57 protein-coding genes and 1 riboswitch (2 of these 58 cut by a window edge) are annotated in these 56,016 nt (G+C 56.9%); of the genes, 32 read left to right on the top strand and 25 right to left on the bottom strand.

From position 1 onward, the window contains the following. The 7 genes from ACR0CW_RS13090 to ACR0CW_RS13060 all read left to right on the top strand — a co-directional run. On the top strand, nucleotides 1-253 hold the 3' portion of the coding sequence (locus tag ACR0CW_RS13090) for a class I SAM-dependent methyltransferase (protein WP_480788126.1). Its footprint begins 245 nt before the window's first position; only the last 253 of its 498 coding nucleotides appear in the window; its start codon lies beyond the left edge, outside the window; the stop codon is at nucleotides 251-253. A 95-nt stretch (nucleotides 254-348) separates the two neighbouring features. After that, entirely contained in the window at nucleotides 349-978 is a 630-nt protein-coding gene (locus ACR0CW_RS13085; RefSeq protein ID WP_480788125.1) for a glutathione S-transferase family protein, read from the top strand. A gap of 113 nt (nucleotides 979-1,091) precedes the next feature. Then, entirely contained in the window at nucleotides 1,092-3,494 is a 2,403-nt protein-coding gene (locus ACR0CW_RS13080; RefSeq protein WP_480788124.1) for a GcvT family protein, read from the top strand. Then, nucleotides 3,491-5,011 carry a trimethylamine methyltransferase family protein gene (locus ACR0CW_RS13075; protein WP_480788123.1) on the top strand — a complete coding sequence of 507 codons (1,521 nt, stop codon included), beginning with the start codon at nucleotides 3,491-3,493 and terminating at the stop codon, nucleotides 5,009-5,011. Before ACR0CW_RS13080 ends, ACR0CW_RS13075 begins: the two co-directional genes overlap by 4 nt. A gap of 14 nt (nucleotides 5,012-5,025) precedes the next feature. Beyond that, entirely contained in the window at nucleotides 5,026-5,700 is a 675-nt protein-coding gene (locus tag ACR0CW_RS13070; RefSeq protein WP_155148889.1) for a TetR/AcrR family transcriptional regulator, read from the top strand. Then, entirely contained in the window at nucleotides 5,697-7,001 is a 1,305-nt protein-coding gene (locus ACR0CW_RS13065) for an NAD(P)/FAD-dependent oxidoreductase (protein WP_480788122.1), read from the top strand. Before ACR0CW_RS13070 ends, ACR0CW_RS13065 begins: the two co-directional genes overlap by 4 nt. Before the next feature lie 56 nt (nucleotides 7,002-7,057). After that, a complete protein-coding gene (locus tag ACR0CW_RS13060) occupies nucleotides 7,058-7,798 on the top strand; it encodes a hypothetical protein (RefSeq protein WP_480788121.1) in 741 nt (246 codons plus the stop codon). Here the strand turns inward: ACR0CW_RS13060 and ACR0CW_RS13055 are convergent. Beyond that, nucleotides 7,777-11,205, bottom strand: a complete 3,429-nt coding sequence (locus ACR0CW_RS13055; protein WP_480788120.1) for an indolepyruvate ferredoxin oxidoreductase family protein — start codon at nucleotides 11,203-11,205, stop codon at nucleotides 7,777-7,779. The genes ACR0CW_RS13060 and ACR0CW_RS13055 overlap by 22 nt on opposite strands. A gap of 146 nt (nucleotides 11,206-11,351) precedes the next feature. On the opposite strand from ACR0CW_RS13055, the gene ACR0CW_RS13050 reads away from it, so the two are divergent. Continuing rightward, nucleotides 11,352-11,810: an Lrp/AsnC family transcriptional regulator gene (locus ACR0CW_RS13050; protein WP_480788119.1), complete on the top strand. Its 459-nt coding sequence runs from the start codon at nucleotides 11,352-11,354 to the stop codon at nucleotides 11,808-11,810. Between the two features lie 2 nt (nucleotides 11,811-11,812). Here the strand turns inward: ACR0CW_RS13050 and ACR0CW_RS13045 are convergent, their stop codons facing one another. Beyond that, a complete protein-coding gene (locus ACR0CW_RS13045; protein WP_155148899.1) occupies nucleotides 11,813-12,202 on the bottom strand; it encodes a DUF3307 domain-containing protein in 390 nt (129 codons plus the stop codon). Between the two features lie 171 nt (nucleotides 12,203-12,373). Between ACR0CW_RS13045 and ACR0CW_RS13040 the strand changes: the two genes are divergently transcribed. Further along, nucleotides 12,374-15,415, top strand: a complete 3,042-nt coding sequence (locus ACR0CW_RS13040) for an ABC transporter transmembrane domain-containing protein (protein WP_480788118.1) — start codon at nucleotides 12,374-12,376, stop codon at nucleotides 15,413-15,415. Between the two features lie 6 nt (nucleotides 15,416-15,421). Here the strand turns inward: ACR0CW_RS13040 and ACR0CW_RS13035 are convergent, their stop codons facing one another. The 9 genes from ACR0CW_RS13035 to ACR0CW_RS12995 all read right to left on the bottom strand — a co-directional run bounded on the left by ACR0CW_RS13035 (nucleotide 15,422) and on the right by ACR0CW_RS12995 (nucleotide 23,662). Beyond that, entirely contained in the window at nucleotides 15,422-15,709 is a 288-nt protein-coding gene (locus tag ACR0CW_RS13035) for an ArsR/SmtB family transcription factor (protein WP_155149177.1), read from the bottom strand. Between the two features lie 113 nt (nucleotides 15,710-15,822). Further along, nucleotides 15,823-17,055 (bottom strand): mandelate racemase/muconate lactonizing enzyme family protein, encoded by a 1,233-nt coding sequence (locus ACR0CW_RS13030; protein ID WP_480788117.1) that lies wholly within the window; start codon nucleotides 17,053-17,055, stop codon nucleotides 15,823-15,825. A gap of 24 nt (nucleotides 17,056-17,079) precedes the next feature. Then, nucleotides 17,080-18,174: a Zn-dependent alcohol dehydrogenase gene (locus ACR0CW_RS13025; protein ID WP_480742269.1), complete on the bottom strand. Its 1,095-nt coding sequence runs from the start codon at nucleotides 18,172-18,174 to the stop codon at nucleotides 17,080-17,082. A gap of 83 nt (nucleotides 18,175-18,257) precedes the next feature. Continuing rightward, on the bottom strand, nucleotides 18,258-19,457 hold the full coding sequence (locus tag ACR0CW_RS13020) for a TCR/Tet family MFS transporter (RefSeq protein ID WP_480788116.1): 1,200 nt from the start codon (nucleotides 19,455-19,457) through the stop codon (nucleotides 18,258-18,260). A 129-nt stretch (nucleotides 19,458-19,586) separates the two neighbouring features. After that, nucleotides 19,587-20,300 (bottom strand): alpha/beta fold hydrolase, encoded by a 714-nt coding sequence (locus tag ACR0CW_RS13015; protein ID WP_480788115.1) that lies wholly within the window; start codon nucleotides 20,298-20,300, stop codon nucleotides 19,587-19,589. 12 nt (nucleotides 20,301-20,312) lie between these two features. Continuing rightward, nucleotides 20,313-21,101, bottom strand: a complete 789-nt coding sequence (gene pcaD / locus ACR0CW_RS13010) for a 3-oxoadipate enol-lactonase (protein WP_480788205.1) — start codon at nucleotides 21,099-21,101, stop codon at nucleotides 20,313-20,315. A 76-nt stretch (nucleotides 21,102-21,177) separates the two neighbouring features. Then, the gene (locus tag ACR0CW_RS13005; RefSeq protein ID WP_480788114.1) at nucleotides 21,178-22,152 is read right to left on the bottom strand and encodes a threonine ammonia-lyase; all 975 of its coding nucleotides are present in this window, start codon (nucleotides 22,150-22,152) and stop codon (nucleotides 21,178-21,180) included. Beyond that, nucleotides 22,149-22,976, bottom strand: a complete 828-nt coding sequence (locus ACR0CW_RS13000; RefSeq protein ID WP_480788113.1) for an alpha/beta fold hydrolase — start codon at nucleotides 22,974-22,976, stop codon at nucleotides 22,149-22,151. The genes ACR0CW_RS13005 and ACR0CW_RS13000 overlap by 4 nt, the downstream gene beginning before the upstream one ends. Beyond that, on the bottom strand, nucleotides 22,976-23,662 hold the full coding sequence (locus tag ACR0CW_RS12995) for a haloacid dehalogenase type II (RefSeq protein WP_480788112.1): 687 nt from the start codon (nucleotides 23,660-23,662) through the stop codon (nucleotides 22,976-22,978). The genes ACR0CW_RS13000 and ACR0CW_RS12995 overlap by 1 nt, the downstream gene beginning before the upstream one ends. Before the next feature lie 125 nt (nucleotides 23,663-23,787). On the opposite strand from ACR0CW_RS12995, the gene ACR0CW_RS12990 reads away from it, so the two are divergent. Continuing rightward, a complete protein-coding gene (locus ACR0CW_RS12990; RefSeq protein ID WP_155148912.1) occupies nucleotides 23,788-24,216 on the top strand; it encodes an FKBP-type peptidyl-prolyl cis-trans isomerase in 429 nt (142 codons plus the stop codon). 10 nt (nucleotides 24,217-24,226) lie between these two features. Here the strand turns inward: ACR0CW_RS12990 and ACR0CW_RS12985 are convergent, their stop codons facing one another. From ACR0CW_RS12985 to fabA, 4 genes are read right to left on the bottom strand one after another with little or no spacing between them, the layout of a single operon-like run. Beyond that, complete coding sequence (locus ACR0CW_RS12985; RefSeq protein WP_155148914.1) at nucleotides 24,227-24,421, bottom strand: hypothetical protein; 195 nt, start codon at nucleotides 24,419-24,421, stop codon at nucleotides 24,227-24,229. A gap of 59 nt (nucleotides 24,422-24,480) precedes the next feature. Next, complete coding sequence (locus tag ACR0CW_RS12980; protein WP_155148916.1) at nucleotides 24,481-25,272, bottom strand: enoyl-ACP reductase FabI; 792 nt, start codon at nucleotides 25,270-25,272, stop codon at nucleotides 24,481-24,483. Nucleotides 25,273-25,277: 5 nt separating this feature from the next. Then, the gene (gene fabB / locus ACR0CW_RS12975; protein ID WP_155148918.1) at nucleotides 25,278-26,507 is read right to left on the bottom strand and encodes a beta-ketoacyl-ACP synthase I; all 1,230 of its coding nucleotides are present in this window, start codon (nucleotides 26,505-26,507) and stop codon (nucleotides 25,278-25,280) included. Nucleotides 26,508-26,555: 48 nt separating this feature from the next. Further along, nucleotides 26,556-27,065, bottom strand: a complete 510-nt coding sequence (gene fabA, locus ACR0CW_RS12970; protein WP_093964585.1) for a bifunctional 3-hydroxydecanoyl-ACP dehydratase/trans-2-decenoyl-ACP isomerase — start codon at nucleotides 27,063-27,065, stop codon at nucleotides 26,556-26,558. 188 nt (nucleotides 27,066-27,253) lie between these two features. Here fabA and irrA point away from each other — a divergent pair, with 188 nt between their 5' ends. Beyond that, nucleotides 27,254-27,673 (top strand): iron response transcriptional regulator IrrA, encoded by a 420-nt coding sequence (gene irrA, locus ACR0CW_RS12965; RefSeq protein WP_155148920.1) that lies wholly within the window; start codon nucleotides 27,254-27,256, stop codon nucleotides 27,671-27,673. Here irrA and ACR0CW_RS12960 read toward each other — a convergent pair whose 3' ends face one another. Further along, nucleotides 27,674-28,570, bottom strand: a complete 897-nt coding sequence (locus tag ACR0CW_RS12960; RefSeq protein WP_170334164.1) for a LysR family transcriptional regulator — start codon at nucleotides 28,568-28,570, stop codon at nucleotides 27,674-27,676. An 86-nt stretch (nucleotides 28,571-28,656) separates the two neighbouring features. Here ACR0CW_RS12960 and ACR0CW_RS12955 point away from each other — a divergent pair, with 86 nt between their 5' ends. Next, entirely contained in the window at nucleotides 28,657-29,454 is a 798-nt protein-coding gene (locus ACR0CW_RS12955; protein ID WP_480788111.1) for a phytanoyl-CoA dioxygenase family protein, read from the top strand. A 6-nt stretch (nucleotides 29,455-29,460) separates the two neighbouring features. Here ACR0CW_RS12955 and ACR0CW_RS12950 read toward each other — a convergent pair whose 3' ends face one another. Beyond that, entirely contained in the window at nucleotides 29,461-30,387 is a 927-nt protein-coding gene (locus tag ACR0CW_RS12950; protein ID WP_480788110.1) for a hypothetical protein, read from the bottom strand. Nucleotides 30,388-30,447: 60 nt separating this feature from the next. Here ACR0CW_RS12950 and miaB point away from each other — a divergent pair, with 60 nt between their 5' ends. The 11 genes from miaB to ACR0CW_RS12895 all read left to right on the top strand — a co-directional run bounded on the left by miaB (nucleotide 30,448) and on the right by ACR0CW_RS12895 (nucleotide 42,210). After that, nucleotides 30,448-31,767: a tRNA (N6-isopentenyl adenosine(37)-C2)-methylthiotransferase MiaB gene (miaB, locus tag ACR0CW_RS12945; RefSeq protein ID WP_155148928.1), complete on the top strand. Its 1,320-nt coding sequence runs from the start codon at nucleotides 30,448-30,450 to the stop codon at nucleotides 31,765-31,767. 175 nt (nucleotides 31,768-31,942) lie between these two features. Next, the gene (locus tag ACR0CW_RS12940) at nucleotides 31,943-32,707 is read left to right on the top strand and encodes an outer membrane protein (protein WP_209016319.1); all 765 of its coding nucleotides are present in this window, start codon (nucleotides 31,943-31,945) and stop codon (nucleotides 32,705-32,707) included. 162 nt (nucleotides 32,708-32,869) lie between these two features. Further along, nucleotides 32,870-33,892, top strand: coding sequence for a PhoH family protein (locus ACR0CW_RS12935; RefSeq protein ID WP_480788109.1), 1,023 nt, complete (start codon nucleotides 32,870-32,872; stop codon nucleotides 33,890-33,892). A 45-nt stretch (nucleotides 33,893-33,937) separates the two neighbouring features. Next, a complete protein-coding gene (gene ybeY / locus ACR0CW_RS12930) occupies nucleotides 33,938-34,432 on the top strand; it encodes an rRNA maturation RNase YbeY (RefSeq protein ID WP_480788108.1) in 495 nt (164 codons plus the stop codon). Nucleotides 34,433-34,468: 36 nt separating this feature from the next. Then, a complete protein-coding gene (locus ACR0CW_RS12925) occupies nucleotides 34,469-35,356 on the top strand; it encodes a hemolysin family protein (RefSeq protein WP_155148934.1) in 888 nt (295 codons plus the stop codon). Beyond that, on the top strand, nucleotides 35,353-36,852 hold the full coding sequence (gene lnt / locus ACR0CW_RS12920; protein WP_480788107.1) for an apolipoprotein N-acyltransferase: 1,500 nt from the start codon (nucleotides 35,353-35,355) through the stop codon (nucleotides 36,850-36,852). The genes ACR0CW_RS12925 and lnt overlap by 4 nt, the downstream gene beginning before the upstream one ends. 48 nt (nucleotides 36,853-36,900) lie before the next feature. Beyond that, nucleotides 36,901-36,949, top strand: a riboswitch (SAM-SAH riboswitch). Nucleotides 36,950-36,954: 5 nt separating this feature from the next. Then, nucleotides 36,955-38,136, top strand: a complete 1,182-nt coding sequence (metK, locus tag ACR0CW_RS12915) for a methionine adenosyltransferase (RefSeq protein ID WP_155148938.1) — start codon at nucleotides 36,955-36,957, stop codon at nucleotides 38,134-38,136. 114 nt (nucleotides 38,137-38,250) lie between these two features. Next, a complete protein-coding gene (trmB, locus tag ACR0CW_RS12910; RefSeq protein WP_480788106.1) occupies nucleotides 38,251-38,964 on the top strand; it encodes a tRNA (guanosine(46)-N7)-methyltransferase TrmB in 714 nt (237 codons plus the stop codon). 90 nt (nucleotides 38,965-39,054) lie between these two features. Continuing rightward, entirely contained in the window at nucleotides 39,055-40,128 is a 1,074-nt protein-coding gene (locus ACR0CW_RS12905; protein WP_480788105.1) for an amidohydrolase family protein, read from the top strand. A gap of 97 nt (nucleotides 40,129-40,225) precedes the next feature. Next, entirely contained in the window at nucleotides 40,226-41,578 is a 1,353-nt protein-coding gene (aroA, locus tag ACR0CW_RS12900; RefSeq protein ID WP_480788104.1) for a 3-phosphoshikimate 1-carboxyvinyltransferase, read from the top strand. 5 nt (nucleotides 41,579-41,583) lie between these two features. Beyond that, entirely contained in the window at nucleotides 41,584-42,210 is a 627-nt protein-coding gene (locus ACR0CW_RS12895; protein ID WP_480788103.1) for a (d)CMP kinase, read from the top strand. A gap of 26 nt (nucleotides 42,211-42,236) precedes the next feature. On the opposite strand, the gene ACR0CW_RS12890 is transcribed toward ACR0CW_RS12895, so the two are convergent. Continuing rightward, nucleotides 42,237-42,716: a YHS domain-containing (seleno)protein gene (locus ACR0CW_RS12890; RefSeq protein WP_170334134.1), complete on the bottom strand. Its 480-nt coding sequence runs from the start codon at nucleotides 42,714-42,716 to the stop codon at nucleotides 42,237-42,239. A gap of 217 nt (nucleotides 42,717-42,933) precedes the next feature. Between ACR0CW_RS12890 and ACR0CW_RS12885 the strand changes: the two genes are divergently transcribed. Continuing rightward, nucleotides 42,934-43,449, top strand: a complete 516-nt coding sequence (locus tag ACR0CW_RS12885) for a hypothetical protein (protein WP_170334131.1) — start codon at nucleotides 42,934-42,936, stop codon at nucleotides 43,447-43,449. Between the two features lie 181 nt (nucleotides 43,450-43,630). Beyond that, a complete protein-coding gene (locus tag ACR0CW_RS12880) occupies nucleotides 43,631-45,316 on the top strand; it encodes a tryptophan halogenase family protein (RefSeq protein ID WP_155148951.1) in 1,686 nt (561 codons plus the stop codon). 97 nt (nucleotides 45,317-45,413) lie between these two features. On the opposite strand, the gene ACR0CW_RS12875 is transcribed toward ACR0CW_RS12880, so the two are convergent. Next, on the bottom strand, nucleotides 45,414-46,889 hold the full coding sequence (locus ACR0CW_RS12875; protein WP_480788102.1) for a sulfatase family protein: 1,476 nt from the start codon (nucleotides 46,887-46,889) through the stop codon (nucleotides 45,414-45,416). A gap of 437 nt (nucleotides 46,890-47,326) precedes the next feature. On the opposite strand from ACR0CW_RS12875, the gene rpsA reads away from it, so the two are divergent. From rpsA to ACR0CW_RS12840, 7 genes are all read left to right on the top strand, one after another. Then, nucleotides 47,327-49,003, top strand: a complete 1,677-nt coding sequence (gene rpsA, locus ACR0CW_RS12870; RefSeq protein ID WP_039532111.1) for a 30S ribosomal protein S1 — start codon at nucleotides 47,327-47,329, stop codon at nucleotides 49,001-49,003. Nucleotides 49,004-49,273: 270 nt separating this feature from the next. Then, nucleotides 49,274-49,558, top strand: coding sequence for an integration host factor subunit beta (gene ihfB, locus ACR0CW_RS12865; RefSeq protein WP_050603110.1), 285 nt, complete (start codon nucleotides 49,274-49,276; stop codon nucleotides 49,556-49,558). A gap of 7 nt (nucleotides 49,559-49,565) precedes the next feature. Then, the gene (locus ACR0CW_RS12860; protein WP_170334128.1) at nucleotides 49,566-49,916 is read left to right on the top strand and encodes a lipopolysaccharide assembly protein LapA domain-containing protein; all 351 of its coding nucleotides are present in this window, start codon (nucleotides 49,566-49,568) and stop codon (nucleotides 49,914-49,916) included. 9 nt (nucleotides 49,917-49,925) lie between these two features. Next, nucleotides 49,926-50,570 carry a phosphoribosylanthranilate isomerase gene (locus ACR0CW_RS12855; protein ID WP_480788101.1) on the top strand — a complete coding sequence of 215 codons (645 nt, stop codon included), beginning with the start codon at nucleotides 49,926-49,928 and terminating at the stop codon, nucleotides 50,568-50,570. 46 nt (nucleotides 50,571-50,616) lie between these two features. Further along, nucleotides 50,617-50,952 carry a hypothetical protein gene (locus ACR0CW_RS12850; RefSeq protein ID WP_155148959.1) on the top strand — a complete coding sequence of 112 codons (336 nt, stop codon included), beginning with the start codon at nucleotides 50,617-50,619 and terminating at the stop codon, nucleotides 50,950-50,952. 67 nt (nucleotides 50,953-51,019) lie between these two features. Further along, on the top strand, nucleotides 51,020-52,267 hold the full coding sequence (gene trpB / locus ACR0CW_RS12845; protein WP_155148961.1) for a tryptophan synthase subunit beta: 1,248 nt from the start codon (nucleotides 51,020-51,022) through the stop codon (nucleotides 52,265-52,267). A 49-nt stretch (nucleotides 52,268-52,316) separates the two neighbouring features. After that, entirely contained in the window at nucleotides 52,317-52,949 is a 633-nt protein-coding gene (locus tag ACR0CW_RS12840; protein ID WP_480788100.1) for a class I SAM-dependent methyltransferase, read from the top strand. Here the strand turns inward: ACR0CW_RS12840 and ACR0CW_RS12835 are convergent. The 6 genes from ACR0CW_RS12835 to ACR0CW_RS12810 all read right to left on the bottom strand — a co-directional run. After that, nucleotides 52,937-53,059, bottom strand: a complete 123-nt coding sequence (locus ACR0CW_RS12835) for a hypothetical protein (protein WP_480788099.1) — start codon at nucleotides 53,057-53,059, stop codon at nucleotides 52,937-52,939. The genes ACR0CW_RS12840 and ACR0CW_RS12835 overlap by 13 nt on opposite strands. Before the next feature lie 11 nt (nucleotides 53,060-53,070). Next, nucleotides 53,071-53,391: a heme-degrading protein HmuQ gene (gene hmuQ, locus ACR0CW_RS12830; protein WP_480788098.1), complete on the bottom strand. Its 321-nt coding sequence runs from the start codon at nucleotides 53,389-53,391 to the stop codon at nucleotides 53,071-53,073. 85 nt (nucleotides 53,392-53,476) lie between these two features. Further along, nucleotides 53,477-53,854 (bottom strand): DUF2237 family protein, encoded by a 378-nt coding sequence (locus tag ACR0CW_RS12825; RefSeq protein WP_170334124.1) that lies wholly within the window; start codon nucleotides 53,852-53,854, stop codon nucleotides 53,477-53,479. 9 nt (nucleotides 53,855-53,863) lie between these two features. Next, nucleotides 53,864-55,027: a serine hydrolase domain-containing protein gene (locus ACR0CW_RS12820; RefSeq protein WP_480788097.1), complete on the bottom strand. Its 1,164-nt coding sequence runs from the start codon at nucleotides 55,025-55,027 to the stop codon at nucleotides 53,864-53,866. Nucleotides 55,028-55,109: 82 nt separating this feature from the next. After that, nucleotides 55,110-55,793, bottom strand: coding sequence for an aminoacyl-tRNA hydrolase (gene pth, locus ACR0CW_RS12815; RefSeq protein WP_480788096.1), 684 nt, complete (start codon nucleotides 55,791-55,793; stop codon nucleotides 55,110-55,112). 91 nt (nucleotides 55,794-55,884) lie between these two features. Further along, nucleotides 55,885-56,016 carry the 3' portion of a DUF3604 domain-containing protein gene (locus tag ACR0CW_RS12810; protein ID WP_480788095.1) on the bottom strand. 1,788 nt of this gene lie beyond the right edge of the window, so only the last 132 of its 1,920 coding nucleotides appear in the window; its start codon lies beyond the right edge, outside the window; it ends in the stop codon at nucleotides 55,885-55,887.

Here is a 56,016-nt window from a genome sequence, read left to right as displayed (position 1 = left end):
CGATGTACGTGAAACCCTGCCGGCTTCCGTCGAACGGTTTGGGACCACAGCCAGCCTGATTCATGCGGACCTTGGTGGTCACAACCGGGAAAAGAACGATGTCTTTGCCCGTTTCGTCTCCCCCCTGATTGAACCATTGCTGGCCCCCGGTGGGCTGATGGTATCGAGTGACCGGATGTATTTTGAAGGTCTGTCGGAGCTTCCGCTGCCCGAAGGTGCGGTCGAAGGTCGGTGTTTCATCTATCGTCGCTGAGTACTGGTGCCGCAGGGTCACATCAGGATGTGACTCGATCCGCTATGTGAATGCAGTCTAACCTTCGGGTGTTTGCCCGAGGAAGGACTGCGCCGATGTTATTCTACGATTGCTCAACCGCCCCCAATCCACGCCGCGCCCGGATGTTCATTGCGGAAAAGGGTTTGGAGATCGAGACACGCGAGATTTCGATCGCCAAGGGCGAACAGTTGAGCGAGGCGTTTCGCGCCGTGAATCCGCGCTCAACGATCCCCGCTTTGGTCACCGACGAGGGTAGCGTGTTGACCGAAAACCTTGGGATAGCGGCTTATCTCGAAGCGCGTTTTCCCGAACCGCCACTCATGGGACGAACCCCTGATGAAAAGGGTATGGTCCTGATGTGGAATTCGATTGTCGAGCAGCAGGGCGGTGCGCCTGTGGCCGACGCTTTGCGCAATACGCACCCTGCGTTCAAGGATCGGGCTATTCCGGGGACAGTGAACTACGAGCAGATTCCTGCGCTTGCACAGCGAGGGATTGCTCGGGTGGGGGCCTTCTTTGATGTGCTGGAAGAGCGGCTTCGAGACAGTCCGTTTGTCGCCGGAGAGGCGTTTTCGCTCGCCGATATCTCGACATTCGTGTTTGTCGATTTCGCACGTGTGATCAAAATGCGAATTCCAGAGGGGAATACCGCCACCCTCGGATGGTTTGAAAAGGTTCAGACCCGCCCTAGCGCCAGTCTTTGAAAACTGACCAGCAAATGGCGCAGCCATCATTTGCTTTGGACTGTACAGAAATGTCTAGACAGAAGTGAACAGTGCAACTAGCGTCTGCTGTGAATCATCCAGGGGAGGTCGGGATGAAATCTCAGTATCGCGTAGTAGTCATCGGTGGTGGCGTTGTTGGCGCTTCAGTTCTCTATCATCTGGCCAAGTTTGGCTGGTCGGACGTGGTGATGTTAGAACGCAGGCGTCTGGCATCGGGGTCTTCGTGGCATGCGGCCGGGGGTATTCATGCGCTGAATGCCGATCCGAACATGGCATCGCTGCAGGCCTATACGATTGATCTGTTGAGCGAGATCGAGAAAGAGTCGGGGCAGAACATCGGCTTGCATATGACCGGCGGTCTGACTCTTGCCGGTACGCCTGAGCGCTGGGAATGGCTGCAGGCCAACTATCGTATCTTCCAGTCCATCGGTATCGATGACTGTGAGTTGCTGTCGCCTGAAGAGGCTCAGCGCCGATGCCCGATCATGTCAACAGATGGTGTGCTGGGTGCGATGTGGGCAGATCGTGAGGGGTATATCGATACGACCGGCACGGTTCAGGCCTACGCAACGGCGGCAAAGAAACGTGGCGCGGAGTATTTCGAGGAAACCAAGGTCGAGGAGTTGATCCAGACTGATGATGGCTGGCAGGTCGTGACCGACAAGGGCACGATCACCTGTGAACATGTGGTCAATGCGGCCGGGCTTTGGGCCAAGCAAGTGGGCCGTATGGCAGGCGTCGAACTGCCGGTTTCACCGCTCAAACACCATTACCTTATTACTGACTCGGTCCCCGAAGTGGCTGCTGCTGATTTCGAGATGCCGATGACAGTCGATCTCGAAGGTTTCACCTATATGCGGCAGGACCAGAAGGGTGTTCTGGTCGGGATTTACGAGGTCGATCACGAACACTGGGCCATGGATGGCGCGCCGTGGAACTATGGCGAAGAGTTGTTTCAGGAACAGCTCGACAGGATCGAGAACGAGTTGACGCTGGGTTTTGAACGGTACCCGTCGATCCAGAATGTCGGCATCAAGACTTGGGTGAATGGCGCCTTTACCTTCTCACCAGACGGCAACCCACTGGTCGGTCCTGTGCCGGGCAAGCGGGGCTATTGGTCGGCCTGCGCTGTGATGGCGGGTTTCCTGCAGGGTGGCGGTGTCGGCAAGACATTGGCCGAGTGGATGATCCACGGAGAGCCTGAGGCGGATGCGTGGCCGATGGACGTGGCGCGCTATGGTGATTTTGCCCAGAACAAACGTTACATCCGCGAAACCACGGGTCAGTTCTATTCCCGCCGTTTCGTGATGACCTATCCGAACGAACAGCTTCCAGCAGGGCGCCCGTTGAAAATGGCCCCGGCGCATGATGCGATGGCTGATGCGGGCTGTAAGTGGGGCGTGAGCTGGGATCTAGAAGTACCGCTCTATTTTGCACCGAAGGGGTTCGAGGAAACGCCCACGCTCAAGCGGTCAAACGCGCATGACATCGTAGCCGAAGAGTGCAGAGTAATCCGGGAAGGCGTCGGCCTGATGGATATCTCGGGCTTTTCCCGTTTCGAGGTCTCCGGGCCGAATGCAGAACTCTGGCTGGATAAGGTGATGGCCTCCAAGCTCCCCGCTCCGGGTCGTGCGAAACTGGCTCCGATGCTGAGTGAGAACGGGCGACTGAAGGGTGATCTGACGGTGCTGAACTGGGGTGACGGTACCTGGTGGATCATGGGCAGTTACTACCTGCGTGCCTGGCATATGCGCTGGTTTGACGATCATATGATAGATGGCGTCGAGATCCGGGATCTGGGCGAGGAATACTGCGGCTTTGCTGTTGTTGGGCCGAAATCGCGGGATGTGGTCGAGAAGCTGGCCGAGCAGGACATCTCGGGCCTGAAGTTCATGGGATGTGGCGATTTCGATATCGGCCTTGTGCGGGCCAGAGTCGCGCGCATGTCGGTCACAGGCGAAAAGGGTTATGAGATCAACTGCCGTTACGGCGATCATATCAAGCTGCGCCGGATGCTGCTTGAGGCCGGAGCTGATGAAGGCATTCGTGAATGCGGCTTCAACGCGATGCTGTCAACGCGGCTGGAAAAGAGCTTTGGCATCTGGTCGGCGGAGTTCACGCAACTCTATACCCCCGGGATGACGGGGATGGATCGCTGGATCGACTGGGGCAAGGATTTTATCGGTAAAGATGCCGCCTTGGCAGAGCGTGATGGAAACGGTCCGGCTCAGGTACAGGTGACGTTGGAAGTTGATGCGCTGGATGCGGATGCCAGCGGGTATGAACCCGTCTGGCAAGACGGTGAGCGTGTCGGGTTTGTGACGTCAGGCGGGTATGGGCACTACACGGGTAAGTCGCTGGCCATGGCGCTGGTTGATCATGACAAGGCTGAACCGGGGACAGAGTTGTCGGTTCACGTTGTTGGTGTCGAGAGGCCTGCGCGAGTGATTGCGCCATCCCCGTACGATCCGCAAGGCAAGGCGATGCGCGCATGACACGGCGCGGTCGCAGAGCACGAGCCGAAGCTGCGGAAACACCGCAGCGGCAGGTGGATTATCGCAATCTGCGCAATCCGTTCCCGCCCATGGCGGCTTTCACCGAGGATCGGATCGAAGCACTGCATCAGGCCTCACTGACCGTTCTGGAAGAGATCGGGATCAAGGTCTTGCTGCCTGAGGCGCGCAGGCTGTTTCAGCAGGGCGGCGCGCGCGTCGATGATGAGATGGTCTATATCGGTCGTGAAATGGTCGAGGCTGCGCTGTCAACCGCGCCACGTTCTATCGTCATGAAAGGGGCGGTGCCGGATCGGGACATCACGCTGGAACTGGGGCGACTGGTCTTTCAGCCCGGTGCCGGTGCACCACATGCGACCGATCTTGAACGCGGGCGGCGGCCGGGAACACTGAGCGATTTTCGCGAGATGGTTCAGATCACGCAAGCCTTCGATGTTCTGCACATGGTTCCACCTTTGGTCGAGGCGCAGGACATCCCTATGCACCTGCGCCACTACGCGATGACCGAGGCAGAACTGACGCTGAGCGACAAGGTTCCATTCATCTATTCCCGCGGAACACCTCAGGTGATGGACGGGTTCGAGATGGTGCGCAGTTTTCGCGGACTGACCGACGATGAATTCAACGCACAGCCCTGGTGTTACACGATCATCAACACAAACTCGCCGCGTGTGATTGACATGCCTATGGCGCAAGGTTTGATCGACTTCGCACGCGCAGGTCAAATGTCCATCGTGACACCGTTTACGCTGATGGGGGCGATGGCCCCGATCACCGTAGCCGGGGCTATGACGCTGAGCCACGCCGAGGCGCTGGCGGCGATCACACTGACCCAGCTTGCCAAACCTGGCGCACCGGTTTGCTACGGGACCTTTACCAGCAATGTGGACATGAAATCCGGGGCACCTGCATTTGGGACGCCCGAGCATTTCACCGCTTCACTGGTTGCAGGCCAGCTGGCTCGTCGGGTCGGGCTGCCTTGGCGTTGTGCCGGGGGAAGCGCGGCCAATATCAATGACGCGCAGGCCGCGAACGAGACACAGTTCGGCCTGTGGGGGTGCCTGATGGCCGGCGCCACGGTGGTCATCCATTCTGCAGGTTGGCTGGAAGGCGGGCTGACGGTTTCGTTTGAAAAGATCATCACTGATCTGGAGGTGTTGCAGATGGTGGTTGAGCTGTGTGCGGGTACTCCGGCAACGGATGCCGACATTGCTTTGGACGCATTGCGCGAGGTTCAGCCCTCGGGTCACTTCTTTGGTGCCGGGCACACGATGGAGCGGTATCAGACCCAGTTCTATGAGCCGTTGGTCGGGGACTGGTCCAATTTTGGTACCTGGAGCGAACGCGGCGCGATTGACGCCAATCACCGGGCCACAGGGATCTGGAAGAATATCGTCGAGACCTTTGAAGCCCCGCATCATGACCAGGATCGGTCAGAGGCGTTGCGTACGTTCATTGCCCGTCGTACGGAAGAGGGCGGCGCACCGCCGGAAAGCTGATCAGGTTCAATATTATGACCACAAAACCTGTACTCCACCGTGATGATCCAGATGCCGAACCTCTGGTCGGCAACATCAAGGTGACACGTGACGACTGGCTGAATGTGGCCATGGATGTGCTGATTTCTGACGGGGTCGAGCAGGTCAAGGTTCTGAATCTGGCCGAGCGGATGGCGGTCTCGCGATCATCTTTTTACTGGTACTTCAAATCCCGGCAGGAATTGCTGGACGCATTGCTGGCACGCTGGCAGGCCACGAATACGGCTGCGTTGATTGCGCAGACCGAGGCCCCGGCCCAAACGATCACGGCCGCCGTCTGCAATGTGCATCGCTGTGTCGTCAATACAGCGCTGTTTGACACTGCGCTGGACTTTGCGGTGCGGGATTGGGCCCGCAGGTCTGGCAAGGTGCGCCGAATGCTGGATCAGTCGGACGCAAAACGACTGCAAGCGTTGCACGTGATGTTTGCACGCTTTGGGTATTCAGCGGATGAGGCCGAGACGCGGGCGCGAGTGCTTTACTACATGCAGATCGGTTATGACCTTGCACAGTTGAACGAACCGCTGGCCACGCGGTTGTCGCTGGTTCCACACTATCTTTATGTTTTCACAGGGGTCGAGCCGCGACCGGAAGAGATCGAAGAATTCAGCGCCTATGCGCGACGTTTCTGGGAAGGGGATCCATCATGAGCCAGCCTGATGCAATCATCATCGGCACCGGCGTAATCGGTGCGGCCATCGCGTTCGAGATGTCCAAGGCAGGGTGGAAGACCCTGTCGCTGGATCGGAACACGCAAGTAGGCCACGGCTCAACCGCCGGGTCCTGCGCGATCATAAGAATGCACTATTCCACATTCGACGGGACTGCGTTCGCTTGGGAGGGTTATCACTATTGGCGCGACTGGGCCGAATATCTGGGGCTGCCTGCGGAAACCAATCTGGCGCAGTTTCGCGAAACCGGATGTCTGGTTATGAAGACGGCGGCCAATGAATTTCTGGAGAAGCACAAGAAATACAGCGCTGAACTGGATTGTCCGTTCGAAGAGTGGGGGGCAGAGCAGATCAAAGATCGGCTGCCCGTTTACACATTGGACAGCTTTGCTCCGGCCAAACGCATGGATGATCCCGACTTTGGTCAACCCAACGGAAGGCATATGGAAGGCGCGGTCTATTGGCCTCAGGCAGGTTACGTGACCGACCCGGCACTTTCAGCGCAGAACCTGATGGATGCTGCGAAACTGCAAGGGGCTGGATTGCGAACCGGGGCTGAGGTCGTCGGAATACTGACCGCCGGTGGCCGTGTCTCCGGGGTCAGGCTGGCGTCAGGCGAAGAAATCCACGCAAAGGTAGTTATTAACGTTGCCGGTCCCGGTTCTGCAATCATCAACCGGATGGCAGGTGTACTGGATGACATGACAATCGAAACCCGCCCCCTGCGGCAGGAGGTGGTACATGTTCCGGCCCCGGAAGGGTTCGATTTCGAACAGGATGGCACGATCGTATCTGACAGCGATATCGCCTGCTATTGCCGTCCGGAACATGGCAATCACATTCTGATCGGATCCGAAGACCCGGAATGCGATCCGCACCAGTGGTGCGAGGATGACGTGCACTACAATCACGATTTCACGGATCAGTGGACGACGCAGGCAATGCGTTATGCCCAGCGCGTGCCCAGCCTTGGCATCCCGTCGAAAACTCGCGGGGTGGTTGATCTATACGATGCGTCGACCGATTGGATTCCGATCTACGACAAGTCCAGTCTACCCGGATTTTACATGGCCTGCGGAACCAGCGGCAACCAATACAAGAATGCGCCGATTGCGGGCAAGATGATGACGTCCCTGATCGAATACTGCGAGGGTGGGGCCGATCACGATGCTGATCCTCTGCAATTTGAGCTGCCTTATATCAAGCGCAGCATCAATGTCGGGTTCTATTCGCGGAAACGGCCGATCAACGAAGAAAGCAGTTTTTCCGTTTTGGGCTAGAGAGACGGAAAAAACGGACTAAGTCGCCTGTGGAGTGGAAAGAGGTCCAGCAAGGCATGACTGATGAACGTCCAAAGGTTCTGATACTTGGAAGTGCCCCTTCGGCGATGGCTGCGCGGGACTGGTCGCGTGGGCCGTTCTCGCATGTGCTTGCGATCAACAACGCCTGGCGGATCCGTGATGACTGGGACATTTTGGTTCATCCCGAAGATTTCCCAGTCGAAAACAGACCCAGGAGGACTGAGCGGTCTCAGAGAATTGTCAGCGCAAAAGAGTATGTCCCGGCGCAGAACAAGTATGGCGGCTTTGTCTATGCCGGTGGAACGATGGCGTTCACCGCAGGATACTGGGCTCTGGCTGCATTGAACCCGGCGGTCCTTGCCTATCTTGGATGTGACATGGTGTATCCCAAGTCGGGTAAATCTCATTTTTACGGGCGGGGCACTGCGGACCCCCTGCGCCCCGATGTGACTCTGCGGTCGCTGGAGGCAAAATCAGCGCGGCTTGCCCTTATGGGCGCTGGGCAGGGATGCCACGTGGTCCGGTTGTCGTCTGGGCACAGCCGTTTGGCGTTTCCCAGCGTTTCAAAGGACGATCTGAGTGCCGCAGGTTTGCCCGATGCAACTGGAATGCAACGCGCGTTGAGCGCCGAAGCAAAGATCGATTACTCCGTTCCGTCAGGACGATATTGGGAAGTCGAACAGAGGTTCGACCCCAATGTTGTAGACAGGTTGGATCGGCTATGGCTGTCGACCTACAAGGCCGCTATCCCGGATCAGGCCGACTGTTCCGTCTGATCCTGAACCAGTTGCGAAACATTTTTGCGGGCTGTTTCTGCAGACTTGATCCGAACGGGACCATAGCCACGGATTTCGTCGGCACATGCCAATATCTCCACCCATGTACCCGCATTCGCGTCAGTATAGCTTGTCATGAGTTGGTCCAGCAGATCCTGGTACCACGACAATAGCTCTCGATGCAGGCGCGCCTCTTCATGGTAACCGAAGGGATTGAATACGGTGCCGCGCAGGGGGCGGGCATGGGACAGAACTTTCAGAACGGGTTGTAGCCATGGACCAAAGACCTGTTTGAGTGGGCGACCGCGTTCATCTTTGCCACGGCTCAGAAGAGGGGGCGCCATGTGGAACTTTACCGAAAAGTCACCTTCGAATTTCTCGGATAGCTCCTTGGTGAATTGGCCGTTTGTCATCAGGCGTGCCACTTCGAATTCGTCTTTGTAGGCCATAAAGCGGAACAGGTTTCTGACAACGCTGTGCAGCAAATTCTCATCTGCATTAGGCAGCGCACTTCGAAGCTCAGCAATCCGATCCTTGTACTTTTGGCTGTATCTTTCGTTCTGATAATCGCGCAGAAACTCGGCGCGGCGTTCAATCATCTGATCCAGCGTTTCTTCGTGGGCGGTGGTATCGCCAAACTGGGTCAACTCGTCGGGCCGTGCAGCGATATTGCGACCGATGGCAAAGGCCAGCCGGTTCTTTTCGATCGCGACGCCGTTGAGCAATATGGCCTGACCCAGTGCGCTGTGTGAAACCGGAACAAGCCCTTTTTGCCATGCATATCCCAGCATGATGACATTGGCGAAAACGGCATCGCCCAACATGTTTTCAGCGGCGGCATTGGCGTCAAATCCTGAAAGGTTATCTGCCCCTACGACATGCTCAATGGCCGCCTCCCGCTCTGTCACACCCAGCTGTGCATCGCGGCGCAGAACCAGATCGCCTGTTGGCATTTCAGCTCGGTTCAAGACCACCTGAGTCCCTTTGCGATAATGCGCCGAAGCTTTGGGTGCGGAGCTGACAACAACGTCGCATCCAATCACCGCATCCGCAGTTCCCTGATCGATCCGGACCTGATTGAGCGCGTCAGGAGAGACCCCCAGACGAATATAGCTGAGGACGGTCCCAAACTTCTGCGCAAAGCCTGTGAAATCCAGTACTGATGCACCTTTCCCTTCGAGATGTGCGGCCATGGTGATCAAGGCCCCGACCGTGACAACGCCAGTGCCGCCGACCCCGGTGACCAGCAGATCAAATGGCCGATCCAGTTCAGGCAGGTCGGGGTGCGGCAGGCCGCTTTCGAGCCTGCCCAGATCCAAATCGACCGCTTTCTTGTGCCTTGTTGCACCCTCGACCGTGACAAAGCTGGGGCAGAAGCCGTTCAGGCAGGAAAAGTCCTTGTTGCAGGAGCTCAGATTGATTTTGCGTTTTCTGCCAAGCGGTGTTTCGCGCGGCTCGACGCTCAGACAGTTGGAGGCGACCGAACAATCCCCACAGCCTTCGCAAACCAGATCGTTGATCCAGACAAAGCGTTTGGGATCTTCCATGGTTCCACGCTTGCGTCTGCGGCGCTTTTCGGTGGCGCAGGTCTGTTCGTAGATCAGGACCGTTACACCGGGTATTTCCCGCATCTCGCGCTGCAGGGTATTCAACGCACCTCTGTCATGGAACGTGGTCTGGGGGGGAAAGTCTGTGCCATGAAACTTGGAGATGTCATCCGAGACAATCGCTATTCGTTCGACACCTTCGGCGCGGCAGGTTTGGGCGATAGCGGCAACGCTGACCGGGCCATCGACAGGTTGCCCGCCTGTCATGGCGACGGCATCATTGTAGAGAATCTTGTAGGTGATGTTTGCACCCGCTGCGACGGCTTGTCGGATCGCGAGTGATCCCGAGTGATACCAGGTGCCTTCGCCCAGATTCTGAAAGATATGCTTGCCGCCGTTGAACTTGGAGGCGACCACATGCGGTACACCTTCGCCGCCCATCTGCGCGTAACCCACAGTCTGCCGATCCATCCAGCTGGCCATGACATGACACCCGATCCCGCTGGCCGCGGTTGAGCCTTCGGGCACTTTGGTGGAGGTGTTGTGCGGGCAGCCCGAGCAGAAATAGGGCGTGCGTGTAGCGCCGGGCACATTGATGAGCTGTGGGGGTGTATCGGTTAGGGCTTTGGCTTTGGCGGGCAGGTTTTCTTCGGGGAAGAACCGATCCAGCCGTGCCGCCACAATAGGAGCCAGCATCCGCGGGCTCAGCTCACCCGTCCATGGGATCAGAGGCTCGCCATGACTGTCGTATTTACCGACCATCTTGTGCGGCTTGTCGCCGGGCCAATCATAGAAATACTCCTTGAACTGGCTCTCAATAATGCCGCGCTTTTCCTCGACAACCAGAACCTCGGCTTTTCCCTTCACAAAGCGTAGCGCGTTGCGTCGGGCCAGCGGCCAGACCATGCCGACCTTGTAGATATCGATGCCCAGACGGCGGCAGGCGGCTTCATCCAGGCCCAGCAGGCGCAGCGCCTCCATCAGATCCAGATGGCCTTTGCCGGTAGTGACAAATCCAAAACTGGCCTTGTCGATGTCATAGATGCGGCGATCTATCGGGTTGGCTTCGGCAAAGGCGCGAACAGCGCGCAGTTTTTGCCGAATGCGGGTTTCGATTTCCGGAGAGGGCAAGTCGGCCGAACGTACATGCAACCCGCCTGCGGGCAGATCGATCTCGGGCAGTACAAAGTTCCGGTCAGGTTTCAATTCGACCGAACGCGCGCTTTCGACGGTTTCCGAAATCGCCTTGAACCCGACCCACGTGCCGGAATAGCGGGAGAGCGCCAACCCATATTCGCCGAACTCGAGATATTCATCTACCGAGGCCGGATTCAGGGTCGGCATGAACCACGCCATGAAGGCCACGTCCGACTGATGCGGCATTGAGGAACTGACACAACCGTGGTCGTCCCCGGCCACTACAAGCACACCGCCCTTGGGTGACGATCCATAGGCGTTTCCGTGCTTGAGCGCATCGCCAGACCGGTCCACGCCAGGGCCTTTGCCGTACCACATGGAAAAGATACCTTCGACCTCGCACTGTGGATCGAGGCTGGCTTGCTGTGCGCCCAGAACGGCGGTGGCCCCGAGATCTTCGTTTACTGCGGGCATGAAGGTGATGCGCTCATCCTTCAGCCGCGCTTTCGCGCGCCATAACTCTAGGTCGAGCCCACCTAAAGGTGAGCCGCGATAACCTGAGACAAAGCCTGCTGTGTTCAAGCCAGCATCGCGATCCCGACGGGCCTGGTCCATCATGATTCTGGCCAGAGCTTGAGTGCCGGTGAGGAAGACCCGTCCGGTCGTCAGGTCGTAACGGTCTTCAAGTTGGTATGTTCGGGGGGCGGGGTCGTGATGGCTCATTGCTCAGTTCCATGGGGCTGCCTTTGGAAGTGAGGAAGATTAAACCGGTTCAGGTGAAAATTTATGCCTGATTGGTCGGAGTATTGTGCGTTCGGTGAAAATATTGTTCAATTTTTCCGTGATTTACGGAAGGTGTAGCCAAATCCATGATGCTAGACGAACGCGACCGTCGAATTCTAACGATGTTGCAGAAGGACAGCCGCATCTCGAATGCTGATCTGGCCGAAGCCGTTGGAATGTCGGCATCGGCATTATGGCGCCGGGTTCGCAGCCTGGAAGAGGCAGGGATCATCGAGCGCTATGGTGCTGTCGTGAACCCAACCGCGATGGGGTTGAGCTTTGAAGCTATCGTGCATGTTCACCTGACGCGGCATGACCCCGAGAAGATTGTCGAGTTCATTCGTGCCATCGAAATCAGCCGGGAAGTGCAGGACTGCTACGCGACAACAGGGCAGGCGGACTACCACCTGCGCGTATTGTGCGCTGATCTGGCCGCATACAATTCCTTCCTTGAGGATTTCCTGTTCCGCCTGCCTGCTGTTGCCAGCGCGCAGACCAATGTGGTTTTGCGACCGATTAAGCGGAACAGACCTGTCGAATTCTGAGATCAGGCCACGAATTTCACCCATGCCCAGGCCATGGCGATATAGGTCAGATTGTGCATGCACTGATCCAGCCCGGCCGCACGCCAGAACGCAGCCTGATCAGGCTGCAGCTTTTTCTTGTCTGAATAGCTGGCTTTGAAAAAGTCGATGTTGAAATGAACAATCCACTCTAGTGCGGCGATGATCAGGATGAACTGAAGTGGCGCGCCAATAACCAGAAAAACAAGAACAGACCCAACAACATGCACTGCGGCATGCTGGGCGCGTCCAACGTGAAAATATTCCCCTCGCCCAGAGAGCATCTTGGGCGTCTGCAAGTAAAAGTCGGCAAACATGTGCTTGATCTGCAATAGGCAGAGCAAAAGCAACACCGTGCCAAGAGTAGCAGGCAAAAGTACCTCCCGATATCGTCCTGGATGTAGAGACTAGGCACTAAAATCGTGTCGCGCAAATGAACTAGTTCACACAAGCTCAATAAAAGTGAAAAAATAGGAAACTATTTGCCTAGCCCGATGCCGATGCAGTAAATTCCCAGTGCTAGGTCTGGGTAAAGATCGCCATATTTGGATAACGGTTCAGTTGCAGGGGCAGGTGCCATAGAACGCACAATCTTCCGTTTCATCTGGAAATACTCAAAACGCGATCAGCTGATCCTGCTGGCCGTGACGGCGACGCTGTTTCCGCTGTTGTATCTGACGTTGGAGTTGCCAAAACGCATCATCAACGACGCGATCGGCGCGACCAGTTCGATCGTCAATGTCTGGGGCTACAGTCTTGAGCAAACCACCTTTCTGGTGATTCTGTGTTTTGCCTTTCTTGCTGCTGTTCTTGCGCATGGTCTGATGAAAATGCGGATCAACACCATGAAAGGTGTGCTGAGCGAACGTATGTTGCGCAGGTTCCGCTATCAGCTGATCAGCCGGGCTCTGCGATTCCCGCAGCCGTATTTCGAACGCGTCAGTCAGGGCGAACTGGTCTCGATGGTCACTGCCGAAAGCGAGCCGATGGGCGGCCTGATGGGGGATGCCATCAGTCAGCCGGTTCTGCAGGCCGGGCAGATGCTGACGATCCTGTCCTTTTTGTTTCTTCAAAGCGTTTGGTTCGGGCTTGCCGCAATTGCGCTGATCCCGTTGCAGGCCTGGCTGATCCCGCGCCTGCAGCGCCAGATCAATCTGCTGAACAAGAAACGCATTCAGGAAGTGCGCGTGTTGGCTGCGCAGATTGGCGAAAACGCGGCCGGAGCCTCGACGTTGCGGGCAAATGGTGGCTGGCGCTATCGGCGCGCGATGATCTCGGATCAGCTGGGCCGCCTGTTTGGCATCCGGTTCGAGATTTACCAGAAGAAGTTCTTTATGAAGTTCATAAACAACTTCATCTCGCAGCTGACGCCGTTCATGTTCTATCTGATTGGTGGCCTTCTGGTGCTGCAGGGATCGGTTTCGTTGGGCGCGCTGGTGGCGGCGCTTGCGGCCTATAAGGATCTGAGCTCACCCTGGAAAGAGCTGCTGACATACTACAACCAGACACAGGACATGTCGCTGCGCTGGGAAGTTGTCATCGAACGCTTTGCACCGGATGGCATGCTGGATGAAAAGCTGTTCGAAGGAGAGCCGACTGAGCGGCCAAGACTGAACGGCGACATCGTGCTGGATCACGTTTCGGTTCGCGACATGGACGGAAATCAGGTTCTGGATGATCTGGATCTCACATTCCCCTCGGGCAAAACGATCGGAATCGCGGCACCCAGCGAAGAAGATCGCCGTGCCTTGGCGGAAACGCTGACGCGTGAAATATTGCCAAGTTCCGGCAAGGTAATGATTGGTGGGGTAAATCTGTCTGATCTGCATCAGGGAGTTGTTGCGGCAAGGATCGGGCACGCCACCTCGCGCCCGGTGATGTTTCAGGGAACTGTGGGCGATAACGTCATGATGCCGATGCGGTTCAAGCCGCTTTCGGATCAAGCCAACGATCCAGATTTTCACGAGACATTGCGCGCTGGGAACAGCAGCGATCCTTTCCGGACCGAATGGTTGGATCCGTCACTTGCCGGGTTTGAGAACCCCAATCTGCTGCGCAACTGGTGGCTGCAGTTGATCGACGGCATGGGATCAGGCGCGACCCTGTTCCAGCGCGGCAGTGAACAGGTCTTTGACGCCGCCGAGCATCCTGAACTTGCGGCCAAGCTTGTTGAACTGCGCCCGCTGGTGCAGGAGGCCGTGCGTCGGGAGGGGTTGGAGCAACAGGCTCTGGTCTTTGACCGGGCGACATATAACCCCGCATTGCCAGTGGTCGAAAACCTGCTGTTTGCCACACCACGGGTTCCGGTCACGCAAAAGTTGCTGTCAGAGCAAACGATTTTCCTGGGTCAGTTGCGGGAACTGGGCCTGGATGAAACCCTGATCAGCCTGACGCGTGACGTGATCGAGATGTTGCGCCAGATATTTGGTCTGGATGGCACCGACCATCCGCTTTTCCGCAAGCTGGGGCTTGAGGCTTCGACCTATGAGGCCGCAGTTGAGTTGGTCGAAAAGACACGCAAAGACGGCGCCGTTGGTCTGGATGATGAACAGCTTGCCAGTATGCTGGCTGTGCCTTTTGTCATTTCGGCTGAACAGATCGGTCCTGCCTTCAGTGAAGAACTAAAAAGTCGCATTCTGGAGCTGCGACACAGCCATTCGGAAGAGTTGATGGCGCGGTTGTATGATGTGTTCGTCCCGCTGGATTCATCGGAATTCGCGCCCGGTCTGACGGTCATGGAAAACGCCCTGTTCGGCAAGGTCAGCCAGATCGGCGGCGCGCGTTCGGACGAAGCACGCAAAGTGATTGTGGATGTTCTGGCTGAAAACGGAGCCCGGTCTCTGGTGGTCGAGCTGATTTATGACGTGCCTGTCGCACTGGGTGGGCAGAACCTTCCGGCAGCGTTGGCCGAGCCGCTGGCCTTTACCCGGGCCACGATTAAGAAGCCCGACATTTTGATCCTCGAAAATGCGCTGGCCAGCTATGACATGGACACGCAGATCGCGGTGTACAAAAACCTCCGGGAACTTCTGCCTGAAACCACCGTCATCTATCTGAACGACCAGTTTGAAGAGCCGGATGTCTTCGACATGTTCGTTGAGATCCGACAGGGCCGGGTCGTTTCTGATCAGGGACCGGCAGATGTCGAGGGCGATGGCGCGGCGTCGGCAGACCTAGCGCGCAAACTACGGGCACTGGAGCAGACGCCACTCTTTTCTGGCCTGGATCGTCGGCAGCTACGCCTGCTGGCCTTTGGTGCGCGCTGGTTTGAGGCCAAAGCTGGTGAGGTTGTGTTCCTGAAAGACGACCAGCCAACCGATGGCGCATATATGATCCTTGAGGGCGAGGCGGGCTTGTATCTGCCGCAGGATTCCGACCCGGATCAGTTGATCACGCGCGTGGGCGGCGGAACGCTGGTGGGCGAGCTTGGATTGATCCGCAAAGAACCCCGCGCGCTGAGTATGGTTGCCGAAACGGATCTGGTCTGCCTGCGCATCGGTGAAGAAGAGTTCCTGGCCGTTGTCGAGAATGATGCGGCCACGGCGTTCAAACTGCTGCAGGTTGTTGCGGGATACGTCGCGAGCTAGTTCGACTTAGCCATCCGCCTTGCAGAACTGGGAATAGAGCAGCTCGATGACCTGTGCTGTGTTGCCATCACTCAGCGAGTAATAGATCGTCTTGCCTTCGCGTCGGGTTGTCACAAGGCCCTCCTCACGCAGCCGTGCCAGCATCTGACTGACTGCGGCCTGACGCAGTTCCAGCAACGCCTCCAGCTCTCCGACGGATCGTTCACCCGCACCCAGATGACACAGGATCATCAGGCGACCTTCGTGTGCAAGCGTCTTGAGAAACGCGGCGGCCTTCGCTGCGCTTTCCTTCATGTTTGCCGGTGTTTCGGGCGGCAGGTTTTGCGGTTCGATATCTTGAATTGTCACGGAAGTGCCGGTCTGGGGGTTTGGGGTTGGCGCAATATGCCCCAACCCAAGCTAATTTGTCACCCCTCTGTCGCGGGAGCACCACCCTGAAAGGCGTTGCCGTTAACATAGTCGCAGGGTTCTTCCTGCATCTGCAGGTGCAAGCCATCGCCGGAATAGGGATGCGCGCGGGCTAGTTCTTCGTCCACCTCAATTCCCAGACCCGGCGCTGTCGGCGGAGTGACGAAGCCGTTTTCAACGCGGATCGAGCCTTTGACCAACTGATCGTGGAATGGGGTCTCAATGGTTTCGAGCAGCAGCAGGTTCGGAATCGAAGCCGCCAAATGGATGTTTGCCGCCCATTCCACCGGACCCGCATAGAGGTGCGGTGCCATTTGCGCATTGAATACCTCTGCTATGGCGGCCACCTTCTTCATTTCCCATATCCCGCCTGCACGCCCCAGCGCCGGTTGCAGGATTTCCGCTGCACCTGCACGCAAGACCGCACCAAACTCGGCCTTTGTGGTCATGCGTTCGCCGGTTGCGACCGGAATGCGGACGTTGCGTGCCACACGCGCCATATCCTCGATCATGTCCGGCGGTGTCGGCTCCTCGAACCAGAGTGGAGAGTAGGGTTCCAGTGCTTGTCCAAGACGGATCGCACCCGCAGTGTTGAACTGACCATGGGTGCCGAACAGCAGGTCGGCTCTGTCACCCACGGCTTCTCGGATCGCTTTGCAGAATGCCACGGACATCGAGATGTCGGACATTGCCGGCATATGCCCGCCGCGCATGGTGTAAGGGCCTGCCGGGTCGAACTTGACGGCTGTAAAGCCGCGCCGAACCATTTCAGCGGCGCATTCCCCGGCCTGCTCGGGAGAGGTCCAGAAATCCGTCAGATTATGTTGCGGCAGCGGATAGAGGTAAGTGTAGGCGCGAATGCGTTCATTCATCTTGCCGCCGAGCAGAGCATAGACTGGGCGGTCGCGATCTTTACCCAGGATATCCCAGCACGCGATCTCCAGCCCCGAGAATGCGCCCATGACGGTTAGGTCGGGCCTTTGGGTAAAGCCACTGGAATAGGCGCGCCGGAACATCAGTTCGATGTTTTCGGGGTTTTCGCCTGCCATGTGCCGTTCGAACACGTCCCGAATGACGTGCTCCATTGCCTTTGGCCCGACAGAGGAAGCATAGCATTCCCCCCAGCCCGTGATGCCGGTATCGGTGGTGACTTTCACCAGTATCCAGTATCGGCCACCCCAGCCCGGCGGGGGTGGTGCGGTGACAATGATATCAAGGTCCTGCAGTTTCATCCGGTGTCCTCCCCCTGAATGGCGTTAGCCCCGGTCAAACAGGATCACGTTGCGCTTGGCCGATCCGGTTTTAGTGTCTTCGATCGCGTCGTTGATCTGATCCAGCGACCATCGGCCCGAAATCAGTTCATCCAGCTTCAGTCGCCCCTGTTCGTACAGGTCGATCATCCATGGGATGTCGCGCTGAATGACAACATCACCCATTTTCGAACCGATCAGACCTTGTCCGATGGCGGCTAGAATGACGGGCTCATAACTTGCCTGAGCACCGGAGTGAGGCATGCCGATCATGACCGCCTTGCCGCCGCGCCCCATATAGCGGGGGGCCTGATCATAAGCCGGTATCGCACCGACCGTGATCAAAACCGCATCAGCACCGCGCCCGCCAAGTGCCTTGTAAGACGCTTTCCAGGGTTCCTTGAGTGTTGCTAGAACGCCATGAGTGGCACCGAATTCTTTGGCAATCTCAAGCTTCTCTTCCGTCATATCGACGGCCACGATGCGCCGCGCGCCTGCTAGCCTTGCACCCTGAATGGCGTTCAGGCCGACGCCACCTGCTCCGATCACCACGACATCCTGACCCGGGCGCAAACCGGCGGCGTTGACCGCAGCGCCCACGCCGGTGATCACGCCGCAAGACAATAGGCTAGCCACATCCTTGGGCATGGTTTGCGGGATTTTGACAATTTGTCGGTGACTTACCACAACCTTTTCAGCAAACGCACCACAGGCCATCGCCTGTTCAAGCGGGCCACCATCGGCGGTGCGCAGCGGTCCTTTGACGGTATCGTAAGGTGTTTCGCAAATGGTCGGCTTACCGCTGGCGCACGAGGGGCAAGACCCGCAGGCGCGGATCAGTGTCACAACAACTGAATCCCCAACCTGAAAATCCCCTGCCGCATCTCCGACAGCGGTGATGATCCCTGCCGCTTCGTGCCCGTAAACGGCTGGCAGGAAACCGCCCCACGCGCCGCTGGCATAGGTGATGTCCGAGTGGCAGATGGCTACCGCGTCCAGAGTAACCTCGACCTCGCCCATTCCGGGCGGGGCGATTTGGATTTCCTCAATCACCAGTGGTTCATTAAAGGCGCGGCATACGGCGGCTTTGATGGTTTGCATGGCTTCCCCAAAATTTGCTTTGGGTCACGGTGGCGCGTCGAGCATCAAGCTGCAAGGCGGAAACCGCCATAGATGTGTCGTTGTTACACCTCGGCGGGGCGAGAGCGCAGAAAAAGGACAAATCCGACCAGCATCAAGCCCAGGGCCAGCAGGAACGGTGCCCCGGGGAGGTATATTGGCGCGCTTTCCTTTGCGAATTGCGCGAACACACTGGTCATAACCAGCGGGGACAGGATCATGGACAGCGCATGCAGGGCTGCAAGAACCCCCTGTAACTCGCCTTGCTGAGAATCAGGCGTTGCACGGGACATCATGGCCTGTAGTGCCGGTGTCACGACTGCTCCCAATGCCGTTATCGGGATCAACATCAACGCGATTTTGCCGCTGGTCAAAAACGCCAGCAGCGCAAAGCTGATGATTTCAAAACCCATACCGGCGAATATCGTTACCCTCTCACCGAGATACCGTGTTGCGGGTCGGATCAGACCACCCTGAACTGCCGCCATGCCGATTCCGTAAATTCCCAGCGAGAATCCGATGATCTGTGGGGACCAGCCAAAACGTTCGACTGTGAAATAGGACCAGATTGCCGGATAGACGTAGATCGAGACCGAATAGAGGAAGTATACCCACAGCATCGGTCGAATGCCTGGCAGCGCAGCGATGGCCTTTAAAGAACCGGCTGGATTGGCACGGCGCCAGTTGAAGGCACGCCGGGTTTTGTCCGTCACGGTTTCCGGCATCACGAGGCAGCCCGCGATAAACCCGAGTGCAGATAATCCGGCAGCAGCCCAAAAGGGCGCGCGCGTTCCAAATTCGCTCAACAGCCCGCCAAGCAGGGGGCCGAGAACAAAGCCTACTCCAAATGCTGCACCAAGCAGACCAAAGTTTGCTGCTTTCTCATGTGGCTTGGAGACATCTGCCATGAACGCTGCTGCGGTCGAATGTGTGGCGGCAGTTATCCCACCGACAATACGACCGATCAGCAGCAGCCAGATCGATCCCGCAATTGCCATCACTACGTAATCCAACGCCATCACGAACAGCGAGACCAACAGAACCGTCCTGCGTCCGTATGCGTCTGACAGGTTTCCAAGAACCGGGCCGAACAGGAATTGCATGGTGGCAAAAGCCGTGCTCAGCACGCCGCCCCAGATCGCGGCATTAGCCAGCGATCCGCCCTGAACCTCGACAATCAGCTCGGGCATGATCGGCAGGACAAGTCCGATGCCCATCGCGTCGATCATCACGGTGCAGAGTACAAACAGAAAAGGCAGGCGCATGGGAACCGGGTTCAAGTATCTTTGGGCGGACCCTAGCCCCGGTCGCATCTGGTTAAAAGAGATGCTTTTGGGCAAATCACCTCTGGTTCACCTGACGTTCCGTAAGTCGCGGAGTGTGGTGACCTGAACTTAGAATTTCCGGGTGATCTGATGGATCATTCCCGCCAGCGTCCGGGGGTGAGAAAAGAACGGAGAATGCGACCCATCTATGTTCAAACGCATGTCGGGAGATGCGCAATGGCTCATTTGTTCTTCGTATTCGGTCGGAATGGTGTGGTCATCCAATGCGCGGATATAGCCTTTTGGCACTGAGGCAAAATTCTCGCTGAGCTGTAGCGGCGTATCCTGAGGCAGGATCGCCTGAGGGCACAATCTGGGCAGTGCGTAAGACGTCACTTCGGGCGGGCAATCATGGTAGAAAAGATCATGCACGCGATCCGGCAGAACCGTATAGGACAGTCCATCTGCGGACTTTTCAACCGCGCCTTCGGTCAGCTGTCGTGGTGCGCGTTTGCGCATTTCAATCATCGAAACACCGGATTGCGGGACGTAGGCACAGACATAGATCAATGCGTGCATTGAGCCGGGTGAGGCCTCTGCAGCAGCGCTAATCGGATAGCCGCCCCATGAATGACCGACGACGATGGTTTCCGGGTTGGATGCTTTCAGAACCGCATCCCGGCAACTGTCCAATGTAACTTCAGCGATTGGGGTTGGGTCCGAACCATGACTGGGCAGATCAATCGCACGTGCGGTGTGACCGAGCGCCGTCAGTTCGGGTAGCAGATCGCGCCAGCACCAGGCGCCATGACAGGAACCATGAACCAATAAGAAATCGGCCAAAGAAACTCTCCTTCAAATATGCCCAATATCGACTAAAAATTCCTTGAGTATCTCGGCGTACCTGATCGGCTGCTCAACACAGGGCAGATGCCCGGCTTTGCGCATCAATTCAAATCTTGAGCCGGGGATCAGGTCGATGGTCTCACGAACCAGATCAGGGGGCGTTGATCCGTCATCGCTTCCCGCGATGCCAAGCGTGGGCAGGCGTAAACCGCTGGTGGGGGTGTAGAAATCTGTGCCTGAAATTGCTGAACAGCAACCCAGGTACCCGTCCAGCGGCTGGCGCACCATCATGTTGCGCCAGAGCTCCATCTCTGGCGTTTCGCGGAAGGTTTTGGTGAACCAGCGTTCCATTGTGGCATCGGCAATCGCCTCGATGCCGCTTGTACGGATCGCATCAATGCGATCCTGCCAGATCGATGGGGTCGCAATTTTTGCGGCGGTGTTCGACAGCACCAGCGCCCGGACCTGATCCATACGTTTGACGGCCAGACCCTGCGCGATCATGCCGCCGATGGACAGGCCGACAAAGACGCAATCTCTGACTTGCAAGTGATCCAGCAGGTTCTCGGTATCGCGAACCAAAGCGCCCATCGAGTAAGGCGCGGGCGGCTGCGAGGACAGACCATGGCCCCGCTTGTCATAGCGGATAATTTGAAGGCCTGCGGGCAGCAGCGGCAGGATCGGATCCCATAGGCGCATGTCTGTGCCCAGTGAATTCGCGAACACAATGGGTGCGCCATCGGGATCGCCATCGATCCGATAATGCAGTTTTACGTCCCCGAGATCGGCGATGTTCATAAATCGGCCCTTGTCTGCGCTTTTTCCGGTCGGAATGTGTGGTGCCTGTCCAGATTGCATCGGTTTCCGTCCGTTGTCAGGTCAGGAATTCCAACGCTTTAGCAAAAATTTGCGGATCAACATTTCCACCCGAGGCAACAACAATCACCGCATCCCCCTCGATCTGATCCTTGCGGAACAGGGCCGAGGCCAGCGAGACGGCCCCGCCGGGTTCCAGCACGATTTTCAGGCGCAGGAATGCCAGCGCCATCGCATGCAGCGCTTCCTGCTCGGAAACGGCAAGGCCCGGCCCACAGAGACGGTTCAGGATCGGGAAGGTGATCTGCCCGGGCTGAGGCGTCAGGATCGCATCGCAGATATTGCCGGACGTGGCGTTGTTGTTCTGAATGCTGCCTGACGCAAGCGAGCGTTTGACGTCGTCAAAACCTTCGGGTTCGCAGGGGCGGGGTCGCAGGCCGGGGGCGTGTTTTTCCAACGCCAGCGCGATCCCGGACGTCAGGCCTCCGCCACCGCAGCACACCAGAACATCGGCTTCTGTCACGCCCAGTTCCTGCGACTGGCGGGCGATCTCAAGCCCGGTTGTGCCTTGACCGGCTATGACCTGCGGTTCGTCATAAGGGCGGATCAGGGTCAGCCCGCGCTCGGCAGCCAGTGCTTCGCCAATTTCTTCCCGGCTTTCATTGGCGCGGTCATAGAGGACAACTTCGCCCCCCAGCGCACGGGTATTGTCGATCTTCAGCTGAGGCGCGTCCGACGGCATGATGATCACAGACGCTATCTCGTGTTTTGAGGCCGCCATTGCGACACCCTGAGCGTGATTGCCTGATGAATAAGCGATAACGCCACGCTGACGGGCAGAATCATCAAGGGCTGAAATCGCAGACCACGCACCACGGAATTTGAAGCTGCCTGTATGCTGCAGGCATTCCGGTTTGATCAGTATTTTTCGACCGGCAATCTCATCCAGAAACGGGGAGGTCAGGATCGGCGTCTCCCGAACATGCCCTTTCAGTCGCTCGGCGGCGGCCTCGATCATCTCAATATTGCTCATGCGGCGTCCAATACTTTGCGAATGAGTTCAAGTGACTGTGGTTCATCCAGAAACGGGACGTGACCCCGATCCGGTATTTCAGCTGAAACAAGGTTGGGATGGCGTATGTGCATTGCTGCCAGTGTTGCGGCGCCCAGTACATCGGAGTTTGCCCCGCGGATCACACCAGTTGGTATGCTGCGCAGTGCGTCAAAAAGGTCCCACAGATCCGGCGGCGCACCCGCAGCAGCCTGTTCGATCAGCGCAGTTCGCAAAGCGGGATCATAGCGCAGAGCCAGGCCATCTGTGGTTTCGCGATACTGTGCTTCGGCATGCTTGCGCCAGACAGTCAGCGGAACGCCGGGAAACTGGGGTTCTAGCACTTGTTTCAGAATTTGTGCCGCCTCGTCATAGGTCTTTGAGACGGGTGGTTTGCCAACATATTCCATGATCCGCGCAATCCCGGTGGGCTCGATCACCGGACCAACGTCGTTCAGGATCACGCCAGACAATCGCTCAGGGTGGCTGACGGCAAGCGCCATCGCGATCAGGCCGCCGCGTGAAGTGCCGATGACCAATGCCTTATCCAGTCCCAGGTGATCAAGCAATTCGATTGCGTCCTGGGATTCACGAATGATGTTGTAGTTCATGTAGTCGGGGTCGTAATCCGACTGACCGCGCCCCCGATAATCCATGGTGATCATGCGCAGATCTTTCACATGTGGTGCCAGCGATGCGAAATCCTGCGTGTTGCGCGTCAGCCCGGCCAGGCAGAGAACCGACGTGCCATTGCCGGTATCCTCGAAATAGAGGCGCCTGCCGTCAGACGCAGTGAAAAATGCCATCAAAGCCCAGCCAGTTTCGGGATCGTCGTCAGGTCGGACAGTACATGTGCAGGCGTCCAAGGCAAGCGGTCCATTGGCTCACCGGTACGATTGACCCAGGCGGTCACAAAACCATACCCGCTGGCCCCTGCAGCGTCCCATCCGTTTGAGCTGACGAACAGCACTTCATCCCGGGTGCATCCAAATCGGTCCTGCACCAGATCATAAACCTTTGCATGGGGTTTGAAGACGCCGACACTCTCAACCGACAGGATATCGTCCAACACATCCCCAATCCCGGCAGACTGTACGGCCCCGTCCAGCATTGGCGGTGAACCATTCGACAGAATAGCCGTCTGCATACCACCCGCTTTCAGTGCCTTTAGCATTTCAGGAACTTCGGGATAGGCTTGCAACTCCCAATACAGATCCAATAGCCGCTGGCGCAGGGTCGCGTCGCCCTGCAGGCCCGTCGCCTCAAGCGCCCAGTCCAGACCATCCTGCGTCACGTCCCAGAAATCGGTATGCGCATCGGCAACGGCCCTGAGCCAGGTATATTGCAACTGCTTCAAACGCCAGTGATTGGCCAGTTCCGGCCATTTTTTCTGCAGGGCCTCAAACCCTGGCTCTCCTGCGGCCTGACGTGCAGCCGCTGCAACATCGAACAACGTGCCATAGGCATCAAAAACGCAAGTCGTGATTGCCATCTGCTTCTCCCCTGATCCGGCGCAGGTTGGCACAAGAGTTGAAGGGGTAAAAGAGCCAAGGGTTTACATTGTCGTGTTAGCCCCTAGGCTTGGCCGTTCCTTTCCTTATGAGGCCGGAGGCCAATATGACCGCAATCAAACAGGGCGACACGGTTCGCATCCATTACACCGGAACTTTGCTGGACGGTAACGTCTTTGACAGTTCCGAAGGACGCGATCCGTTGGAATTTGCGGTCGGATCCGGGCAGATCATTCCGGGGCTGGATGCTGCGATTCCGGGAATGGAAGTTGGCGAGAAGAAGCGAGTCGAAATCCCGTGCACCGAGGCATATGGCCCGATCAACCCGGCTATGCGGCAGGATATCCCGCGCGAGGGTATCCCGGATGATATCCCGCTTGAGCCCGGTACGCAGCTGCAGATGCAAACACCAGATGGGCAGGCCCTGCCGGTGACTGTGGTCGAGGCCAACGAGGCGACCGTTACGCTGGACGCAAATCACCCGTTGGCGGGACAGGATCTGATTTTTGATATCGAGATCGTTTCGGTTAACTGATCAGTCTGACCTATAGGCCAGGTAACTGGTTCAGAAACGGCCCAACCGCGTCACGCACCTGCGGTTGGGTGTAGAAGACGAACAGAATCAGCAGTGTGGAGAGGGTCAGCAGCATGATACGCGCGCGGTTGCTGCGCATCCCCGACTTGCGCCGGGATTGAGCTGCACGCGCGTTGCTTGCGATAATCTGGTCAAGTTTGTTCATAATGCCATCCCTGCCGCTGAAAGATGGTTAAATCTTGGCGGCGACAGGGAAAGATATGGTCACATAGAATCGGGCTGAGGCATGCCCAAAACGTGGAAGCCGCCATCGACGCGAATGATTTCGCCCGAGGTGCAGGCACCAGCGTCCGAAGTCAGATAAACGGCGGTGCCACCGACGGCTTCGAGCGTTGCGTTTGAGCGCATCGGAGCGTTCTGATCGCAGAACTTGTAGGTCTTGCGTGCGCCACCGATCGCAGCACCGGCCAATGTCTTCATCGGGCCGGGCGAGATCGCGTTTACGCGGATACCTTCGGGGCCAAGATCGTTGGCCAGATAACGGGTTGCCGATTCCAGTGCCGCTTTGGCGACGCCCATGACGTTGTAGTTCGGGACAACCCGGTTTGACCCCTGATAGGTCAGGGTCAGCAGCGTGCCGCCATTTTCCTTCATCATCGGATAGGCGCGGCGGGCCACTTCGATGAACGAATAAGCCGAAACATCCATGGAATGTTTGAAGTTGGCACGTGTGGTGTTCAGGAACCGTCCGGTTAGTTCGGACTTGTCCGAATAGGCGATGGCGTGCACGACAAAGTCGATGGTTGGCCAGCGCTCGGCCAGTTCACCAAATGCGCGGTCCAGAGATTCGTCGTCAGTGACATCCGCATCAACCATGAAGTCGCTGCCAAGGCTTTGGGCCAGCGGTTCCAGCCGCTTGCCGAATGCCTCGCCCTGATAGGTGAATGCCAGTTCCGCGCCGGCCTCGTGCATGGCCTTGGCGATGCCCCATGCAATTGAGCGGTCATTGGCCACGCCCATGATCAGGCCGCGTTTACCCTTTAGAAGATCCGACATCATTTTCACCCGTTATACTTTGACAGAACCATGGATCCGTTCGTGCCGCCAAAGCCGAAGCTGTTGGTCATGACACTGTCCAAGCCTGCGTTTTCAACTACTTGAGTTGCAATTTCACCGGGCAGGATGCCTTCGGCAAGTGTGTCGACGTTGATCGACGGAGTAATAAAATCGTTGTCCAGCATGAGCAGGCAGAAGATCGCCTCAAGCGCGCCCGCCGCGCCCTGTGCGTGCCCTGTCATTGATTTTGTTGAAGAAATCGGAGGGACATTACCTTCGCCAAAGATGCGGCGAACAGCTTCGACCTCACCCACGTCCCCGACTGGTGTCGAAGTGCCGTGTGCGTTGATGTAGCCAACCTTGCGTCCTTCGGGAACGGTTGAGAGCGCCAGACGCATCGCGCGTTCGCCACCTTCACCGGACGGGGCCACCATGTCATGGCCATCCGAAGTGGCGGCATAGCCGGTGACTTCGGCATAGATTTTTGCGCCGCGTGCCAACGCGTGATCCAGATCTTCCAGAACGACGATGCCGCCGCCGCCAGAGATGACAAAGCCATCGCGGTTCTGGTCGAACGCGCGGGACGCCTTATCAGGAGTGTCGTTGTATTTCGAAGACATCGCGCCCATGGCGTCGAACAGGCAGGACAGTGTCCAGTCCAGCTCCTCACCGCCGCCCGCGAACATGACGTCCTGTTTGCCCAGCATGATCTGCTCGGCGGCGTTGCCGATGCAATGCAGCGAAGTCGAGCAGGCCGATGTGATCGAGTAGTTGATACCCTTGATCTTGAACGCGGTCGCCAGGTTGGCGGAAATGGTCGAGCACATGCATTTCGGCACGGCAAAGGGGCCGATGCGCTTGGTTGCGCCGTTTTTCAGAACCGTCTGGTGCGCGGTCAGCATTGCGCTCGTCGAAGGTCCACCCGAACCGGCGACTAGCCCGGTGCGCGGGTTCACAACCTGATCTTCGGTCAAACCAGCGTCAGCAATCGCCTGGCTCATGGCGATATGGGCATAGGCTGCACCGGGGCCCATGAAACGCAAGGTGCGCTTGTCCACATGTTCCGTGACGTCGATCTTGAGCGAGCCGGCGATCTGGCTGCGGAAGCCATGTTCAACCATCTGCTCATTGGCCTCGATGCCGGATTTACCTGCTTTGAGCGAGGCGAGGACCTCTTCGGCATTGTTCCCGATGGAGGAGACGACCCCCAGACCGGTGACGACGACGCGACGCATAAGCGTACTCCTGTGTTCCGTTCCCTGTTGCTTGTCCGTCAGTTGGGGTCAGCTCTCGGACAATGCAACCTTCATGTCTTTGACCTGATAGATCACTTCACCATCGGCTTCGACCCGACCATCCGCCACACCCATGGTCAGGCGGCGTGTCTGCACGGCCTTTGTGAAATCTACATAATAGGTCAGCATCTTGCGGTCAGGGCGCACCATTCCGGTCAGTTTGACCTCGCCTACACCCAGTGCGTACCCACGCCCCTGCCAGCCGCGCCAACCCAGGTTAAAGCCTGTCAGCTGCCACAAGCCATCCAGACCAAGGCATCCGGGCATGATCGGGTTGCCGGGGAAGTGGCAGTCAAAGAACCACAGGTCAGGTGTGATGTCGAACTCGGCCACAACATGGCCTTTGCCATGCGCGCCGCCATCACCCGAGATATCGGTGATCCGGTCCATCATCAGCATCGGCGGGGCAGGCAATTGTGCGTTGCCGGGGCCGAATAATTCGCCACGGGCGCATTTCAGCAGATCGTCCTTGTCAAAGCTGCTCGGGAATTGGGCCATTCTGCCGCCTCTCCTGCCAGGGGTCCGTTTATTCAATCTGGCCTCGTCTAGCACCCGTATGCAAGGTCCTGCAAGAGCAGCGGACAACATCGTGTCGCACGTAGTGCATTCTTTGCGAATGAATTTCATTTGAAATTCCCATCAGACCGCACTTATATATATGGTCAGCAAAAACGGGTATCGGATTCATGACGCCTCAGAGCCGGAACATCGCTACAAATTGGTTGGTTGATGCAGGATTGCGTCCCACACGTCAGAGGGTTGCCCTGGCGGAGTTGCTGGTTGGCGACGGACGTCATCGCCATGTAACCGCAGAAAGCCTGTTCGAGTCGGCCAAGAAAAACGGCGACGCGGTATCGCTGGCGACTGTTTACAATACACTGCGCGCTTTCTGTGACGCCGGAGTGTTGCAGGAAATCACCGTTGATGGATCAAAAAGCTATTTTGATACCAACACTCATGATCACCCGCATTTCTTCTGGGAAGACGAAAGCCGCCTGAGCGATGCACCGTCTGATCAACTGGTCATCCAGCGTTTGCCCGAAGCGCCCGAAGGGGTCGAGATTGCCTCGGTTGATGTGGTGATCCGCCTGCGCAAAAAGCCGTAACTACTCAGTTCGCAAACATTCGATAAGCGACCGCTCGGCTGCTGCAATAAGCGAGTCGGTGGGCCCGGTGCCGTGGCGGGCCAGAACGACGGCTTCGGTCGCATCTGGGTCGGCAATGGGCAGGCTGACCAAGGGCATGTGATCATAACTGAACTCACTATCCGGGCTGGCATAGCTGATGCCGATCCCTTCGCCGTGAGCGGCCAGACTGCGTTGAATTTCAAGCGATTCTGCCCGGTGAGAAACGGTGGGGTTGAGGCCGCGGCTCCGGAACAGCCCAAGTACGTGCTGGGCGGACAATCCTTCTTTGGACAGGATCAGCGGATATGCTTCGAGTTCTGTGAGCGATGTCTGGTGGGACGCTGCCAGAGGATGATCTGGTGCCACAAGTGCGCGCGGACCGCTACTGAACAGTCTTTGACGTGTAAAACCGGCATCCATTCCCAGATCATATGTGACCGCCAAATCAAACTGACCGTCGGTGAGGCCCGTAATCAGGCCTTCGAAACTCTCGACGCCATGGGTCACCACAACATCAGGGAGCGTGTCCCGAAGTGTGTGGAGGGCTTTGGCCAACAGAAATGGCGCCAGATCCACGAAACATCCAAGTCGCAATCTGCTGGCACCTGTCACAGGTTGCTTCGAATCCTCCAGCAACGCGGCGCTGTTCAACAGGGCTTCGGCCTCTTCAATAAATTTTCGTCCCTGTGGTGTCAGCGCCATCGCCGCCCCACGCCTGCGTGAGAACAATGGATACCCTAGATGTGATTCGACACGGGTGAGCGCATTGGACAGCGCAGGTTGTGACACGTTCAGGTGTTGCGCCGCTGAAGACAGGCTGCCGTGGCGGCCAATGGCGCAAACATATTCGTATTGCCGCAGTGAGATATATAACATGAAGTTAATAGTTAGTTTGGAAGATATGATTTGAACAGTGGTCACAAACATGCGCAGATCGGGTCGAGCTATCCAAGGAGACCATCATGATCCACCCCCTTGTTTCCCAAGAGATGATCGACACCTACCAGACAGACGGCGTTGTCTTGGTCAAAGGCCTGTTCGCTGATCATGTTGAAGCATTGCGTGACGGCGTCGCCGCCAACATGGCCGAGCCCGGGCCTTATGCATCTGAAAACAAGAAAGAGGGTGAGACCGGTCGTTTCTTTGATGATTACTGCAACTGGTCGCGAATTCCGCAATTCAAAGAGGTCATTGAAACCTCGCCGGCTGCCGAAGTGGCTGCAGACCTGATGAAGTCGCAGTCCGTCCAGATGTTCCATGACCATGTGCTGGTCAAGGAACCCGGGACGTCGATGGCCACGCCGTGGCATCAGGACGGCCCTTACTACTTTGTCGAAGGGCAGCAAACGATCAGCTTCTGGTCTCCGCTTGATGCTGTAAGAAAGGCCACCCTGCGTTGCGTCGCGGGCTCACATCGCTGGGAGAAGGAAGTTCTGCCGACGCGGTGGGTGTCTGAGGAAGGGTTCTTTGCTGATGAAGGTCAGTACATTCCTGTTCCGGATCCTGACGCCGAAGGTATGAAAGTCGTGGAGTTCGAGATGGAACCCGGCGATGCGGTAGCCTTCAACTACAAGACATTGCATGGCGCGCGCGGCAATCAGTCTGACAGCCGACGCAGAGCGTTCTCGCTGCGACTTGTTGGTGATGATGCGCGATACGTGGAACGTCCGGGCCGTACATCGCCCCCATATCCGGGCCATGACATGCAGCCGGGCCAGCGTCTGCGCGAAGACTGGTTCCCGATTTTGTTGCAGCGCTGAGGCTGCTCAGAACCACTGGCCGGGTTCGATCAGACCCAAATCCATCAGCTGGCGCGAATTCCACTGGAACGGAACGGAATTGCGCCAGCGGAAACTAGGGATATCAAAGGTCGATCCCGCATTGCTTTTCAGCGCCTTGGCTGCGCGGAACGAGCAAATCGCTGCGGTCAGGTTATGGTGCCAGGGGCAGGAATAGGTGTTGTATTCCGGTTCATTGAACGTGTGATCCGGTAGCAGGGTGAGGCCCTTCTTTGCCTTGAACAATGCGATCCGATCGATGCGGCGCCGCTCATAAGGAATGTGATCCTCGAACCGCCAGCGCAGGCCGCCTGACATGTCCAGCTGGCGCTCCATCGGTTGCCCTGTCGCATCATGCCGGGTGTGGGCATAGTAGCCGGTGCCGTCCAGCATCGCGTGATCGACATCCACACCGTTGGGGTGCGTCGTGAGGTCGTCAGCATAAAGATCGATGACGTGGCTGAGCATCGCATTGCGGCGTTCTTCGGTGTGAAAGGCCAGCATCTCGCCGATGCTGCGTGTCTCGCAGAAGGGAAAGTAGAGATACTCGGCGTTATAGCAGTAGTACATCCAGACACCGGGAGCGGCCTGAATGATCTGGTTGATGATCTCGAAGACGACTGATCTGGGCGCGCAAGTCAGTGTGACCCGGTGAATTTGCTCTGTCACTTCCTCGGACAGTTTGAAATCCAAAGGCATGAAGGTGATCACTGATTTGAAACCGAGATCGATGTGATGTCGTAGCGAATTGTCCAGTTCTACGTCGTCCTCGACAAACACCAGTGCGATTGGCCCCTTGGCCAAGGCGCTTTGGCCGGTTTTCAGAAAGTGATCGAGGGATTCGTACTGCATCGCTTGTATTGTGTTTGGACCTTGCTGGAATTTCTGGCCAAATTCGGGTAATTGCGCCAGCATTGCAAGCGGCGTTCGAAGGGTATAGACGACGCCGACCCAGCGAATGCAAAGGCCCGTTCCATGTCCGAACCGAAAAAGCTGTTTATCAAGACCTATGGCTGTCAGATGAATGTCTATGACAGCGAGCGTATGGCCGAAGCGCTGGGCGGTCAGGGTTATGTCGAGACCAAAAGTCCTGACGACGCGGACATGATCCTGCTGAACACCTGCCATATTCGCGAAAAAGCTGCCGAGAAAATCTATTCTGAGCTGGGGCGCTTTAAGGGGCTGAAAGCTGAAAATCCTGATCTGAAGATCGGTGTCGCTGGCTGTGTTGCGCAGGCAGAAGGCCAGGAAATCATGCGCCGTCAGCCGATGGTTGATCTGGTTGTCGGACCGCAAAGCTATCACCGCCTGCCCGAGATGGAAGCGAAGACGCGCGCGGGTGAAAAGGCACTGGATACGGACTTTCCCGAAGAGGACAAGTTCGAGAAACTCAAGGGCCGCCCCAAGGCCAAGCGCGGCCCCACCGCATTTCTGACGGTTCAGGAAGGTTGCGACAAGTTCTGCGCATTCTGTGTGGTGCCCTATACCCGTGGTGCCGAAGTCAGCCGTCCGGCGGACCGTATCCTGCGCGAAGCAAATGAACTGGTTGAACGTGGCGTGCGGGAAATCACGCTGCTGGGGCAGAATGTGAACGCCTATCACGGCGCAGGTCCAAACGGGGATATGACCCTTGCCGGACTGATCTGGGAACTGAACAAAGTTGATGGGCTCGAGCGCATCCGCTTTACCACTTCGCATCCCAATGACATGGCCGATGATCTGATTGAGGCGCACGCGACCTGCGATAAGCTCATGCCTTACCTGCATCTGCCGGTGCAGTCGGGATCAGACAAGATTCTGAAGCGCATGAACCGCAGCCACACCGCCGAAAGCTATCTGCGATTGATTGAGCGCATTCGCGAAGCGCGTCCGGATATCCTGATGTCAGGTGATTTCATTGTCGGCTTCCCGGAGGAAACCGAAGAAGACTTTCAGGCGACCTTGGATCTCGTGGAAGAGGTCAGATACGGTTATGCCTATTCTTTCAAGTACTCTACCCGCCCGGGAACGCCTGCGGCAGAACGGCCACAGGTGGACCAAGAAGCGGCAGATGACCGTCTGCAGCGGCTTCAGGCAATGATTACGCGCCACCAGCGTGAGATTCAGGATTCCATGGTTGGCAAGAAAGTCAGTGTTCTGTTTGAAAAGCCGGGCCGCTTACCTGGCCAGATGGTCGGGAAATCCGAATATCTTCATGCGGTTCACGTCTCGGGCGGGGAAATTGCCAAGGGCGAGTTGAGGGATGTCATGATCACGGCATCCGGTGCCAATTCCCTTGCTGGAGAGCTGCTGTAAGCTTGTAGTTATTCTCGCTTTAGACACCATACATGGTGTTTGTTTCCAATTTTTACCCTTGATTTGTTGCTTGGAACCATGTTCCGAGAATAGTTAACTTTTTTCCGGGGCGGCGTCAGCGCACAATGCGGGCGGGCCGTCGTGACCGGGTGTTTGTTTGTGATGGAGGGTACGAGTGGCAATCTTTGCGAAGGCTTTGAGGCCGAAGGGCAAGCAAGTTTTGTTCGGGGCGGCCTTGACCGTCTCGTTTGCTGGCGCGACGGTTGCCGGTGATTTGACAACTCCTGTCTCGGATCCGGTGGTTGTTGGCCCTGAACGATATTCTGATGATGTCAGTGCGTTTTATCTTGGGCTGAATGCGGGTTACGGATTTGGTGGAACTGACCGGTTCGGGTTGAGAACCGGCGGCGGTACCTTCGATATCGGAAACCTCAAGCCTTCCGGGGCCTACGGTGGCATTCGCGGAGGATGGCGCGGTGTCGTACCAGCAACGGGCGGTCGCGACTATGTCTACGGTTTTGAGCTTGGATATGATTTTGGCTCATTGGAAGATACGGTTTCAAGACAAATCGGCACTACGACGGTCACGGGCGGGTCCGAGATATCTGATGTGCTGTCGCTCAAATTTCGGAATGGCCTGACAAACAAGAGTGGAAGCGTTTTGTACTTCGTGTCATTTGGTCTGGTGCAGGGTGAGGTCGCGACGACCAACAGTACCACCAGCGGTGGGACAACCCGGGCCTTTGAGGAAAAAGGGCGCCGCAACGGATTGTCTGCCAGTATTGGAGCCGAACACCAGCTGAATGACAACTGGTCGATCACCGGTGAGTACGAGTATGTCCAGTTCGAGTCGAAAGATGTGGTTTTCGGTTCGGGATTCTCAACCAAGTCTACACCAAAATACAGCGGCCTGCGGGTTGGTCTGAACTACAAGTTTTAGTCCACCACGAGGTTCTTCGACCTTAAATCGCCTTGTTCCAAGGCGGATTTTCGCGTGCCATTGGCGGTTTTATCATAAGGTGTAAATTTTTAGAAACTGCGGCTTGCGCCGACCCGGTTTTGTTGTCACGCTTGAGGTGAAACGCCAAGACAGGAGAACGGATTGGCCATCGGTGCCCTTACCCCACCGCAAGATGAGATGCCCCAACGCGAGGCGCTTGTAGAATTTCCTGACAATCGGTTGCTGATAGATCTGTGCGGCGAGTATGACCGCAATCTGACTGATATTGAGCAGAAGCTTTCGGTTCAGATCGTGAGACGTGGCAATCAGCTTGTCATCATGGGCGAAGAGGATGCCCAGAAACAGGCTATTGAGGTGTTGCAGGCGCTTTACACACGGCTGGAAGGGGGTCGCGACGTTGAGGCCGCCGATGTCGACCGGGAATTGCGGATGGGCAATTCCGAGGTTGGAACAGGTTCGCGTGATGGTGACCAGCTTGAGATGTTCAAGGGCGGCACAGTCGAGATCAAGACCCGCAAAAAGCTGGTTGAGCCGCGTACGGACGCTCAAAAGGCTTATGTTCAGTCTCTGTTCAACAATGAACTGGCCTTTGGCATTGGACCAGCGGGCACCGGTAAGACCTATCTGGCAGTCGCTGTTGGTGTGTCGATGTTCATCGGGGGTCATGTTGACCGGATCATCCTCAGCCGTCCGGCGGTCGAGGCCGGAGAAAAGCTGGGCTATCTTCCGGGTGACATGAAGGACAAAGTCGATCCGTATATGCAGCCGTTGTACGATGCACTGAACGATTTCCTGCCGGGCAAACAGCTTGCCAAGCTGATCGAAGAGAAGCGAATCGAAATCGCGCCGCTGGCCTTCATGCGGGGACGGACGCTGGCAAATGCCTTTGTCGTGCTGGACGAAGCGCAGAACGCTACCACGATGCAAATGAAGATGTTCCTGACCCGTCTGGGCGAGGGGAGTCGGATGGTCATTACAGGCGACCGGTCTCAGGTGGATCTGCCTCGTGGGGTTCAATCCGGCCTGGCCGATGCCGAGAGGTTGCTTAAAACGATCCCGAATATCAGCTTCAACTATTTCACCTCCAAGGATGTGGTGCGTCATCCGCTTGTCGCTGCGATCATCGAGGCGTATGAGGCCGATGCGGTCCGCGAAACAGGTTAGAATGCCGGGCCTCTGATAAGCTGGGGCTTCAAGGAATATAGTGGCATGAACCTGGAAATATCCTTTGAGGACGCACGCTGGACCGACCTGGAGCTTTTGTCCGGGCGGGCGATCGCTGCTGTGTTGGCTCGGTTCGGGATCGATTCCGACGTTTGCGAAATCAGCCTGCTGGGGTGTGATGATACCAGAATTTCTGAGTTGAACGCTGAATTCCGTGAAAAGCCGTCGGCGACAAATGTGTTGAGCTGGCCTGCAGAAGATCTGGCCGCAGAGGAAGCGGGGCAGCATCCGTCTCTGCCGAGCCCTGATTTTACAGGGGAAATTGCTTTGGGTGACATCGCAATTTCGTATGATACATGTGCCCGCGAGGCGGAGGCCGCCGGAAAATCCATGGATGATCACGTGACCCATTTGATCATTCACGCAATGTTGCATTTGCTTGGTTACGATCACATTCGTGACCGCGACGCCACTTTGATGGAAAGCATCGAGGTCGAGATACTTGGCAAAATGGGTATTGATGACCCATATAATGGGTAATGTGGGCAATTCTGCCTGAATAGTTGGAACAGGATAATGGGCGATACAGACGGCAGTTCTAGGGCGGCGCAAAGCGCGCTTCCAGAGAACGGCAACAATGACACCGAAGAGAAAAGCGGATTTTTTACTCGAATAATTGATGCCTTCTCCTCGCATGGTGAGGAAGAGGCCGGGTTGATAAACGGCCACGAAAGCGTGAGTTCTCAGCCTCGGGGTATGATCAACCTGCGCCGGATGCGGGTTGAAGATGTTGCGATCCCGACGGCGGAAATCGTGTCAGTTCCCTCGACAATCGCCAAGGATGAGCTTGCGCAGGTGTTCCGCGACAGCGGCCTTTCCCGGATACCTGTGTATGATGGTACCTTGGATACGCCTTTGGGATTTGTGCACCTCAAGGATTTTGCCCTGACGCACGGATTCAATGGCGGGTCGTCCGAGTTCGATTTGCGATCAATGCTCAGAACGCTTCTGTTTGTGCCACCGTCCATGCCCATCGGGGTTCTGCTGACTAAGATGCAGACCGAGCGCCGCCATATGGCACTGGTGATCGATGAATACGGTGGTGTCGATGGTCTGTTGACGATCGAAGACCTGATTGAGCAGGTCGTTGGCGAAATCGCGGATGAGCACGACGCGGACGAAGATCAGCTGTGGATCCAGGAAAAACCGGGCTGCTATGTGGTTCAGGCCCGGGTCCCGCTTGAGGATTTTGAGGCCGAGATTGGCCGCTCGTTGACCAGCCACGAAGATGTGGATGAAGAAGAGATCGACACTCTGGGCGGACTGGTCTTCATGTTGTCGGGTCGTGTACCTGCGCGGGGCGAGGTTGTGTTGCATCCTGAAGGACCCGAATTTGAGGTGATCGATGCCGATCCACGCCGCATCAAGCGTCTGCGTGTCATGTTACCGGATATCGCTGCATGAACCCTGCCACAGGCTGGCCCTTTTGGCTGAGACTTGCGTTAGCAGCCTTGCTAGGCGCAGTTGGTGCTTATGGGTTGGCCCCATTCGGCTATTGGGGCGCGACACTGATTGCACTGGTGTTGATTGCCCCACTGTTTCTGGCCAGTGAAACCCGGGCCAGAGCAGCCTGGATTGGATGGTTCTTCGCAACCGGTTATTTTGTCCATGCGTTGAACTGGATCATCGAACCCTTTCAGGTCGATGCGGACCGCCATGCCTGGATGGCACCTTTCGCCCTTGTTTTCATGGCGGGAGGGTTGGCCCTGTTCTGGGCACCTGCCTTTTGGATATCGCGAAGGCCAGCGTTTTCAGCTGTGCGACAGGGTGTATTGCTTGCTGTAGCTTTATCCATCACTGAATTCGCGCGAGGTTACGTGCTGACCGGATTTCCGTGGGCAGGTGTCTCGCAGGTTTGGGTGAACACGCCGGTCGCGCAGCTGTTATCCCTGATCGGTCCCTACGGATTGGCTGCACTGACCTTTGCCGCGACTCTGCCGTTGGGGGCTGCCTTGTCTGCACCCAAGGGGTCACGAGCAGTGGTTCTTCCTTTGGCTCTGAGTGTAGGCTTTGCTGTGCTGGCGCTGGGCTACGCATCGATCCGCCCGGCAGTAGTTGAAACCGAAAATACTGTGCGTCTGGTGCAACCCAATGCGCCGCAACATCAGAAATGGGATCCGGATTACGCGCCACTGTTTTTCGCGCGACAGATTGAGTTCACCGCAGCAGAGCCACGTCCAGATCTGATCGTCTGGCCGGAAACATCTGTTCCCGCCTGGTTGGCAACTGCTCAGCCTTATCTCAGCGCTATTGCACATGCGGCTGACGGAACGCCGGTCTTTCTGGGCATACAGCGCGGTGATGGTCCGCGTATCTACAACTCGATGATCTATCTTGATGAGAACGGGCGACAAGCGGGTCTTTACGACAAGCATCATCTTGCGCCGTTCGGTGAATATGTGCCCTTCGGTGATCTCATGGCGCGGTTTGGGATTTTCGGCCTTGCCGCGACCACCGGCAATGGCTTCAGTGCAGGACCCGGTGCTGCGCTGATGGATGCGGGTAAGCTTGGTAAAGCGTTGCCATTGATCTGCTATGAGGCGGTCTTTACGCAGGATGTACTGGCGGCCCCGGACAGGGCAGACTTTCTGTTGCAAATCACCAACGATGCCTGGTTTGGAACGCGGTCAGGGCCGTTTCAACATCTGGCACAGGCACAGATGCGCGCGATTGAGCAGGGCCTGCCGATGATGCGTTCGGCCAATACAGGCGTATCTGCGATGATTGATCCGCTTGGGCGGGTGACACACTCCCTGGCACTTGGTCAGGCTGGGTATGTGGACGCGACATTGCCCCAGCCACTGAAACCCACGATTTATGCCAGAATTGGCGATTTTCCGGTATTTCTGATGTTATCCGCCCTGTTTCTGCTGCTTGTGCGCAACGTCCGGAAGGATTGAGGCTAATTTCCGATTGACCCTTTGTTTTTCTGGGCGTATCCCGTCGGGCGCCTGTCACAACGGCTTCCTGACGTGGCAGGGAAATCTCAATGGAGCACTTTCATGTCCAGACAGAACTACACATTTACTTCGGAATCCGTATCCGAAGGGCACCCGGATAAGGTCTGTGACCGTATTTCCGATGCAGTACTCGACGCATTTCTGAATGAAGAACCCGAAGCACGCGTGGCGTGCGAAACCTTTGCTACGACCAACCGGGTCGTCATCGGTGGAGAAGTAGGTCTGTCTGATCAGGAAAAGCTGCATGACTACATGGGCCGTATCGAAGAAATCGCGCGCGCCTGTGTCAAAGACATCGGTTACGAGCAGGATAAATTCCACCACGAAACTGTTGAAGTAACAAACCTGTTGCACGAGCAGTCTGCGCATATTGCCCAGGGCGTTGATGCATCCAGCGACAAAGACGAAGGCGCTGGTGACCAGGGTATCATGTTCGGTTACGCGACGACCGAAACACCCGCACTCATGCCTGCACCGATCCAGTACTCGCACGCGATCCTGCGCCGTCTGGCCGAAGTGCGTAAGAATGGTACCGAGCCTGCGCTGGGCCCGGACGCGAAATCGCAGCTGTCGGTAATCTATCGTGATGGCAAGCCGGTCGGCGTAAGCTCGATCGTTCTGTCGACGCAGCATCTGGATGAATCCCTGACTTCGGACGATATCCGCAAGATTGTTGAGCCCTACATCACTGAATCCCTGCCCGAAGGCTGGCTGAGCGACGAGACCGAGTGGCACGTGAACCCGACGGGTAAATTCGTAATTGGCGGCCCTGATGGTGATGCCGGATTGACCGGCCGTAAGATCATTGTGGATACCTATGGTGGTGCCGCACCTCATGGTGGTGGCGCCTTCTCGGGTAAAGACCCGACCAAGGTTGACCGTTCGGCGGCTTACGCTGCGCGGTATCTGGCCAAGAACGTTGTGGCTGCCGGCATGGCCGAGCGCTGCACCATCCAGCTGAGCTATGCGATTGGTGTTTCCAAGCCGCTGTCGATCTACGCGGACGCACATGGCACAGGTCAGATCGCGAATGCTGAGATCGAAAAGGCAGTTAGCGAAGCCATGGACCTGACGCCGCGTGGCATTCGTGAGCATCTGCAGCTGAACAAGCCGATCTATCAGCGCACGGCAGCTTATGGCCACTTTGGCCGCGAACCGGATGCAGATGGTGGCTTTAGCTGGGAGCGCACCGATCTGGTCGACACCCTGAAAAAAGCAGTCTGATCTGCAAACATTACAAAGCGCGCCCTCCGGGGCGCGTTTTTCGTTGCGGGAGCGTCATGGTTCACCTGACCTCGCCTCTTGCAACGGTATCGGTCTCAAAGTAAGGCCACCGCCATGAGCACCGAGACCCCAAAACGCCCCCGCAGGAACTTTTATGGCCGCTTCAAAGGTAAAACCCTGAAGCCCAGCCAAAAGATCTATCTGTCCGAGGATCTGTCCGATCTTTCGCCGGGTGCAGTGGATTGGGAGACCAACCCCGAACGGACACCGATCGATCTGGATGCACGGTTCGGCGGCAAACCCGTCTGGCTGGAAATTGGCTTTGGTGGGGGCGAACATCTGGTGCATCAGGCACAGCAGAACCCGGACATCGGAATCATTGGCGCTGAACCTTTCATCAACGGTGTGGCCATGCTGTTAGGCAAAATCCGCAAGGCGGGTGTCGAAAATCTGGCGGTGCATCCCGGCGATGCGCGTGATCTGTTCGATGTGCTGCCAGATGCCAGCATTTCGCGCGCGTTTCTGCTGTATCCCGACCCATGGCCTAAAAAGCGGCACCACCGCCGCCGCTTTGTCACGCCCGAGCACCTTGAGCCGCTGGCCCGAGTGCTGAAGCCCGGATCGATTTTTCGGGTTGCAACGGATATTCCCGACTACGTTCGCCAGACCCTCGAAGAGGTTCCGCGCGCAGGCTTTGAATGGCTGGCTGAACGACCGTCCGACTGGCGCGAGCCTTGGGATGACTGGATCTCGACACGTTATGAGCAAAAGGCGCTGCGCGAAGGGCGGACACCTCATTATCTGACCTTCCGCCGGACCGAGAACTGATCCCTTTCAGATTTCTGTAATCCTGATCGCTATGCTAGGCTGGGAACGCCACGCGCGTTTCTTTCGCACAAGTATTTTTCAGGAATTGCCATGTCTGATATTCAGATCACAAATTGCCATACCCACTTATTCCACGGGCGGCATGTGCCCGAGGATTATCCTTATCCGGCGCTCAAGCCCTTCAAGAAAATGCCATGGCTTCTAAAGCTGCTGGCATTTGGGACCCGTCTGATCGGACAACATCCCGTTGCGGAAAAGTTGGATCGGCTATCGCGTTTCCAACAGGAAACTGCAGAAGACAGCCAACGGGATATTCTCGACAACATGCGGCGACACTATCCGGGCAACACCCGATTTGTCGTTCTGCCGATGGAGCTGTCTGCATTTGGGTACGGCGCACCAGAGGTTCCGCTTAAGGCCCAGCATGACGAGTTGGCCAAGCTCGCTGGTGACCCTGAGGTCGGTGGGTCTGTTATCCCATTTGCAACCATTGACCCACGTGCTGATCCGCAGGCAAAGGAGGTGTGGCGCGCAATTGACGGTCTGAAATTTCGTGGCCTCAAGCTATACCCCCGGCTGGGGTTTGCCCCGGATGACCCGGTATTGATGCAACATGTCTATCCTCGTCTGGAAGAAATGAACCTGCCGGTCATGTCTCACTGCTCGCGCGGTGGAGTACAGGGACGCTATCTGTCCGATTACTGGGCAGACCGGTACACAGAGCCCGAAGCGTTTATTCCGGTTATGAGGGCACATCCCAAGCTTAGGATTTGTCTTGCGCATTTCGGTGGGCAACGCGACTGGGAAGCCTATGCCAACCCGGATCGGGAGGATCCTCTGGACGATGCATTCAGCCAGAACTGGCAGGTGGAGATCCGGCGTATGATCGGCAGCGGAGATTATCCGGGCCTCTGGACTGACATCTCGTACACGCTGTTTCAGTTCGAGGACTATGCGCCTTTCCTGAGAATGTTCTTGACCGGCGATGATAAGGAAAGCGAGAGATTGCGCTCTCGGGTTTTGTTCGGGTCGGATTATTACATGACCCGTCAGGAAAAGCTGTCGGAGAAGGCAGTATGCATTCGTTTGCGGAATGCGCTGGGGGAAGAAGTGTTCCGGCAGATCGCCGAAGTGAATCCTGCAAAATGGCTGGGAGAGGCCTGACAAACGGCGTTGCGGTCAATGTGCATATCATTGCCGCTGGACCAAGCGGCCCCAATTCGCTAATCGGCCTAGGACTGATAGCGCAAAAGGAGCCCCCATGTCCGGACACGGCACGCCCATCCCGATGACCTCGCATCCCTGCGGCCCGCTGACCGGTACAGCTGAGGTGCCCGGAGACAAGTCGATCTCGCACCGTTCGCTGATCCTTGGCGCCATGGCTGTGGGTGAGACGAAAATCTCGGGCCTGCTTGAGGGCGAGGATGTTCTGGATACAGCCAAGGCGATGCGCGCCTTTGGGGCTGAAGTCACAGATCATGGCGGCGGAGAGTGGACCGTGCATGGTGTGGGTGTCGGCGGCTTTGCCGAGCCTGATCAGGTGATCGATTGCGGCAACTCGGGCACCGGTGTTCGACTAATCATGGGCGCGATGGCGACTTGTCCGATCACTGCAACCTTCACGGGCGACGCCAGCCTGAACAAACGTCCCATGGCGCGCGTCACCGATCCGTTGGCATTGTTCGGAACGCAAGCGGTCGGCCGTTCGGGTGGCCGTCTGCCGATGACCATCGTTGGTGCTGCTGACCCGACCCCGGTACGGTATGAGGTTCCGGTGCCGTCGGCTCAGGTGAAATCGGCGGTGCTGCTGGCGGGTCTGAACGCTCCCGGCCAGACCGTAGTGATTGAGAAAGAGGCCACGCGCGACCATTCCGAGCGTATGCTGGCCGGTTTCGGCGCAGAGATCACAATTGAAGACACGGATGAGGGGAGAGTGATCACCCTGACTGGTCGCCCCGAACTCAAACCGCAGGTCATCGCGGTTCCGCGTGACCCTTCCAGCGCGGCGTTCCCGGTCTGCGCGGCGCTTATCACGCCGGGATCGGATGTTCTGGTGCCGGGGATCGGTCTGAACCCGACCCGCGCGGGCCTGTTCACCACCCTTCGTGAGATGGGCGCCGATCTGACCTATGAGAATGAGCGTGAAGAAGGTGGCGAGCCTGTCGCCGATCTGCGCGCGCGCTATTCGCCAGACATGAAGGGCATCAATGTTCCGGCGGAACGAGCGGCCTCGATGATTGATGAGTACCCGGTTCTGTCCGTTATCGCGGCGAATGCCACCGGAACCACGATGATGGGCGGTGTCAAGGAACTGCGTGTCAAGGAAAGCGACCGGATCGACGCAATGGCGCGTGGTTTGCGCGCGAATGGCGTGACAGTCGAAGAGGGTGACGATTGGTGGTCGGTCGAAGGGCTGGGTATCGGCGGAGTGCCCGGTAACGGCACCTGCGAGAGCTTTCTGGATCACCGAATTGCCATGTCCTTCATGATTCTGGGGATGGGTGCAAAACAGGGCGTTACGGTTGATGATGCAGGCCCTATTGCCACATCTTTCCCGATATTTGAGCCTTTGATGGCAAGTCTTGGCGCTCAGCTGCGCCGGAACAACCGATAAATCTGATGCCGACAGCCAGCTTCACAGTCGCGATCGATGGGCCGGCAGCTGCCGGGAAGGGTACCATTTCCAAAGGTGTGGCGGCCCGGTTCGGGTTGGCACATCTGGATACCGGATTGTTGTACCGCGCCGTTGGGCGACGCACGCTGGATGGTGTTGACCCGGTTACCGCAGCGCAATCGCTAACTGCCGAGGAGCTGGAGCAGGGTGATCTGCGTACGGCCGATATCGCTCAGGCTGCATCGAAAGTTGCGGTTATTCCCGAGGTTCGGTCTGCGCTGGTCGACTTTCAGCGCGCCTTTGCCCGCAGGGCAGGCGGTGCTGTGCTGGATGGTCGGGACATCGGGACCGTGATCTGCCCGCATGCCGAAGTAAAGCTGTTCGTAACGGCGAGCCCTGAGGTCCGGGCTGAGCGTCGCTATCTGGAGCTGAACGCCAAAGGCGCAGATGTGACGCGGGAACAAGTATTGGTCGATGTGCGGGAGCGTGATTCCCGCGATGCCGCGCGAAGCGCGGCCCCTATGAAAGCGGCAGATGACGCCGTTCTTCTGGATACTTCAGATTTGAGCATTGATGACGCTTTGGCAAAGGCAATTGCGGTTGTGCAAAAGAAGCTGCCCGTAGCGGATTAACGCCACGGGCAGAGAGCAGGCGAAATTTAAAGTTCGCCCACAGCGATGCTCTTGATCTTAGACCACTGATCATCTGCAGTTTTTGCCGTGGCGGTTACGTCCTCCAGGAAGCTGGCGCGGGTTGCAGCGTTCAAGAACAGATAGAGCTTGCCATCGGCAACAAGATACTGATCCGGATCCCCGTCGAACTTTTTGCCAACAGATACCCCAAACGAGCAAAAGCCACCGTGCTGCGGAAGATAGGCTGCAGGGTTAGCCTCGAATGCCTCGCGGTTCTCGGATGAGGTGAAGTAGTAGGATGCACCGTCATACGTGGCCGAGTGGTTGGCAAATCCTTCGACCGGATTGCCGTCCTGAACCAGAGCAACCAGATCGACACCATGTGCCGCCAGCGGTGCACCACCCGCCGAGATACCATTCGAGACGTTGATTTCGTCTGCAGCAAAGGCGGGCGCGGCAATCAGGGGCAGAGTTGCGATAAGCGTGGTCAAAACAAGGGACTTCATTCTGTTTTCCTTTCAATTTGGGTTTGGGTCAGATGCGTTTCCGACCGGTATTGCGAAAGTAGGGACAGATGGCTGAACGTGTTATCGCAGGAAGGACAGCAAACATTGCAGAACGTTCAGAGTTTGGGATTATCCGAATATCCCGCTCACCAAGCTTTGTTTGGCCAGTGTGGAACCAGCTGCCTATTGTCGAGGTATAATTTGCAGGAGTGACCCAATGATCCGACTAGTCCTGATAATGATGTTTCTGGCCACAGGGCTTGCCGCACAAGAGGCTGAGCCACCGATGACTTATGAGCGGCTGGGTAAGATCATCTTTGCCCTTGATCCGGATGCGCAGCCGCAAGGTCCAGGGTTTGAGTTTACGGTGTCGGATGTGCCTGTGTTGGTCATTACCGATACAAATGCGGATCGAATGCGGGCCATGGTTGCGATCCGCAGCGCCGAAGAATTATCGAACCAGGACCTTCAGCGCATGATGCAGGCCAATTTCGATAGTACGCTCGATGCGCGTTATGCGATCGCAAACGGAACTCTGTGGGCTACGTATATTCATCCGTTGTCATCGCTGGAAAAGGACCAACTGATCTCAGGGTTGGCACAAACCGTAAATATCGCAAATACTTACGGCACCTTGTATTCTGGCGGCGCCGCGGAGTTTGGCGGGGGTGACAGCCATGATCTTCAGCGGGAGCTGATTGAAGACCTCTTGAAGAAAGGCGAGGAAATTTGAGGATCGTGTGGATTTCGCATCTGTTCTGATGGTGCGGAAACCGTTGCGTCACAGGCCCTAGCTGGATGCAGGAAAGCTGCTATAGTCTCTCATAAGCTAAAAGGGAAAGCTGCTCTACAAGCCCAAAAATAAAAAGGGCAAGCGGCTACAAAATCCCTCAAGCCAACAGGGACAAAAAAATATGAATAATCGTTTGCGCAAGATCACCATCGTTGGTGGTGGCACAGCGGGATGGATGACCGCGCTAATCTTGGACATGGTGTTTTCTCGCACCTCAGCAGAAAAGGATCGTCCGCGTATCTGCCTGATCGAAAGCCCCAATATCTCTACAGTGGGTGTCGGCGAGGCTACGGTGCCGCGAATGCCGGTCACTATCCGTCAGGCGGGCATTTCAGAGCGAGACTTTTTCCGCGAGACCAACGCGTCTTTCAAGCTGGGTGTGAAATTTTGCAACTGGAACAAGGACCCCAAGGGTAATCGCATCGACTATGTGAACCCCTTTGCCCACGGCCAGATGGTCGAGGGATTGGAGGCCGCCGAGTATTTCCTGCGCTTTGGCAACGGGGACCGGGATTTTACACAATCAATCTCGCCGCACGATCATCTGGGCCGCATGTGCAAAGGCGCACGCCAGCTTGGCCAGCCTGAGTTTGAGCAGCGGTTTGGATATGCCTATCATCTGGACGCTGTTAAATTTGCGGGCATGCTCACCAAGGTCTGCACCAAACGCGGTGTGGAGCATATTCAGGATGAAGTGCAGGCGGTTGAGCTGGATGAGCAGGGCAATGTCAGCCATCTGATGTTAGAGCGCAAAGGTCGTCACGACATCGAGATGGTCGTGGATTGCACCGGGTTCCGCGGGCTGATTATCAATCAGGCCCTTGGCGAGCCGTTCATGGACTACTCGGATTATCTGCCCAACGATCGCGCCATGGCGTTGCAGATCGAGCATCCTGATCCAGATAAGATCGAAAGCCTCACGCGTTCTACCGCGCTAGGCGCAGGCTGGACATGGCGGGTGCCGCTCTACAACCGTGTAGGCACGGGCTACGTGTTCTCATCCGCGCATCGAACGGATGATCAGGCGGCAGATGAATACCTTGAATGGCTGGGCGACAGTGGAAAGGGTGCGACGCCGCGCGTGATTCCGATGCGCGTCGGGCGTGTGCGCAATGCTTGGGTCAAGAACTGTGTGGCGGTCGGTCTGTCCGGTGGGTTTATCGAGCCGCTGGAGAGCACCGCGATCCATATGATCGATCACGCGGTGCGCTGGTTTGCCGAGCACCTGCCAACCCGGGATATCGAGCCGTCGCTGCGGGACAGATATAACCGGCAGATGGACAAGCTGTATAATGAGGTTCTGGAGTTTATCTGCCTGCATTATCGATTGGGCAACCGCACCGATGACCAATACTGGATCGACGCGCGCACCGAGATGAAACTGCCAGACCGGTTGGCCGAGAACCTGGAACTGTGGCAACACCGTTTGCCCATGGACCACGATATCGAGTTTGCCACGCTCTTCGACAGCCGCGTTTATCAGACGGTTCTTCTGGGCAAACAGGTCTATGATACGGGCTATGGTCCCGGTATCCGGGACCGTCTGCGGCCGTTGAAGAAACCGATTTGGTATCAGGGCATGAAGACTGCGAAAGCGGACCTTGCTCAGATACTCAAAATGATGCCTGACCACAAAACGCTGCTGCGCGATATACGCGGAGAGCTAGAGCAACCAGCCTTTGGTATGGCGGCCGCAATGCAGCCGACAGTGGCGATGCCGGGCGCAGCACCAGCACCTGTTGCGATCCAGAACATGCCCAACTTTGCAGAAATTCAAAGTGGCGAAAAGGATCTGCAATTGTTCTAGTGATTCTTTGCGATCCACTTGTTTAGCGGCGGTGACAGGAGTGGCCTGCACCGCGTGCTGATCAAGGGACCGCACAGAAGAGGCTGAAAGAGCTGAGCTAGAGCGCGGGGCCTTCGCGCAGCTTGTCCTGTTCGGACGGAGTTGGGGTGTGATTAAATACGAAGGCAGTGCGGCAGGCTTCTTCGCCGCCCAGTTCCTCGATCTTCTTGCGCTGATCAGCAAAGGCGCGGGCGTTGACTTCTTCAGGATCGCAGATTTCGCGTAAGCGCCGTCCGCCTTCAATCAATGCCGCCTTTACCTGTGGATCATTCACCCGATCCAGCGCGCGATTGACTTGTTCATGCGGATCAGATGCCAGATCGAACAACTGCGGCGGGTGACCCACGTAATATACGTATTTCCAACTGCCCCATCGCACCATGAAGCTGCCGGTTTTTGATCCGCCATCATGATATTCGCTGAACCCGGTTCGGTCAGCATCGTCCGGCGCGTTGGCCAATCCAACCAGAGAGGCGCCGGGTTGGTTGGCGTTTCCATCGTCATCTTCTACGCCGCAAACATCGCGGGCGGTGGCGGCTATGTCCGTCAGGTTGGTGCATGTCGTAACGCGTCGCCCCGCCGGGATGCCCGGGCCAGCCGCAATCATCGGAACGCCGGCGCTGGCCTCGTACAAGACCTGTTTGGTCCAGAAACCCTGATCGCCCATCATGTCACCATGATCTGACACATAGACCACAACGGTATTGTCTGCCTGACCACTATCGGAAAGGGCTTTTAGGATGCGCCCAACGCAATCATCCATCAGGGAGGTCAGGCCGTAGTAGGCTGCCTTTGCCTCTCGCATCTTCTGCTCATCAAAGTAGTCGTCGTAGTTGAAGAACGATGCGATGTTGCGCAGCTCCTCATGATTGGGCAGCCCTTCACCGTAGCCGACTGGCAGATCCATTTTGGCGGGATCATAGAGATCGTACCATTCCTTGGGGCAAGTCAGGGGATAGTGCGGACTGACCAGTGACACGAACGCGGCCCATGGCTGATCCTGACGCGCTGAGTCTGCGAGCCACGCCTCGGATGCCGCAGTGATATCCAGATCATAGTCGGTGTATGTGCTGGAGCCTACGCCCACGTCGCCCGCCAGTTCTGCCGCCGAATCGTATTCAGGTGGGTTTTCACGAAGCAGACCGACCGCCCAGCCGACACCGCCAACTACGTGCATCGGCAGGATTTCCTGCGAGAAGCCGTTGTCGTCCTCGGCGGACCGGAAGTGCAGCTTTCCGATCGAAACTACCTCTCGTCCGGCGTCCCTCAGCTGGCGCATCCAGCTCCGCGGCTGTCCGGTATAGGGCGTTGCGCTGTCCCAGTTTCCTGTCTTGTGAACCCAGTCACCCGTCGCGAGTGCCGCCCGCGTGGGGACGCACATGGGCGAGGGCGTGTAGGCGGATTCGAACATCGTGCCCCGTGCGGCCAGTGCGTCCAGATTTGGTGTTTTGACAATCGGATGGCCGGCGCAGCCCATGGCGTCTTTACGGTGTTCGTCTGAAATGATCACAAGAAAGTTGGGTTGCTGGCTCATAAGGTCCTCCGCTTTTGGCAAAGATGCGCTTTGCAGCTACTTTGTGCTTTTCGAAACGCGACATTCCTCACCGGAAACGGCCGGTTTGGACAGTCTGCCTGAGCGCGATCGCGCAATCCGTGTTTCTGCGGGATGCGCGAGTTTGGGATCCGAAGGGGTGATCAGGCTGATCGGCAGGATCGCGCCAAAGGTGCCCCGGGCCTTGCATAACAGGGCTTTGCTCTTGCACCTGCCGGGGAATCCGCCTATACGCGCGCTGTCGATACAAGGGCGGTCAACGTCCGGATGACGTTTCTGAGCAGGGCCGGGTAACCTCGGCCCTTTGTGTTTGTTTGCTCAGCGGCGCACCGGATCACGCCTGAAGACATCATGAAACAAGACCGGCGGAGACAACCGCTCGGCCAGCAAAAACGTACTGTAAAGGAAAATGACGCCACATGGCTAACGCATCCATGGAGGAATTCGAAGCCCTCCTGAATGAAAGCTTCGAAATGGACACACCCGAAGAGGGTTCTGTTGTCAAAGGCAAGGTTCTGGCGATCGAAGCCGGCCAAGCCATCATCGACGTAGGCTACAAAATGGAAGGCCGCGTTGATCTGAAAGAATTCGCAAATCCCGGCGAAGCTCCTGAAATCGCTGTTGGTGACGAGGTAGAAGTTTACCTGCGTGCCGCAGAAAACGCCCGTGGCGAAGCCGTCATCTCGCGCGAGATGGCCCGCCGTGAAGAGGCATGGGACCGTCTGGAAAAAGCATACGCCGACGACCAGCGCGTCGAAGGTGCAATCTTTGGTCGCGTCAAAGGTGGCTTCACCGTCGATCTGGGTGGCGCAGTTGCGTTCCTGCCCGGCTCGCAGGTTGACGTTCGCCCCGTGCGCGACGCTGGCCCGCTGATGGGTCTGAAGCAGCCGTTCCAGATTCTGAAAATGGACCGCCGCCGTGGCAACATCGTTGTTTCGCGTCGCGCAATCCTGGAAGAATCGCGTGCCGAACAGCGCGCCGAAGTCATCGGCAACCTGTCCGAAGGTCAGACCGTCGAGGGTGTTGTCAAGAACATCACCGAATACGGTGCATTTGTTGACCTGGGCGGCGTTGACGGCCTGCTGCACGTCACCGACATGGCATGGCGCCGTGTGAACCACCCCTCCGAGATCCTGACGATCGGCGAAACCATCAAGGTTCAGGTCATCAAGATCAACAAAGAGACCCACCGCATCAGCCTGGGCATGAAGCAGCTGCAAGAAGATCCGTGGGATCTGGTTGCTGCCAAGTACCCGCTGGGCTCGGTCCATCAGGGTCGCGTCACCAACATCACCGACTATGGCGCGTTCGTCGAGCTGGAAGCTGGTGTCGAAGGTCTGGTGCACGTGTCCGAGATGTCCTGGACCAAGAAAAACGTCCACCCCGGCAAGATCGTTTCGACCAGCCAGGAAGTCGACGTCATGGTTCTGGAAATCGACGGCGCCAAGCGTCGCGTGTCTCTGGGCCTGAAGCAGACTCAGCGCAACCCATGGGAAGTGTTTGCAGAAACACACCCCGAGGGCACCGAGGTCGAAGGCGAAGTCAAGAACATCACCGAATTCGGTCTGTTCATTGGCCTCGAAGGCGACATCGACGGCATGGTTCACCTGTCGGACCTGTCCTGGGACGAGCGTGGCGAAGATGCGATCCAGAACTACCGCAAAGGCGACATGGTTTCGGCCGTTGTCTCGGAAGTTGACGTGGAAAAAGAGCGTATCTCGCTGTCGATCAAAGCCCTGGGCGGTGACAAGTTCGCCGAAGCCGTGGGCGGCGTGAAGCGTGGCTCGGTTATCACCGTTGAAGTGACCGCGATCGAAGATGGTGGCATCGAGGTCGAGTACGAAGGCATGAAGTCGTTCATCCGTCGTTCGGACCTGTCGCGTGACCGTGCCGAACAGCGCCCCGAGCGTTTCTCGGTCGGTGACAAGGTCGACGTCCGCGTCACCAATGTCGACAGCAAGACCCGTCGTCTGGGCCTGTCGATCAAGGCACGCGAGATCGCCGAAGAGAAAGAGGCCGTGGAACAGTACGGTTCTTCCGACTCGGGTGCGTCGCTGGGCGATATCCTGGGTGCAGCGCTGAAATCCGGCGACTAATCCGGGGCACATCCCAAAGTGAATTTACGGCCTCGCACCATGGTGCGGGGCCGTTTTTGTTGCGAATCAATGTGTTCCAAATTCCAGCGTTTAATTTGAATATGTACACGCATTAAGTGTCCAAACCGGGGTTCAACCCCAAAAATTATCGAAGTTTCCTAAAAAAGGGGACCCGGACACACAGAGTTTACGTTCCCCCCCACGGCGTTTTTTCCTATACTGACCAGACCAGTAGACGACGTAACACGGTGACCTGGGAGGGTAGCACGCATGATCCGTTCAGAACTGATTCAGAAAATCGCCGACGAGAACCCGCATCTTTATCAGCGCGATGTCGAGCGGATCGTGAATACCGTTTTCGAGGAAGTAACTGATGCAATGGCACGCGGTGATCGGGTTGAACTGCGCGGCTTTGGCGCATTTTCAGTGAAAAAGCGGGACGCCCGGGTGGGCCGCAACCCAAGAACCGGCGAAACTGTGCAGGTCGAGGAAAAATGTGTGCCGTTTTTCAAAACAGGTAAGTTGCTACGGGACCGTTTGAACGGTAAAGCGTGATCTCATGATGCGCTACATTCGCTATGCTTTTCTTGCGATCCTCGGGATCGTTCTGGTTTCAGTTTCACTGGCCAATCGCCAGATAGTTGAACTGAAACTGATGCCCGACGCTTTGTCCGAGCTATTAGGCTTTAACCCATCCACCTCTCTGCCGCTGTTTTTAGTGGTCCTAGGGGGCGTGGTTGCCGGATTGGTGATCGGATTTCTTTGGGAATGGCTGCGCGAACATAAGCATCGTCGCGACGCCACCGCCAAAACCAGCGAAGTGCGCAAGCTTGAGCGTGAGGTCAAGAAGCTCAAGAAAAAGCAGAATCAGGGACAGGATGATGTTCTCGCCCTGCTGGACGAGGCAAGCTGAGGCCCTCTGATGTCGGACAATGTGAGCGTAAAGATCTGCGGATTGACCGCAACGGAACACGTGCGCGCTGCAGCTGATGCTGGTGCACGTTATGTTGGGTTTGTGTTCTTTCCCAAGTCTCCCCGACATTTGGAGATTTCCAAAGCGGCAGAACTTGCACATCTGGTTCCGGCCGGGGTTGCAAAAGTCGCGCTCACCGTAAACGCGACAGATGAGGACTTGGACCAGATTTTGGCGACCGTTCCGCTGGACATGCTGCAATTGCATGGCAAGGAAAGCCCGGATCGCGTTTCCGAAGTCCGGGACCGATTTGGTCTGCCGGTGATGAAAGCTGTAGGTGTGGCCGAGGCAGAGGATCTGGCTGCCATAGACCTTTATTCCGAGGTCGCGGATCAATTGTTGATCGACGCCAAACCACCGAGGCATTCAGAGTTGCCGGGTGGCAATGGGCTGGCTTTTGACTGGCGGTTGCTGGCCGGACGAAAGTACTGGAGACGACCCTGGATGCTTGCTGGTGGTCTGACGTCCGATAACGTGGCCGAGGCGATCCGCATGACCGGGGCGCGACAGATTGATGTCTCTTCAGGTGTTGAAAGTGAACCGGGGATCAAGGATCCGATCCGTATCAGAGACTTCATCGACGCGGCAAAGTGATCTGACCAATACCATGCTGCGTATCACTGGTCGGGGAGGATTAGTGATGCTGGCTGCGATTGGTGGAGTTTCCTTAAAACATTGGTACAACGCGCCCGAGTTCTTTTGGCGCGCGGGACGTGCGTTACAGCAGGCAAGGGGCGATGCGCTTTGCCTTCATGCTTCGGTCTTCCCCCATAACGGGCTCTATTTTTCTTACAGTGTCTGGCAGGATATCGAGGCCATGTTGACCTTTTCACAGTCTGGTCCCCATCGCCGGGTGCTGCAGGTGACAACGCGTCTGGCCAGCACTTACAGGTTTTGTCATTTCTCCTGTATCGCCGTGCCGTCCCAAGAGCAGGCCTTGCGTATCTGGAGTGAACGGGGTCTAGCCGCGAAATGATGCGTTTTGCCATGGCAAATCCTGCCGCCACCTCCTATGAACAACGGGCACGACGATGGAGACACCCATGGCCAATGATCTTTTCAACTCCTTCATGTCCGGTCCAGATGAGCAGGGCCGTTTTGGCATCTTCGGCGGACGGTTTGTCAGCGAAACGCTGATGCCACTGATCCTGTCGCTGGAAGAAGAATACGAGAAAGCCAAGGATGATCCGACATTCTGGGCCGAGATGGATGATCTCTGGGCGAATTACGTCGGTCGCCCGTCGCCCCTGTATTACGCTGAACGCCTGACCGAGCATCTCGGCGGCGCCAAAGTCTATATGAAGCGGGATGAGCTGAACCACACCGGTGCTCACAAGATCAACAACGTACTGGGCCAGATCATTCTGGCGCGCCGTATGGGTAAGACCCGGATTATTGCAGAGACCGGTGCGGGCCAGCACGGCGTGGCAACAGCCACCGTCTGTGCCAAGTTTGGTCTGAAATGCGTGGTCTATATGGGTGCACATGACGTTCAACGTCAGGCCCCGAACGTGTTCCGTATGCGTCTGCTGGGGGCCGAAGTCGTGCCGGTGACATCTGGTCGAGGTACGCTGAAAGATGCGATGAATGACGCGTTGCGCGACTGGGTAACCAATGTTCGTGACACGTTTTATTGCATCGGCACCGTGGCTGGCCCGCATCCCTATCCCGCGATGGTTCGCGATTTTCAGTCGATCATCGGTAAGGAGGCCAAGCAACAGATGCAGAAGGCCGAAGGCCGTCTGCCCGACACCATCATTGCCGCGATTGGTGGTGGTTCGAACGCGATGGGCCTGTTCTTCCCGTTCCTCGACGACAAAGAGGTCAACATCATCGGCGTCGAGGCAGGTGGTCGCGGTGTGAACGAAAAGATGGAGCATTGTGCGTCGCTGACAGGCGGCCGCCCGGGCGTTCTGCATGGCAATCGCACCTATTTGCTGCAGGATGATGATGGTCAGATCCTAGAGGGCTATTCGATTTCAGCAGGCCTGGACTATCCGGGTATCGGCCCGGAGCATTCGTGGCTGCATGAAGTGGGTCGTGCGCAGTATGTATCGATCACCGACAAAGAGGCGCTTGAGGCCTTCCAGCTGTGCTGCGCGACCGAAGGTATCATTCCGGCGCTCGAACCCAGCCACGCTTTGGCCCATGTGATGAAGATTGCACCTGATCTGCCCAAGGATCACATCATCTGCATGAACATGTGTGGCCGGGGTGACAAAGACATCTTCACCGTCGCCAAGCATCTGGGCTTTGACATGTCCGATACCGAAGGGCGCGACGCGGACTGAGTTTGCGCGAAGACTGTTCGCCCTAACTGAATTGTGTCAGGTTGCGCTTATGCGCAACCTGTCCTCACCAATCAGTACAAAGCAGCTCGATCAAAAATACGACGCTGCCGCCCCTGGCTGGGCGGACAAGATGCGTTTGCTTGGCTACTTTGATGCCTATCTGGGGTTTCTTTCAGTGGATCCATCCATGGAAATGGGTGGCAATGCGCTGGATGTCGGATGCGGAACCGGAGCGTTTGCCGAAGCGCGCGCAGTCGTGCAGCCCAAGGGGCGCATCACACTGCTGGAGCCGTCGGTGAAGATGCTGCAGCAAGCCAAACATGCATTGTCCGCCCGTGGTATTGACGCCGACACATCGCATTCCAGACTAGAGGATTTTCAGGCAAGCAGGCCTTTTGACTGTGTCATGGCGGCACATGTTCTGGAGCATTGCACTGACCCCGTGGCTGCACTGCGACAGATGCGAAATCTGGCAGAGCCGGGCGCCACACTGTGGCTGGTGGTCAGCAAACCTCATTGGTGCAATGCCATCATCTGGTTTCAGTGGCGGCATCGGTCTTACCGACCAGAAGCGGTGGCGGAAATGTTGGAGAAGGCGGGATGGCAGCTGACGGCTGAACACTGTTTTCCAACCGGTCCTCCATCGCGTACATCGCGTGGATATAGGGCTCATGCGGTCTGACCCCAGACGGTGTATGTGGCGCGTTTCGGAAGGCTGCAGATCGCATGGCTGCTTGCCAGTTCATTGGCAATAGGGGCAGCGATGAAGTGATGCTGCCCGCTATAACTCATGCGGCTGGGTGCTAACCCTCTTGCAGGACGGTTTCAAACCCTTCGAACTGCGGCGGCCCCATCAACGCAGACTGGGTGTTGCTGTTCCCTGCATTCCTGTGGGCATCGCGAAATTGCTCAGACTTGGTCCAGGCTTCGAAATCCTCGCGCCGATCCCAGATCACATGGCTTGAATACAGGCGATATCCATCCCCTTCCGGCCCTTTCAGCAGCCGAAATTCCCGAAAGCCGGGCAGCTCGTTCAGCCGACTCTGACGTGATTTCCAGACTGCTACGAAATCTGTTTCACTACCCAGCCGGACTTTGAACCGGTTCATGGCGATAAAGCTCATGGCTTACCTCATTCGTTTGTGGTGCAGCGCTGGCTTAACGGTGGTCTGGCTCGCCTTTTGATAGGGGTGGAGTAATACGTCGTGATCAACCCGTCTGCACGGCATGTTGCCGCAGAATATTCAGGGGTACGATCTCCAGAGCCCTCTGGTGGGTCGCCTCCAGATGGACCTTTGGGGCGCATCCTTCGTCATGGGCCTGGAGGAATCGGCCGGCGCACAGGCACCAGCTGTCACCGGGTTTGAGGCCGGAAAAGTCGAACTCGGGCCGAGGAGTGCTCAGGTCATTACCGACATACTTGGAATAGGCCAGAAACTCGGCTGTCATAACAGCGCAAACCGTGTGGCTGCCCTGATCCTCGGGGCAGGTATTGCAGGCGCCATCACGAAAGAACCCGGTCAGTGGGTCGCGTGAACAGGGGGCCAGTACGCCCCCCAGTACATTGATGCTGTCTTGCTTTTGCATGCGAGCACCTTACAGGCTTTGAGCTATCTTGCGGAACATTTCGATATTTTGCTCGTTGATGCCGGGCTCACGGAATTTTCGATCCGCACCAGTCGACACTATCAGGGCGCCGCGCGGCTGATCGAAGTAGATATATTGGCCATAGACACCACGCGCTAGAAACTCACCTTCATGCGCGCCAAGCGGGATCCACCATTGGTAACCATATCCGATTTTCCCCTGAGCAGTCGGTGCACTGGGCTGGGTGGATTCCGCGATCCAATCAGCAGGCACCAGTTGCTGACCATCATGCACCCCATTTTGCAGGATCATCTGGCCAAAACGCGCGAAATCACGGGTGGTGAAATTCAGCCCCCCCAGGACAAAGGCAACGCCGGCCCCGTCAGTGATGTAATATCCATCGCGTTCCAGCCCCAAAGGCTGCACGATTTTCTCTGTCATCAATTCGGATACGCTGCGGCCTGTGGCCCCGCGGATCACCATGCCAATCACATGGGTGTCGATTGAGACGTATTGCCAAGTCTCTCCGGGTGTCGTGAAGCTTTCTTCCAGCGAAGCTGCGAAATCATCCAGCTCTCCACCAAGGGCAACGACACGGCCCATCCGGTTGATGTCTGAGTTGTAGTCCAGATAGTCTTCATCGAAGGTCACACCGCTGGCCATGTTCAGGACATTTCGGATCGTTGCGTCCTGATAGGCACTGCCTTCCAGCTTGGGCGCATACTTGGTCACCGGGTCATCCAGCGAAGCGATGGCGCCTTCTTCCATCAGAATGCCAAACAACGCCGACAGATAGCTTTTGGCTACCGACCACGAAATCCTTCGGTCATCAGCCCCAGTCCCAAGGTAATACTCTTCGAACCGGATCTGACCGTCCTGCATCACCAGCAACGAGGTAACCGCGCGATCTTCGATCCACTGGTCCGTTCCCTCGGGCAGGTCGAATCCGCTTCCGTAAGAGAGTTCCGAGGTCGGTCCATCCCCGCGGGGCAGATCGATTGTCAGAAAGGCCTCGTTCATATGCGAAAAGTTGTGAACGATCTTGTCCTCGGAGAACAAAGAGTTCACGGCCATCAGCCGCTGAATCTCTTCACGTTTCCAGATCCCTACAACAACTGCCGCCAGTACAAAGACCAATATAATACGCAGCAGCCACTTGAAAAATGTTCGCATCTGTCGCCTCCCTATGTGGGTGGCATTGGAACGTGACGTGACCCGTTCCGCAATTAATACGTTACGGAAACCTGCGGTCAGATTATTTAAACTTGTCCAACAGCTTTTGCATTGCCGAGCGATTATCAGGTTCTGGTTCCGGCTCTGCCACGGCTTTTGCCGCTGGCTGAGGTTTGGCTGGTGACTTTGAAGAACGTGCGGGGGCTGTTCGCAAGGCAACCGCGTTCATGAATTTACCGCCTTCACCATCGGCCAGCTGGCCCGCGCCATCCGAAACGCCGCGCAAGACGTCGTCCAGCCAGTCCGCCTCAGATTTGGCAAAATCGCTCAGGACATAGGGTGAGACCATTTCCTTGCGCCCCGGGTGCCCGATGCCCAAACGGACCCGATCATAAGCGGCACCGATGTGATCATGGATCGAGCGCAGCCCATTGTGGCCCGCATGGCCACCACCGGCTTTAACGCGCACCTTGCCCGGTGCCAGATCGAGCTCGTCGTGAAAAACAGTCACATCGGTCGAGTCGAGTTTGTAGAACCTCATCGCTTCGCCCACGGACTGGCCAGATCGGTTCATGAAGGTTTGCGGTTTGATAAGCAGCACTTTCTCAGTGCCCAACCGACCCTCGGAAATTTCGGCCTGAAACTTGGATTTCCACGGGCCGAACCCATGATCGTCAGCAATCCTGTCCAGAGCCATGAAGCCGATATTGTGTCGGTTCCGGGCATACTTCTGACCCGGATTTCCCAGTCCGACAAACAGTTTCATGGCTCTGCTCCGCACTTCCTTGTTCGCTTTGCGCTCTCATGCCCCGAATTGGATCGGAAATCCAGCCCGGGCAGGGTGCAAAGGACGGGTCTCAACCTTCGGGCGTGTACCAGATTGGCGAAGTATAGGCGCGTTCGGTCGTCGTCATCGGTACGTTGGAATCCATCTGAACGTTGAACCGTTTGGCCTCGTACGCTGTCCAGCGCGGTGTCGGTATTTCGAT

This window comes from Ruegeria sp. CH6 (genome assembly GCF_056537005.1).
The sequence above is the reverse complement of the archived record's forward strand: the minus strand, read 5'-3'. Positions and strand labels throughout refer to the sequence as shown.

What these genes read in the sequence shown, in the direction of transcription:
- ACR0CW_RS13085 (WP_480788125.1), top strand. Translation starts at nt 349, where the DNA reads ATGTTATTCTACGATTGCTCAACCGCCCCCAATCCACGCCGCGCCCGG.
- ACR0CW_RS13080 (WP_480788124.1), top strand. Translation starts at nt 1,092, where the DNA reads ATGAAATCTCAGTATCGCGTAGTAGTCATCGGTGGTGGCGTTGTTGGC.
- ACR0CW_RS13075 (WP_480788123.1), top strand. Translation starts at nt 3,491, where the DNA reads ATGACACGGCGCGGTCGCAGAGCACGAGCCGAAGCTGCGGAAACACCG.
- ACR0CW_RS13070 (WP_155148889.1), top strand. Translation starts at nt 5,026, where the DNA reads ATGACCACAAAACCTGTACTCCACCGTGATGATCCAGATGCCGAACCT.
- ACR0CW_RS13065 (WP_480788122.1), top strand. Translation starts at nt 5,697, where the DNA reads ATGAGCCAGCCTGATGCAATCATCATCGGCACCGGCGTAATCGGTGCG.
- ACR0CW_RS13060 (WP_480788121.1), top strand. Translation starts at nt 7,058, where the DNA reads ATGACTGATGAACGTCCAAAGGTTCTGATACTTGGAAGTGCCCCTTCG.
- ACR0CW_RS13055 (WP_480788120.1), bottom strand. Translation starts at nt 11,205, where the DNA reads ATGAGCCATCACGACCCCGCCCCCCGAACATACCAACTTGAAGACCGT.
- ACR0CW_RS13050 (WP_480788119.1), top strand. Translation starts at nt 11,352, where the DNA reads ATGATGCTAGACGAACGCGACCGTCGAATTCTAACGATGTTGCAGAAG.
- ACR0CW_RS13035 (WP_155149177.1), bottom strand. Translation starts at nt 15,709, where the DNA reads ATGAAGGAAAGCGCAGCGAAGGCCGCCGCGTTTCTCAAGACGCTTGCA.
- ACR0CW_RS13030 (WP_480788117.1), bottom strand. Translation starts at nt 17,055, where the DNA reads ATGAAACTGCAGGACCTTGATATCATTGTCACCGCACCACCCCCGCCG.
- ACR0CW_RS13025 (WP_480742269.1), bottom strand. Translation starts at nt 18,174, where the DNA reads ATGCAAACCATCAAAGCCGCCGTATGCCGCGCCTTTAATGAACCACTG.
- ACR0CW_RS13020 (WP_480788116.1), bottom strand. Translation starts at nt 19,457, where the DNA reads ATGCGCCTGCCTTTTCTGTTTGTACTCTGCACCGTGATGATCGACGCG.
- pcaD (WP_480788205.1), bottom strand. Translation starts at nt 21,101, where the DNA reads ATGAACATCGCCGATCTCGGGGACGTAAAACTGCATTATCGGATCGAT.
- ACR0CW_RS13005 (WP_480788114.1), bottom strand. Translation starts at nt 22,152, where the DNA reads ATGAGCAATATTGAGATGATCGAGGCCGCCGCCGAGCGACTGAAAGGG.
- ACR0CW_RS13000 (WP_480788113.1), bottom strand. Translation starts at nt 22,976, where the DNA reads ATGGCATTTTTCACTGCGTCTGACGGCAGGCGCCTCTATTTCGAGGAT.
- ACR0CW_RS12995 (WP_480788112.1), bottom strand. Translation starts at nt 23,662, where the DNA reads ATGGCAATCACGACTTGCGTTTTTGATGCCTATGGCACGTTGTTCGAT.
- ACR0CW_RS12990 (WP_155148912.1), top strand. Translation starts at nt 23,788, where the DNA reads ATGACCGCAATCAAACAGGGCGACACGGTTCGCATCCATTACACCGGA.
- ACR0CW_RS12985 (WP_155148914.1), bottom strand. Translation starts at nt 24,421, where the DNA reads ATGAACAAACTTGACCAGATTATCGCAAGCAACGCGCGTGCAGCTCAA.
- ACR0CW_RS12980 (WP_155148916.1), bottom strand. Translation starts at nt 25,272, where the DNA reads ATGTCGGATCTTCTAAAGGGTAAACGCGGCCTGATCATGGGCGTGGCC.
- fabB (WP_155148918.1), bottom strand. Translation starts at nt 26,507, where the DNA reads ATGCGTCGCGTCGTCGTCACCGGTCTGGGGGTCGTCTCCTCCATCGGG.
- fabA (WP_093964585.1), bottom strand. Translation starts at nt 27,065, where the DNA reads ATGGCCCAATTCCCGAGCAGCTTTGACAAGGACGATCTGCTGAAATGC.
- irrA (WP_155148920.1), top strand. Translation starts at nt 27,254, where the DNA reads ATGACGCCTCAGAGCCGGAACATCGCTACAAATTGGTTGGTTGATGCA.
- ACR0CW_RS12960 (WP_170334164.1), bottom strand. Translation starts at nt 28,570, where the DNA reads ATGTTATATATCTCACTGCGGCAATACGAATATGTTTGCGCCATTGGC.
- ACR0CW_RS12955 (WP_480788111.1), top strand. Translation starts at nt 28,657, where the DNA reads ATGATCCACCCCCTTGTTTCCCAAGAGATGATCGACACCTACCAGACA.
- ACR0CW_RS12950 (WP_480788110.1), bottom strand. Translation starts at nt 30,387, where the DNA reads ATGCTGGCGCAATTACCCGAATTTGGCCAGAAATTCCAGCAAGGTCCA.
- miaB (WP_155148928.1), top strand. Translation starts at nt 30,448, where the DNA reads ATGTCCGAACCGAAAAAGCTGTTTATCAAGACCTATGGCTGTCAGATG.
- ybeY (WP_480788108.1), top strand. Translation starts at nt 33,938, where the DNA reads ATGAACCTGGAAATATCCTTTGAGGACGCACGCTGGACCGACCTGGAG.
- ACR0CW_RS12925 (WP_155148934.1), top strand. Translation starts at nt 34,469, where the DNA reads ATGGGCGATACAGACGGCAGTTCTAGGGCGGCGCAAAGCGCGCTTCCA.
- lnt (WP_480788107.1), top strand. Translation starts at nt 35,353, where the DNA reads ATGAACCCTGCCACAGGCTGGCCCTTTTGGCTGAGACTTGCGTTAGCA.
- metK (WP_155148938.1), top strand. Translation starts at nt 36,955, where the DNA reads ATGTCCAGACAGAACTACACATTTACTTCGGAATCCGTATCCGAAGGG.
- trmB (WP_480788106.1), top strand. Translation starts at nt 38,251, where the DNA reads ATGAGCACCGAGACCCCAAAACGCCCCCGCAGGAACTTTTATGGCCGC.
- ACR0CW_RS12905 (WP_480788105.1), top strand. Translation starts at nt 39,055, where the DNA reads ATGTCTGATATTCAGATCACAAATTGCCATACCCACTTATTCCACGGG.
- aroA (WP_480788104.1), top strand. Translation starts at nt 40,226, where the DNA reads ATGTCCGGACACGGCACGCCCATCCCGATGACCTCGCATCCCTGCGGC.
- ACR0CW_RS12895 (WP_480788103.1), top strand. Translation starts at nt 41,584, where the DNA reads ATGCCGACAGCCAGCTTCACAGTCGCGATCGATGGGCCGGCAGCTGCC.
- ACR0CW_RS12890 (WP_170334134.1), bottom strand. Translation starts at nt 42,716, where the DNA reads ATGAAGTCCCTTGTTTTGACCACGCTTATCGCAACTCTGCCCCTGATT.
- ACR0CW_RS12885 (WP_170334131.1), top strand. Translation starts at nt 42,934, where the DNA reads ATGATCCGACTAGTCCTGATAATGATGTTTCTGGCCACAGGGCTTGCC.
- ACR0CW_RS12880 (WP_155148951.1), top strand. Translation starts at nt 43,631, where the DNA reads ATGAATAATCGTTTGCGCAAGATCACCATCGTTGGTGGTGGCACAGCG.
- ACR0CW_RS12875 (WP_480788102.1), bottom strand. Translation starts at nt 46,889, where the DNA reads ATGAGCCAGCAACCCAACTTTCTTGTGATCATTTCAGACGAACACCGT.
- rpsA (WP_039532111.1), top strand. Translation starts at nt 47,327, where the DNA reads ATGGCTAACGCATCCATGGAGGAATTCGAAGCCCTCCTGAATGAAAGC.
- ihfB (WP_050603110.1), top strand. Translation starts at nt 49,274, where the DNA reads ATGATCCGTTCAGAACTGATTCAGAAAATCGCCGACGAGAACCCGCAT.
- ACR0CW_RS12860 (WP_170334128.1), top strand. Translation starts at nt 49,566, where the DNA reads ATGCGCTACATTCGCTATGCTTTTCTTGCGATCCTCGGGATCGTTCTG.
- ACR0CW_RS12855 (WP_480788101.1), top strand. Translation starts at nt 49,926, where the DNA reads ATGTCGGACAATGTGAGCGTAAAGATCTGCGGATTGACCGCAACGGAA.
- ACR0CW_RS12850 (WP_155148959.1), top strand. Translation starts at nt 50,617, where the DNA reads ATGCTGGCTGCGATTGGTGGAGTTTCCTTAAAACATTGGTACAACGCG.
- trpB (WP_155148961.1), top strand. Translation starts at nt 51,020, where the DNA reads ATGGCCAATGATCTTTTCAACTCCTTCATGTCCGGTCCAGATGAGCAG.
- ACR0CW_RS12840 (WP_480788100.1), top strand. Translation starts at nt 52,317, where the DNA reads ATGCGCAACCTGTCCTCACCAATCAGTACAAAGCAGCTCGATCAAAAA.
- ACR0CW_RS12835 (WP_480788099.1), bottom strand. Translation starts at nt 53,059, where the DNA reads ATGAGTTATAGCGGGCAGCATCACTTCATCGCTGCCCCTATTGCCAAT.
- hmuQ (WP_480788098.1), bottom strand. Translation starts at nt 53,391, where the DNA reads ATGAGCTTTATCGCCATGAACCGGTTCAAAGTCCGGCTGGGTAGTGAA.
- ACR0CW_RS12825 (WP_170334124.1), bottom strand. Translation starts at nt 53,854, where the DNA reads ATGCAAAAGCAAGACAGCATCAATGTACTGGGGGGCGTACTGGCCCCC.
- ACR0CW_RS12820 (WP_480788097.1), bottom strand. Translation starts at nt 55,027, where the DNA reads ATGCGAACATTTTTCAAGTGGCTGCTGCGTATTATATTGGTCTTTGTA.
- pth (WP_480788096.1), bottom strand. Translation starts at nt 55,793, where the DNA reads ATGAAACTGTTTGTCGGACTGGGAAATCCGGGTCAGAAGTATGCCCGG.